52 protein-coding genes (1 of these 52 only partly in view) are annotated in these 56,909 nt (G+C 68.7%); 27 read left to right on the top strand and 25 right to left on the bottom strand.

Annotation, left to right across the window (positions count from 1 at the left end; all coding sequences use genetic code 11):
• The 3 genes in view from Q9G87_RS46055 to Q9G87_RS46045 are tightly spaced (at most 41 nt apart) and all read left to right on the top strand, a layout consistent with a single transcriptional unit that may run on beyond the window.
• A protein-coding gene (locus tag Q9G87_RS46055) for an ArsR/SmtB family transcription factor (RefSeq protein ID WP_138667472.1) crosses the window boundary here: on the top strand, positions 1-66 show its 3' end. The gene continues 312 nt to the left of window position 1, outside the view; only the last 66 of its 378 coding nucleotides appear in the window; its start codon lies off the left edge, out of view; its stop codon occupies positions 64-66.
• A complete protein-coding gene (locus Q9G87_RS46050; RefSeq protein ID WP_305922980.1) occupies positions 63-1,121 on the top strand; it encodes an ArsO family NAD(P)H-dependent flavin-containing monooxygenase in 1,059 nt (352 codons plus the stop codon). Before Q9G87_RS46055 ends, Q9G87_RS46050 begins: the two co-directional genes overlap by 4 nt.
• Positions 1,122-1,162: 41 nt before the next feature.
• Positions 1,163-1,345 carry a hypothetical protein gene (locus tag Q9G87_RS46045; RefSeq protein ID WP_305922979.1) on the top strand — a complete coding sequence of 61 codons (183 nt, stop codon included), beginning with the start codon at positions 1,163-1,165 and terminating at the stop codon, positions 1,343-1,345.
• Positions 1,346-1,432: 87 nt separating this feature from the next.
• Here Q9G87_RS46045 and Q9G87_RS46040 read toward each other — a convergent pair whose 3' ends face one another.
• The 4 genes from Q9G87_RS46040 to Q9G87_RS46025 all read right to left on the bottom strand — a co-directional run bounded on the left by Q9G87_RS46040 (position 1,433) and on the right by Q9G87_RS46025 (position 2,594).
• Complete coding sequence (locus Q9G87_RS46040; protein WP_305922978.1) at positions 1,433-1,888, bottom strand: DUF6463 family protein; 456 nt, start codon at positions 1,886-1,888, stop codon at positions 1,433-1,435.
• Positions 1,885-2,037 carry a DUF2867 domain-containing protein gene (locus Q9G87_RS46035; protein WP_305922977.1) on the bottom strand — a complete coding sequence of 51 codons (153 nt, stop codon included), beginning with the start codon at positions 2,035-2,037 and terminating at the stop codon, positions 1,885-1,887. The genes Q9G87_RS46040 and Q9G87_RS46035 overlap by 4 nt, the downstream gene beginning before the upstream one ends.
• Before the next feature lie 147 nt (positions 2,038-2,184).
• Positions 2,185-2,418 carry a hypothetical protein gene (locus tag Q9G87_RS46030; protein WP_305922976.1) on the bottom strand — a complete coding sequence of 78 codons (234 nt, stop codon included), beginning with the start codon at positions 2,416-2,418 and terminating at the stop codon, positions 2,185-2,187.
• Positions 2,394-2,594, bottom strand: a complete 201-nt coding sequence (locus tag Q9G87_RS46025; protein WP_305922975.1) for a hypothetical protein — start codon at positions 2,592-2,594, stop codon at positions 2,394-2,396. Before Q9G87_RS46025 ends, Q9G87_RS46030 begins: the two co-directional genes overlap by 25 nt.
• Positions 2,595-2,684: 90 nt before the next feature.
• Between Q9G87_RS46025 and Q9G87_RS46020 the strand changes: the two genes are divergently transcribed.
• The 4 genes from Q9G87_RS46020 (at position 2,685) to Q9G87_RS46005 (ending at position 7,814) form a co-directional block, all read left to right on the top strand.
• Positions 2,685-3,251, top strand: a complete 567-nt coding sequence (locus Q9G87_RS46020) for a TetR/AcrR family transcriptional regulator (RefSeq protein WP_305922974.1) — start codon at positions 2,685-2,687, stop codon at positions 3,249-3,251.
• Between the two features lie 155 nt (positions 3,252-3,406).
• Entirely contained in the window at positions 3,407-3,697 is a 291-nt protein-coding gene (locus Q9G87_RS46015; RefSeq protein WP_305922973.1) for a hypothetical protein, read from the top strand.
• A 398-nt stretch (positions 3,698-4,095) separates the two neighbouring features.
• Positions 4,096-6,111: a zinc ribbon domain-containing protein gene (locus tag Q9G87_RS46010; RefSeq protein ID WP_305922972.1), complete on the top strand. Its 2,016-nt coding sequence runs from the start codon at positions 4,096-4,098 to the stop codon at positions 6,109-6,111.
• A gap of 494 nt (positions 6,112-6,605) precedes the next feature.
• A complete protein-coding gene (locus Q9G87_RS46005; protein ID WP_305922971.1) occupies positions 6,606-7,814 on the top strand; it encodes a L,D-transpeptidase in 1,209 nt (402 codons plus the stop codon).
• A 198-nt stretch (positions 7,815-8,012) separates the two neighbouring features.
• On the opposite strand, the gene Q9G87_RS46000 is transcribed toward Q9G87_RS46005, so the two are convergent.
• Complete coding sequence (locus Q9G87_RS46000) at positions 8,013-9,488, bottom strand: SulP family inorganic anion transporter (protein ID WP_305922993.1); 1,476 nt, start codon at positions 9,486-9,488, stop codon at positions 8,013-8,015.
• Positions 9,489-9,846: 358 nt separating this feature from the next.
• Positions 9,847-10,236 carry a MerR family transcriptional regulator gene (locus tag Q9G87_RS45995; RefSeq protein ID WP_305922970.1) on the bottom strand — a complete coding sequence of 130 codons (390 nt, stop codon included), beginning with the start codon at positions 10,234-10,236 and terminating at the stop codon, positions 9,847-9,849.
• 331 nt (positions 10,237-10,567) lie between these two features.
• Here Q9G87_RS45995 and Q9G87_RS45990 point away from each other — a divergent pair, with 331 nt between their 5' ends.
• Complete coding sequence (locus tag Q9G87_RS45990) at positions 10,568-10,744, top strand: hypothetical protein (RefSeq protein ID WP_305922969.1); 177 nt, start codon at positions 10,568-10,570, stop codon at positions 10,742-10,744.
• Between the two features lie 7 nt (positions 10,745-10,751).
• On the top strand, positions 10,752-11,204 hold the full coding sequence (locus Q9G87_RS45985) for a TIGR03618 family F420-dependent PPOX class oxidoreductase (RefSeq protein ID WP_305922968.1): 453 nt from the start codon (positions 10,752-10,754) through the stop codon (positions 11,202-11,204).
• Positions 11,205-11,277: 73 nt separating this feature from the next.
• Here Q9G87_RS45985 and Q9G87_RS45980 read toward each other — a convergent pair whose 3' ends face one another.
• The 3 genes from Q9G87_RS45980 to Q9G87_RS60980 form a co-directional block, all read right to left on the bottom strand.
• Positions 11,278-12,012 (bottom strand): VOC family protein, encoded by a 735-nt coding sequence (locus tag Q9G87_RS45980; protein ID WP_305922967.1) that lies wholly within the window; start codon positions 12,010-12,012, stop codon positions 11,278-11,280.
• Positions 12,013-12,081: 69 nt separating this feature from the next.
• A complete protein-coding gene (locus tag Q9G87_RS45975; protein WP_305922966.1) occupies positions 12,082-12,669 on the bottom strand; it encodes a PadR family transcriptional regulator in 588 nt (195 codons plus the stop codon).
• Between the two features lie 85 nt (positions 12,670-12,754).
• Positions 12,755-13,036, bottom strand: coding sequence for a hypothetical protein (locus Q9G87_RS60980; RefSeq protein WP_371825929.1), 282 nt, complete (start codon positions 13,034-13,036; stop codon positions 12,755-12,757).
• On the opposite strand from Q9G87_RS60980, the gene Q9G87_RS45970 reads away from it, so the two are divergent.
• Positions 12,984-13,172, top strand: coding sequence for a hypothetical protein (locus Q9G87_RS45970; protein ID WP_305922965.1), 189 nt, complete (start codon positions 12,984-12,986; stop codon positions 13,170-13,172). The two genes, Q9G87_RS60980 and Q9G87_RS45970, sit on opposite strands and share 53 nt — an antisense overlap.
• A gap of 247 nt (positions 13,173-13,419) precedes the next feature.
• Here Q9G87_RS45970 and Q9G87_RS45965 read toward each other — a convergent pair whose 3' ends face one another.
• Positions 13,420-14,088 (bottom strand): Type 1 glutamine amidotransferase-like domain-containing protein, encoded by a 669-nt coding sequence (locus Q9G87_RS45965; RefSeq protein ID WP_305922964.1) that lies wholly within the window; start codon positions 14,086-14,088, stop codon positions 13,420-13,422.
• Between the two features lie 463 nt (positions 14,089-14,551).
• On the opposite strand from Q9G87_RS45965, the gene Q9G87_RS45960 reads away from it, so the two are divergent.
• Positions 14,552-15,220 (top strand): SRPBCC domain-containing protein, encoded by a 669-nt coding sequence (locus tag Q9G87_RS45960; protein ID WP_305922963.1) that lies wholly within the window; start codon positions 14,552-14,554, stop codon positions 15,218-15,220.
• A 550-nt stretch (positions 15,221-15,770) separates the two neighbouring features.
• Here Q9G87_RS45960 and Q9G87_RS45955 read toward each other — a convergent pair.
• The 5 genes from Q9G87_RS45955 to Q9G87_RS45935 form a co-directional block, all read right to left on the bottom strand.
• Positions 15,771-21,893: an RHS repeat-associated core domain-containing protein gene (locus tag Q9G87_RS45955; protein ID WP_305922962.1), complete on the bottom strand. Its 6,123-nt coding sequence runs from the start codon at positions 21,891-21,893 to the stop codon at positions 15,771-15,773.
• A gap of 9 nt (positions 21,894-21,902) precedes the next feature.
• On the bottom strand, positions 21,903-24,611 hold the full coding sequence (locus tag Q9G87_RS45950; RefSeq protein ID WP_305922961.1) for a LamG domain-containing protein: 2,709 nt from the start codon (positions 24,609-24,611) through the stop codon (positions 21,903-21,905).
• Between the two features lie 304 nt (positions 24,612-24,915).
• Positions 24,916-26,832 carry an AfsR/SARP family transcriptional regulator gene (locus Q9G87_RS45945; protein WP_305922960.1) on the bottom strand — a complete coding sequence of 639 codons (1,917 nt, stop codon included), beginning with the start codon at positions 26,830-26,832 and terminating at the stop codon, positions 24,916-24,918.
• A 99-nt stretch (positions 26,833-26,931) separates the two neighbouring features.
• Positions 26,932-30,627: an nSTAND1 domain-containing NTPase gene (locus Q9G87_RS45940; protein WP_305922959.1), complete on the bottom strand. Its 3,696-nt coding sequence runs from the start codon at positions 30,625-30,627 to the stop codon at positions 26,932-26,934.
• A gap of 359 nt (positions 30,628-30,986) precedes the next feature.
• Positions 30,987-32,036, bottom strand: a complete 1,050-nt coding sequence (locus tag Q9G87_RS45935) for an aldo/keto reductase (RefSeq protein ID WP_305922958.1) — start codon at positions 32,034-32,036, stop codon at positions 30,987-30,989.
• Positions 32,037-32,085: 49 nt separating this feature from the next.
• On the opposite strand from Q9G87_RS45935, the gene Q9G87_RS45930 reads away from it, so the two are divergent.
• The 4 genes from Q9G87_RS45930 to Q9G87_RS45915 all read left to right on the top strand — a co-directional run bounded on the left by Q9G87_RS45930 (position 32,086) and on the right by Q9G87_RS45915 (position 35,227).
• A complete protein-coding gene (locus tag Q9G87_RS45930; protein WP_305922957.1) occupies positions 32,086-32,481 on the top strand; it encodes a MerR family transcriptional regulator in 396 nt (131 codons plus the stop codon).
• A 254-nt stretch (positions 32,482-32,735) separates the two neighbouring features.
• Positions 32,736-33,137 (top strand): hypothetical protein, encoded by a 402-nt coding sequence (locus Q9G87_RS45925; protein WP_305922956.1) that lies wholly within the window; start codon positions 32,736-32,738, stop codon positions 33,135-33,137.
• 271 nt (positions 33,138-33,408) lie between these two features.
• The gene (locus Q9G87_RS45920; RefSeq protein ID WP_305922955.1) at positions 33,409-34,569 is read left to right on the top strand and encodes an RNA ligase RtcB family protein; all 1,161 of its coding nucleotides are present in this window, start codon (positions 33,409-33,411) and stop codon (positions 34,567-34,569) included.
• Positions 34,570-34,609: 40 nt separating this feature from the next.
• Positions 34,610-35,227 (top strand): peptide chain release factor-like protein, encoded by a 618-nt coding sequence (locus Q9G87_RS45915; RefSeq protein ID WP_305922954.1) that lies wholly within the window; start codon positions 34,610-34,612, stop codon positions 35,225-35,227.
• A 105-nt stretch (positions 35,228-35,332) separates the two neighbouring features.
• Here Q9G87_RS45915 and Q9G87_RS45910 read toward each other — a convergent pair whose 3' ends face one another.
• Together Q9G87_RS45910 and Q9G87_RS45905 are read right to left on the bottom strand one after the other, a co-directional pair.
• On the bottom strand, positions 35,333-35,782 hold the full coding sequence (locus tag Q9G87_RS45910) for a group II truncated hemoglobin (protein WP_305922953.1): 450 nt from the start codon (positions 35,780-35,782) through the stop codon (positions 35,333-35,335).
• 559 nt (positions 35,783-36,341) lie between these two features.
• The gene (locus Q9G87_RS45905; RefSeq protein WP_305922952.1) at positions 36,342-37,049 is read right to left on the bottom strand and encodes an SDR family oxidoreductase; all 708 of its coding nucleotides are present in this window, start codon (positions 37,047-37,049) and stop codon (positions 36,342-36,344) included.
• A 58-nt stretch (positions 37,050-37,107) separates the two neighbouring features.
• On the opposite strand from Q9G87_RS45905, the gene Q9G87_RS45900 reads away from it, so the two are divergent.
• Positions 37,108-37,527: a MerR family transcriptional regulator gene (locus Q9G87_RS45900; protein ID WP_305922951.1), complete on the top strand. Its 420-nt coding sequence runs from the start codon at positions 37,108-37,110 to the stop codon at positions 37,525-37,527.
• Between the two features lie 554 nt (positions 37,528-38,081).
• Here Q9G87_RS45900 and Q9G87_RS45895 read toward each other — a convergent pair.
• On the bottom strand, positions 38,082-38,315 hold the full coding sequence (locus Q9G87_RS45895; RefSeq protein WP_305922950.1) for a hypothetical protein: 234 nt from the start codon (positions 38,313-38,315) through the stop codon (positions 38,082-38,084).
• 506 nt (positions 38,316-38,821) lie between these two features.
• The gene (locus Q9G87_RS45890; RefSeq protein WP_305922949.1) at positions 38,822-39,889 is read right to left on the bottom strand and encodes a GlxA family transcriptional regulator; all 1,068 of its coding nucleotides are present in this window, start codon (positions 39,887-39,889) and stop codon (positions 38,822-38,824) included.
• A 687-nt stretch (positions 39,890-40,576) separates the two neighbouring features.
• Between Q9G87_RS45890 and Q9G87_RS45885 the strand changes: the two genes are divergently transcribed.
• The 5 genes from Q9G87_RS45885 (at position 40,577) to Q9G87_RS45865 (ending at position 44,055) form a co-directional block, all read left to right on the top strand.
• Positions 40,577-41,095, top strand: coding sequence for a DUF1097 domain-containing protein (locus Q9G87_RS45885; RefSeq protein ID WP_305922948.1), 519 nt, complete (start codon positions 40,577-40,579; stop codon positions 41,093-41,095).
• Positions 41,092-41,844: a nitrile hydratase subunit beta gene (gene nthB / locus Q9G87_RS45880; protein ID WP_305922947.1), complete on the top strand. Its 753-nt coding sequence runs from the start codon at positions 41,092-41,094 to the stop codon at positions 41,842-41,844. The genes Q9G87_RS45885 and nthB overlap by 4 nt, the downstream gene beginning before the upstream one ends.
• On the top strand, positions 41,841-42,464 hold the full coding sequence (gene nthA / locus Q9G87_RS45875) for a nitrile hydratase subunit alpha (RefSeq protein WP_305922946.1): 624 nt from the start codon (positions 41,841-41,843) through the stop codon (positions 42,462-42,464). Before nthB ends, nthA begins: the two co-directional genes overlap by 4 nt.
• A gap of 32 nt (positions 42,465-42,496) precedes the next feature.
• Entirely contained in the window at positions 42,497-42,805 is a 309-nt protein-coding gene (locus Q9G87_RS45870) for a nitrile hydratase accessory protein (protein WP_305922945.1), read from the top strand.
• Positions 42,806-42,957: 152 nt separating this feature from the next.
• Positions 42,958-44,055 carry a HoxN/HupN/NixA family nickel/cobalt transporter gene (locus Q9G87_RS45865; protein WP_305922944.1) on the top strand — a complete coding sequence of 366 codons (1,098 nt, stop codon included), beginning with the start codon at positions 42,958-42,960 and terminating at the stop codon, positions 44,053-44,055.
• A gap of 65 nt (positions 44,056-44,120) precedes the next feature.
• Here Q9G87_RS45865 and Q9G87_RS45860 read toward each other — a convergent pair whose 3' ends face one another.
• The 3 genes from Q9G87_RS45860 to Q9G87_RS45850 all read right to left on the bottom strand — a co-directional run bounded on the left by Q9G87_RS45860 (position 44,121) and on the right by Q9G87_RS45850 (position 46,541).
• On the bottom strand, positions 44,121-44,957 hold the full coding sequence (locus tag Q9G87_RS45860; protein WP_305922943.1) for a class I SAM-dependent methyltransferase: 837 nt from the start codon (positions 44,955-44,957) through the stop codon (positions 44,121-44,123).
• A gap of 281 nt (positions 44,958-45,238) precedes the next feature.
• Entirely contained in the window at positions 45,239-46,000 is a 762-nt protein-coding gene (locus tag Q9G87_RS45855; RefSeq protein WP_305922942.1) for a hypothetical protein, read from the bottom strand.
• Positions 46,001-46,004: 4 nt separating this feature from the next.
• On the bottom strand, positions 46,005-46,541 hold the full coding sequence (locus Q9G87_RS45850) for an RNA polymerase sigma factor (protein WP_305922941.1): 537 nt from the start codon (positions 46,539-46,541) through the stop codon (positions 46,005-46,007).
• Between the two features lie 768 nt (positions 46,542-47,309).
• On the opposite strand from Q9G87_RS45850, the gene Q9G87_RS45845 reads away from it, so the two are divergent.
• From Q9G87_RS45845 to Q9G87_RS45835, 3 genes are read left to right on the top strand one after another with little or no spacing between them, the layout of a single operon-like run.
• On the top strand, positions 47,310-47,678 hold the full coding sequence (locus tag Q9G87_RS45845) for a hypothetical protein (protein ID WP_305922940.1): 369 nt from the start codon (positions 47,310-47,312) through the stop codon (positions 47,676-47,678).
• A 7-nt stretch (positions 47,679-47,685) separates the two neighbouring features.
• Complete coding sequence (locus Q9G87_RS45840) at positions 47,686-48,111, top strand: rhodanese-like domain-containing protein (protein WP_305922939.1); 426 nt, start codon at positions 47,686-47,688, stop codon at positions 48,109-48,111.
• Entirely contained in the window at positions 48,108-49,289 is a 1,182-nt protein-coding gene (locus Q9G87_RS45835; RefSeq protein WP_305922938.1) for a cysteine desulfurase family protein, read from the top strand. The genes Q9G87_RS45840 and Q9G87_RS45835 overlap by 4 nt, the downstream gene beginning before the upstream one ends.
• Before the next feature lie 330 nt (positions 49,290-49,619).
• On the opposite strand, the gene Q9G87_RS45830 is transcribed toward Q9G87_RS45835, so the two are convergent.
• Positions 49,620-50,387: an SDR family NAD(P)-dependent oxidoreductase gene (locus Q9G87_RS45830; protein WP_305922937.1), complete on the bottom strand. Its 768-nt coding sequence runs from the start codon at positions 50,385-50,387 to the stop codon at positions 49,620-49,622.
• A 359-nt stretch (positions 50,388-50,746) separates the two neighbouring features.
• Positions 50,747-51,901, bottom strand: coding sequence for an alpha/beta hydrolase (locus Q9G87_RS45825; protein WP_305922936.1), 1,155 nt, complete (start codon positions 51,899-51,901; stop codon positions 50,747-50,749).
• A gap of 265 nt (positions 51,902-52,166) precedes the next feature.
• On the opposite strand from Q9G87_RS45825, the gene Q9G87_RS45820 reads away from it, so the two are divergent.
• The 3 genes from Q9G87_RS45820 to Q9G87_RS45810 all read left to right on the top strand — a co-directional run bounded on the left by Q9G87_RS45820 (position 52,167) and on the right by Q9G87_RS45810 (position 54,686).
• Positions 52,167-53,108 (top strand): helix-turn-helix transcriptional regulator, encoded by a 942-nt coding sequence (locus tag Q9G87_RS45820; RefSeq protein ID WP_305922935.1) that lies wholly within the window; start codon positions 52,167-52,169, stop codon positions 53,106-53,108.
• A gap of 135 nt (positions 53,109-53,243) precedes the next feature.
• Positions 53,244-53,801, top strand: coding sequence for a cyclophilin-like fold protein (locus Q9G87_RS45815; protein WP_305922934.1), 558 nt, complete (start codon positions 53,244-53,246; stop codon positions 53,799-53,801).
• Between the two features lie 171 nt (positions 53,802-53,972).
• Positions 53,973-54,686: an SDR family NAD(P)-dependent oxidoreductase gene (locus Q9G87_RS45810; RefSeq protein ID WP_305922933.1), complete on the top strand. Its 714-nt coding sequence runs from the start codon at positions 53,973-53,975 to the stop codon at positions 54,684-54,686.
• A gap of 185 nt (positions 54,687-54,871) precedes the next feature.
• Here Q9G87_RS45810 and Q9G87_RS45805 read toward each other — a convergent pair whose 3' ends face one another.
• The gene (locus Q9G87_RS45805; protein WP_305922932.1) at positions 54,872-56,908 is read right to left on the bottom strand and encodes a ligand-binding sensor domain-containing protein; all 2,037 of its coding nucleotides are present in this window, start codon (positions 56,906-56,908) and stop codon (positions 54,872-54,874) included.
• Position 56,909 lies beyond the last annotated feature (1 nt).

Genomic DNA, 56,909 nt, shown 5'->3' with positions numbered 1-56,909 from the left:
CTGTTCGCGCCGCTCACCGAGCCCGCGTCCAGCAGGCCCGGTGAGCTGGAGCTCACCCCTGCATGACCGATGCACCCCGCACGGTCGATGTCCTGGTCATCGGCGGCGGCCAGGCGGGCTTAGCCGCCGGCTACTACCTGCGCCGCGCCAAGGCCGACTTCGTCATTCTCGACGCCCAAGACCGACCGGGCGGAGCGTGGCGGCACACCTGGCCCTCGCTACGGCTGTTCTCGCCCGCCCAGTACAGCTCGCTGCCCGGCCGCATGATGCCCTCGCCTCCCGGCGGCGGCTGCCCGAGTGCCGAGGACACCGTCTCCTACCTGGCCGACTACGAGCAGCGCTACCAGCTCCCGATCATCCGGCCCACGACGGCGCGCGCCGTCCGGCGCGGCGACGGGCATCTCGTCGTGGAAACCGACAGGGACGTCTGGCAGGCCAAGATCGTCATCAGCGCGACGGGAACCTGGTGGCGCCCCTATATCCCGCACTATCCGGGCATCGGCGACTTCCGCGGCCAGCAGGTCCACACCGCCGGCTACCGAGGCCCGGAGACCTTCCATGGTCAGCGCGTGGTCGTGGTGGGCGGCGGCAACTCCGCCGCCCAGATCCTCGCGGATCTTTCCACCGTCGCGCACACCACCTGGACCACTCTGCGCCCGCCCCGCCTACTCCCTGACGAGGTAGACGGCCGCGCCTTGTTCGACCTTGCCACCCGCCACCACAGAGCAGCCCAGACCGGTGAAACCGCACCCGGCATCGGTGACCTGGGCGACATCGTCGCCGTCCCACCCGTCCGTGAGGCTCGCGACCGGGGAGCGCTCAAGGCCGAACCGATGTTCGCCCGCCTCACACCCTCAGGGATCGCCTGGAGCGACGGCACCACGCTGGATGCCGACGCCATCATCTGGTGCACCGGCTTTCGCCCTGCCCTGGGCCACCTGGCGCCGCTGCGACTGCGCGGCCCTGACGGGCTCATCCCGACCGAAGGCACCCAAGCCGTAAGCGAGCCACGTCTGCACCTGCTCGGCTACGGCGACTGGACCGGCCCCGCCTCGGCCACCCTCATCGGCGCCGGCCGCACCGCCCGGCAACTCGCCGCCAAGATCGCCGCCCAGCTGTAGCCGCCACGCGCCCGCTGAACCAGAGACGACGGGCCGGCGCCATGGCCTCCGACAACCGCCGCTACGCCGCCGCCGGACTGGCCGCGATCGGCATCGGCATGGGCATGCCCGGCTACCAGACCCCGGCCGAAACCCCCGATCGCGTCCAGCCGGACACCCTTGTGGCAGCGGCCCGTCTGCTGGTGGCTACCGTGTGGCTGCTGTCCGGCCGGTGCGCGGCCTGACCTGGACGCGCCCCCCGTCGGAGCTGGTGGCGATATGGCCAGGCATGGAGTACGCCCACTCTCAGCGGCCAGGTATCCCTGGTCGCCTCACGCCGGGTCCGGCTCTCGATCTCGGGCCGCTCCCGCCCCATCCTTCTTCCGCGCCGCCAGGATCATGAGCACCCCGGAGACGATCCCGGCGAAGAACGGGGACGGCACGAGAAGGACGCCACCTATCACACACCACGCCGCAAGGCCCCAGCCGACGCCGGCGGGCACGGTCACCTCGCGTCCAGCGAGGTGCCATGTCAGGCACCCCAGAAGGATCAGGGGCACGGCGAAGCTGCCCGGACCGGCCCAGAAGGTGAGCTTGTTCTGAAGGGACTCCAGCGTCTGAACGGTCCCTCCGTCGGTGAGTTCGAGCGGAACTGCTGCCCACATCCCTCGACCCACCCAGCCGGTGATGTCCTCCCAGGCGGCGAGCGCCAGCAACGATAGGTGCCCGATTCCCAGCACGAGCATGATCCCGCTCGCCCAGCGGAGCATCCGCTTCCTGGAGTTCATCGTGACGTTCCTTTCTTGTGGTCGCGGTCGAGCCAGGCTCGTTCCCATCGCCGGGTCAGAGAGGGGTAGACGATGAGGTACCGGAAAGGCGCGATGGCGGCCATGTAGAGCCGGCCGAACAGTCCGTTGGGCTTGACGAGGACGGCCATCCGCTGCTCGCATGGCGGCAAGCATCGCGGGGAAGTCGTCGGGACCGGCTCCGGGAGTGTGGAACGACCACACGTCCTCGACTGCGAAGTCCCTGGTGAGTGTGTGGATGCGCCACGGGAGGGACGTGTGCGCGGTCTTCTGCAGCCTCACGAGAGCCCCTTCTGCGCCATCATGGCCATCAGCCTCATCTGGTCCAGCTCGGGCGTGGCGGCGGGGTCGAGTTCGCGGTAGCGGCGGTGGAAGTTGACCACGATCCGCTCGGCGTCCAGCCAGGTGGCGTACTCACCGAGGTCCACCACCTCGATCGCCTCCTGGAAGGTCAGGCCGCGGGCGTGGGCGGCGTCGGCCTGCTCGATCACGTGGGTGAGGTAGCCGCGCACCGCGCGGATCCCGTCGGGGTCGGTGACCGGGCCGACTCCCCGGCGGCCCGCAGTTCCTCCCGGCCCCTGCCGATGAGCTCGATCAGGCTGACGCCAGGCGCGACGGGATGGATCCGGTCGTCACCGATCGCTCCGACGCGGTCTCCGGCGTCCGTCGCGTAGGTCACCCAACGCATGGCGAACTCCCTTCCTTCTATGTTGCTCAACATAGGCTATACCGCATGGCATTCGCTCTGTCGCGTGGCATACCTGATTAGATGGACCGCATGGCCACGCGACGTATCGAGAGGACTCAAGAGAGCCGCCGGCTGCTGGTGACGGCCGCCGCCGAGCTGTTCGCCGAGAAGGGATACCGGCAGACGAGCTTCATCGACATCGCCGACAAGGCCGGCATCAGCCGCGGCTCCATCCCCTGGCACTTCGGCAACAAGCGGGGCCTGCTGGAAGCGGTGGTCGACGACCAGCTCCAAGCCGTGCTGACCGCTTTCCCTCCGACCTCCGGGGACCGCCCCGGCGATCCGCTCGACCAGGTCACAGGCTTCATCCGCCTGCCTGTCACGCGCTTGTTCATCACGCTGCTCGCCGAGGCCGTGGAGGTCGACTCGCCGATCCGTGAGCACTACGCGCGGCTTCACGCGGCACTCCGGCAGGCGGTACAGGCCCGGGTACCGGCACAGGCGCTGCCTCCGGGAACGACCCCGGAGGCGTTCACGGTCTTGCTGGTGGGGGCCGTCATCGGCGTTCACGCCCAGTGGCGGGTCGCTCCCGAGGCGGTGGACCTGGAGGCCGTCCGCACCACAATCCGCGCCCTGCTACCGGTCAGCCTCGGATAGACCTCCGGACGCCGACCTTCCGTGCGGCGACGATCCCTGGGCTGATAGCGAATCCTTCGCTGATCGTCGACGTCCGATCAAGCGCAGTCAGCATAGACAGTTGGTTTTGGTGCCGCGCCGCCCGAAACCATCGGACCCACCGCTAACGTGTCCGCATGCCTGCACGGTCCAATGACCTCCAGGCAGTCGTCTACTTCATCAGGAAGAACCTTGCCGCTGACGCGACAGTCACCGAATCGGCGCAGTTGCGCGACCGCGTGACCGGCCGGCTGCGCGAAGTCGACGTACTGGTCGCAAGCCACATAGCCGGCCATCCGCTGCAGATCGGCATTGAGTGCCGTGGCCGCTCCAGAAAGGACGCCGTGTCCTGGGAGGAGGTTGCCGCAGGACGCCGGGCAACAGATGCAGGGTATGGACTGCTTGTCATATTCGCTATGAAAGCCTAAGCGTCTGCCGTGATCTCGTGGTGGCGCTCTTCGGTTTGGAGGCGACGGTCAGACCCGCGCGTGATCATCCAGCCCGGCCGGTAGGCGTTGGTGAGGTGCCCGCCGATCTGATCGTCTGGCGACGCCGCTGAGCTGAGCCCTTACGCCCGCGACGCGGCGGGCAGTGCCCGGTTCTGGCCAGTCAGGTGAGGGTGAGATGGGCATGAAGTCGTTCACTTGTTCTACCCGCCAGGGCTAAATGTTGGTAGTCTTACGGTCACTGACGGTGAAGGCCGGAGCGGGTTGGGGGTGCCGGGTATGCGGGCGTGCCGGTCGTCGAGCGGGGCCGTATGCCGGCCGATCCCGGTGCGACTCCTCAGCCTCAGCTTTGGCCTGAGCGAGGCGGGGCCGGTGGGTGTATGAGCAGGCTCACCGCGACGGCGACCTGCACCGCCCATCGCGCGATTGTGGAGCAGACCGGTCAGCTTGTCTCGCAGCCGCTGCTGGCCGAGCGGGTGGCCTGGCTGACCGGCCTGGCGCGGGAGCTGACCGCCGAGATCGTGGCCGGCCGGTGGAGTGCGGCGGATCTGGATGCCCTGGCCTCTGGGGTGGGGTTGGACGGGCGCGCGTTGCCGGCCAAGGGCTGGATGGCTGTGCGCAGGCTGGGCTGGGGCGTGAGTCCGGCTGCGGGCGTGCATGTGTGTGATCGGGTGCTGCGGTGTGCCCAGGAGCAGGCGGCCCGTCTGCTGCGGCTGGCGCTGCACCGCCGCGAGCTGGTGGCGGCGATCGTGGCGACCTGGCCGCGCGAGCCGAGCAAGCGCACCGACGCCGATTGGGCGGCGTTGCGGGCGGTGCTGCCGGATAGGGCAGGCGCGGCGGAGATCCGCAACCGCACCCGGCAGGTCCGCGCCTACCGCGACGCGCACGACGGTCAGCTGCCTGCGGACCTGACCGAGCTGGAGGGTCCTCCGGCGTGTGCGGCGCAGATTGTGCTGGCCGCGGCCGACCGGCAACTGGCCACCCTGGAACGCACCGGCGAGCGCAGCGCCCGGCTGCGGGTGAAGCTGCCCCTGACCGCGTCCCCGGCCTCAGCCAGAGATTGGGCCTGGCACCTGCTGCCCATCGCCCTGCCGCCGACCGTGCCCGCGGAGGCGAAACTGTGCGCCCCCACCCTGTGGGTGGCCAAGGGGCGGGTGCGGGTCGATCTGCCGTTCCAGACCTCGATCGGTTTTGCGCCGGCCACCGGTCATGTGATCGGGTGCGGCTTCGACTGGGGCCTGAATAGCCTGCTGACCGGCACCATCGGACATCTGACGGCCGGCGGCCGGGTGGTCACCGATGGGCGGCCGCTGGCCTACGACGCGAGCGGCGTGTCGGCCAAACTGCACCGGCTGCGGGCCGAGCGCGAGCACCTGGCCACCAAGCGCAAACACCAGGAGCGGCTGCTGGCCGGCATCACGCCCGCCGACCCCCGCTTCCCCGCGTTGGCCGCGGCTTATGAGGTCATCGTGCTGGAGCATGAGCGGGTGTGCGCGCGCATCCGGCACTTGAACAAGGCGCTGGCCTGGTCGGCGGCCCGCTGGGCAGTCGACCAGGCGCTCGCCGCCGGGGCGACGGTCATCTACCTGGAGGACCTGGCCACCCTGGAAGCACGCGGGCGGCGGGGACGCGCGAACGCGCGGCTGTCGGGACAGGTACGCGGACAGGTCGTGGAGGCGATCCGGCACCTGGCGGCCAAGAACGCGATCGCCGTGGTCACCGTCCCGGCGCGCGGCACCTCCAAGTACTGCCCCCGCTGCGGTGACGGCGCCTCGGTGCTGCAGCATTGCCCGGCCCCGGACCGGCTCGCCGAGCGGGGCTGGGCGTGGGCGCACTGTCCGGCTTGCGGGCTGTCGTGTGATCGGGACTGGGCGGCGGCCGAACGCATCCTCGCCCGTGGCCTGCTCGGCCAGCAGGCCACCCGCACCGACCGCACCACCGGCACCCGCACCATCCGGCAGGTGGTGGAGGGCAACGTGGCCCGCGCCCGCCGCCCTCGCAAGGCGACCCGGGCCGCCCGCCGCGCCCGCCGCACCCGAACCGACCTGCACCCCCGCCCAGCCGCCCGGGACCGAGCCAAGAACCGGCTCACCCCCAAACGCCCCACCCGCACCCCCAACCGCCACCCGGCCAACAATGTGACGACCTCCAGCCGTGTGCCCGACCGGCGCACGGTGCCCGCCCCACCCCCCAACATGGGTGGACAGCGTCCGGCGGGCCAAGCACCCCAGACGACCCGCCCACCCGCGGGACGCACAGGACTTGCACGCGATCCTCACCAGCGGACCGGCTTCCACCGCGTCGCGGCCACCCCCGTACTCCCCCTGGGACCGTACGCAGACAGCCCGCCACGGCCACGCCCACCCGATTTGCCGGAAATGCTCCGGCAAACATAGAGAATCGCAGACGCTCAGCACCATCTCCCCCATGGGGCCGGGACGGCTTCTCTCGGGGGGCATGTCATAGCGGCCCTGTGAGCTTGCCACAACTGACGTGGGGCCGGTCGTGACAGGTGATGCGCGTTACGGTCGGCCTTCCAGCGGGTCAGGGACCAGTCGGCTCTTACTGCAGCCTTCCGCTCGCTTGGCAGCTACCGGGTGGGGGATCGGCTCCTCGCGGCGGAAGCGCAGGCCGTGCTTGTAGTGCATGGCCTGTTTGGTCAGCCCGAGCCGGCGGGCGATGTCGTGCCAGGACCAGCCTTGGGCGCGGGTCCCTTGTTCGCAAGCGTGCCGAGCCCTCCAGGTCTCGCGTGTATGGCGCCACCTCTAAGCGGGCACCCCGCTTGGGACACCCACTTTTGATGGTCTTTACCAGCTCCCGGATGTGACCATTCACCACTAAGGGCAATAAAAGCGACAAAGCGGTCACCCTCGGACGAAGGGAGTCGCCCGTGGAGCGGATACCGTATGGATCGGCCGGCCTGCTGGCCTTGGCGCTGCTGACGGCATGCTCGGACGTCCCTGCCGGGAGCGGCCGGGATGGGGTCGCCATGGCCGGTGGAGGAGCCCGCGGGGCCTCCGTGTCGTTCTCGCCGCAGGACAAGACCTCCAATGTGCCCACCGACCAGCCCATGGTCGTGGCCGTCCACGGGGGCAAGCTCACGAGCGTACGGGTGGATGGCGGCAAGTCCGCCTCCCTCAAGGGCGTGCTGAGCGGTGACGGCACCCGCTGGCGCAGCATCGGCACCGCCCGCCCCGGCACCGCCTACACGGTCACCGCCGTCACCGAGGACGCCGCGGGCAAGCAGAGCACGAGCACCAGCACGTTCACCACGGTCAAGGGCAAAGAGACGTTCGACATCGAGACCATCACCCCGAACAAGGACGACACCGGGCTGACAGTGGGCGTCGGCATGCCCATCATGATCGCCTTCGACAAGCCGGTCACCGACCGGGTATCGGTCGAGCGCAACCTCACCGTCCGCAGCTCCAAGCCGGTGGAGGGCGCCTGGCACTGGTTCGACGACCAGCACGTCGACTTCCGGCCACAGAAGTACTGGCCCGCGCATACGAAGGTGCGGGTGGAGGCGCAGCTGGCGGGCGTCCGCGGCGGGCCCGGCATGTACGGCAAACGTGACGTCACGCTCAACTTCAAGATCGGCCGCTCGCAGATCACCAAGGGCAGCACCGACGAGCACGTGCTCATCGTGCGGCGGGACGGCAAGAAGGTCCGGACGATGCCGATGAGCGCCGGCCAGGGCGGGCAGTGGAAGTACTACACGACCTCGGGCATCCACCTGGCGATGTCGCGCGAGCCCGTCACCGTCATGACCTCCCCGGGCATCGGGCCCGGCCAGGCCGGCTACTACCAGCTGACGGTCTACAACACCGTGCGCATCTCCAACAGCGGCGAGTACGTCCACAGCGCGCCCTGGTCGGTCGGCTCGCAGGGCAACTCGAACGTCAGCCACGGATGCGTGAACATCAGCCCCGACAATGCCGCCTGGTTCATCAAGAACACGCTGATCGGCGACCCGATCATCATCACCGGGTCGCCGCGGAAGCTGGAGCCCACGAACGGGTGGGGGCACTGGCAGGAGAACTGGCGGCAATGGCTGAAGTGGAGCTCACTGAAGGCCGGCCCCACGATCAGCTTCTGATACCCGCACACCGCCGGTAGGTCTGGCAGACACTAGATCTACCGGCCCGGCCAGCCGGCACCCGTCCACTCCTCGCCGATGGCCTGGGCCGTCTCGCGTTGACGGCGGCGATCGCCCGCATATTAGGAGCATCGTGATATTGGGAGCATCGTGCGTGCTGCCCGTCTCCGCCCGCGAGCCGATTTCCCGGAGGACTTTCTAGTGGCTGCCGGTGAGCTGCCCGGCGAGGGTGTCGTGCAGACGGGCGCTGGGCTGGTTGAGGCCGACGATGGTGACCTTCTTGCCGCGGGCGGCGTACTTGGTCTCGACGGCGTCCAGCGCGGCCACCGACGAGGCGTCCCAGATGTGCGCATCGGTCAGGTCGATGACCACATCATCGGGGTCACCGGCATAGTCGAACTGGTAGACCAGGTCGTTGCTGGAGGCGAAGAACAGCTCGCCGGTGACGGCGTAGACGACCTGCTTGCCGTCCGGATCGAGGCAGGCGGTGACGTTGGCCAGGTGGGCGACGCGGCGGGCGAAGATGACCAGGCCGGTCAGTGAGCCGATGACGACGCCGATGGCCAGGTTGTGGGTGGCGACCACGACCGCGACGGTGACGACCATGACGGTGATCTCGCCGGCGGGCATGCGCTTGAGCGTGGCGGGGGCGATGGAGTGCCAGTCGAAGGTGGCGAACGACACCAGGATCATGACGGCCACCAGGGCGGCCATCGGGATCTGCGACACCCACGGGCCGAAGGCGATGCACAGGACCATGAGGAAGACGCCGGCGCAGAAGGTCGAGATGCGGGTGCGGGCGCCGTTCTTGACGTTGATCATGGTCTGGCCGATCATGGCGCAGCCGCCCATGCCGCCGAAGAAGCCGGTGACGATGTTGGCGACGCCCTGGCCGATGGACTCGCGGGTCTTGTTGGAGTGCGTGTCGGTGATGTCGTCGACGAGCTTGGCCGTCATCAGCGACTCCATCAGCCCGACCAAGGCGAGCGCGAGCGCGTACGGCGCGATGAGGGTCAGCGTGTCCAAGGTGAAGGGCACGTCGGGCAGGCCGGGAACGGGCAGCGAGGACGGCAGCACGCCCTTGTCGCCTACGGTCGGCACGGCCAGCCCGGCGCCGAGCGTTATGGCGGTCAGGATGGCGATGGACACCAGCGGAGCGGGCACTGCCTTGGTGATGCGCGGGAAGAACACCATGAGCGCCAGTCCACCGATCACCAGCGGGTAGACCACCCAGGGCACGTCGATCAGCTCGGGCACTTGGGCCATGAAGATCAGGATGGCGAGGGCGTTGACGAAGCCGACCATCACGCTGCGCGGCACGAACCGCATCAGCCGCGCCACGCCGAGCGCCCCCATAGCCATCTGGAACAGCCCGCCCAGAATGACCGCGGCGACCAGGTATCCGAGGCCGTGTTCGCGCGCCAGCGGCGCCACGACCAGGGCGATCGCCCCCGTGGCCGCGGAGATCATGGCTGATCGGCCGCCCACGATGGAGATGACCACGGCCATGGTGAACGAGGCGAACAACCCGATGCTGGGATCCACTCCGGCGATGATCGAGAACGAGATGGCCTCGGGGATCAGCGCCAGCGCGACCACCAGGCCGGACAGCACTTCGGTCCGCAGCACACGCGGGGTGAGGTGTCGCAGATCGGGCAACCGGAACCGGCGCATGGCCAGGGCAGAAGAAGTCAACACAACTCCAGGTCAAGGGTGTGTGCGCACCGCGAAGCGACCGCGCGAACGGCAAGCGAAAGGGGGCTACCGGTCAGCCTGTCGCGGGCGTGTGGCAGCGCTGTGACGCGGCGGTGACGCCGCCATGTCAGTCAAGAACGGGGTTACCGGATGCTGTCCAGCGGCGCGGATGAACGGCAGGCCGGACGAGCACGATGAAATCCCCCGAGTAGATCACTGTCGTCGCCCCCGGTCAGGCCGGAATCCAGGGACCGGGCTCACGCAGATGGGCGGGCCATCCCCTAAAGCTACCCTGACGTGAGAGATGGCCCTTCATCCGTAGGCGGTGAGAAAAATCTCATCGGGCCATGACAGCCTGCTGACGCTGACGGCGCAACTGCTCGGCGAACTCCCTGGCCATCGCCAGCTGCTCGCGCAGCTTCTCGGCCCGGTCGGCGACCGCTCGCTCGAACATCTGCAACCGGCTCACCAGGCTCGGATCGTCGTCCCCGGCGGCGAGACGGTCGGTGATCTCCAGCAGATCGCGCATCTCCTCCAAGCTGAACCCCAGCGGCTTCATCCGCTTGACCAGAGCCAGCCGGCCGATGTCGGTCTCGCTGTAGAGGCGGAAGCCGCCGGGCGTGCGCTCGGGCACCACCAGGCCGACCTCCTCGTAGTGCCGAATCGTCCGCAGGGACAGCCCGAGCCGCTCGGCCACCTCGCCGATCTGCACCAGACCCTCGGACATCCGTTCCTCCACCACTCGAACCCGGTTCTCGCCCGCCAGGAACGCGCCACTCTACCCTCACGTTAAGTTAACGTTAAGCGAGTACGGCGATAGACGCTGACAGCGTTCTGGTGACCATATCCGCTTTCAGCGCGATGCCAGGGAAGGGACCGATGGCTCATCGAGTTCCACCCCACGCCCTAACCCAGTACGCACGCGGCACACAGGTGCCCGTCGTCGGCTGGCGACACGGCCCGTTCTGCGTCAGCTGCGACGCCGAGGTGGTGCATCCGGCCTGCGACGGCAAGCCGATCCCCGCCGCACCCTCGTCGAGCGGACGACACGCTATGTCATGCTGGTCCACCTGCCGCACGACCACAGCGCGTCCTGCCAGGGCAGCGCCGTGCTCAGCAACGCGCTCGGACAACCTGAACTGATGGCCCGCCAGGCACGACGACTCAAACGATGGATCGACACGCTGGCAACATCAACAGACCCGACCGGAAGACACATTGGAGAGAAAGGCTGACCCCAGAGTGACCGATCTAGCCGCCTTCGCCGAACTGACACCTCTCGATCACGGCTTGTGCGTGCTCAACACGCTGCGCCGCGATGGCAGTGTCCAGTCCTCCGTGGTCAACGCCGGGGTGCTGGAACATCCACTCCGGGGAGGTCCGGTCGTCGGGCTCGTCGCCACCGGCGGCTCTCGTAAGCTGCACCATCTGCGTGCCGATCCCCGCGCCACGATCGTCGCCCGCGCCGGCTGGCGATGGGTAACCGTCGAGGGAGACGCCGAGATCATCGGCCCCGACGACCCGCACCCCGACGTCAACAGCGAAGCACTGCGGCTGTTGCTACGGGACATCTTCAAAGCCGCCGGTGGCACGCACGACGACTACGACACCTACGACCGAGTCATGGCCGAAGAGCGACGAGCCGCCGTCCTCATCGCTCCCCGCCGCGTTTACACCAATCCGCAGACCTCATGACGCGGCACAGATCACGATTGTGATCAGTGCGGGTCCGGCCTCATGCCCGTGGCGGTCCGGTGCCGGGTGTGGGTCAGGCCTGCTGTGCGGGCCGGAGAACGGCCTCCATGTCGTCGAGTGCGGCCAGGGTCTCGGCGAGCTTGTCGCGCTCGGCTTCGGAGAGGGTGAGTGCGCGGGCCCGGGCGAGGGCGTCGCCGGCGGCGACGGGGTCCTCGGCGCGGAGTGCGAGTTCGGCGCGGTACGCCAGCGCTTCGAGCAGTTCGGCCGCCGTCGCGGTGTCCTTGTCCCGCTCAAGGGCCGTGTCCAGGATCTGGGCCGCCCGTACGTGCTTGCCGTGGGAGTCGCCCATCACGACCGCCCTGTGCAAAGTCGTGGTGAGCTTGCCGGAGGCCGCCTCCTTCTCCTCGGGCACGGGTTTGGCGGCCATGATCCTGATCCAGTTCCCGCCGGGGTCGATGACGGTGAATCCGGAATGGTTCTCGGCGTTCTTGCGCTTGCGGGGCCGGGTCATCCGGGGGATCCCGGAGACCAGGAGTTTGCCGTGGGCCTGGCGCATGCCGGCGGCGAACGCCTCGAAGAGCTCCGCGGTGTCGGGCACGATGACCACACAGGTCCCGTAGGAGTCCTCGGGCTTGAAGTCCTCCGGCATGCCAAAGAAGTCGAGCTGGAGGTCTTCGCGTTTGAGCGACACGTACGGGTTCGGGCGGACCTGGTAGTAGGTCCGGGTGAAGCCCAGCATGGTGTAGAACTCGACGATCTCGTCGATGTCCCGGCACGGAAGCAGCGGTATGGCGATCTCGTTGGCCATGGGTGTCTCCGTTCCGATGAAGGGTACTGCTGCGGTCGGCGGGTCCCGGACGCGGTAGGGCGGGGACCGCTATTCGGCTTGCTGCGCGCCTGCGGGGGCCTCGCCGGCCATGGTGAACGCGCCCTCTTCCAGGCGGCGGATCAGCCGGTGGGTCCATTGGGCGCCGGTGTCGGCGGTGGTCAGCCACAGGGACAGGACCTCGCCTACCGGCCCCCAGGTGTCCAGATCGGTGTCCGCAGGCAGGTGCGAGGTGATGCTCGTACGCCACTCGTGCATCGCGCGGGCTCGCTCGCGCAACATCTGCAGGGCACGTTCCCGGGGAAGGTCCTCGATCAGGCCGACGGCGGCGCCCAGTACGTCCAGGCTCGGCTCGCGGTCGGCGAGGGCGCGGCTGAGGAGGGTGAAGTATTCCTGTTCGCCTTTGTCGGTCAGCTCGTACTCGATCCGCGGCGGGCCCCCGGCTTCGGAGGGGACGGTCTCGTGCGTCACCAGCAGGCCCTGGGCGGCCATGCTCTTGAGCGCGTGGTACACCGAGCCCGACGTGGCGGTGGACCACTCGTGCGCGCCCCACGACTCCAGATCGACGCGGACCTGGTAGCCGTGTGCGCGTCCGCGTCTGCGCAGCGCTCCCAGCACCAGCAGCCGTACCGACTTCATCGAGCTCCTCTCGACCTGAGCTAGCCAAATTTGTCTAGCTCCAGGCAAGAAGAGTACCTCCACCTCCCTCACTAGCCAAATTTAGCTAGGCAGGCCCCAAGGGGTCCTGCTCACCCTGCGGATGTTGTGACCGCGACTTCTCCGGCATGAGGGCGATACCTGCCGGCTCCGCCACCGCCACGTTGGCTCCGATGCTGGCGAGGCTACTGATGATCAGCAACCCCCAGGGCAGCGCACCCCCACGCGCCCCATGGCGGCTGGGCCCGCAACAGCGACATCGACGCCGCCACGATCGTGTGTCCACCGCCAGCGGGATGAGCGCAGCAGCCGGCTCATCCTCACCGTGCGCCAAGGCCACCTCGCGCATGTGCCGGAACGACACCACAGCCGCGATCGCCGCCATCGGTGCCCTACGCCTGACCGGTGCCGACAACGTCGCCCAAGCCATCCGCCACATCTCCCACGACGCCGCCCGTACTCTCAACATCCTCGACCTCGCGTGATTGATTACGCCCGCGAGAAGTAGCACCAGTTGTCGGTCAGTTCTGACGCCACTCAGGTGGCCCGAGACCATGATCAATATTCGTGAGAAGTGAACGAACTTGCCACCGCCTGGAGCTGGTGCAGTGCCCCTTGCAGCGTGGCCAGGCGCCGGGTCCTCGCTTGGAATGTGGCATGACCGGATGGCCGCAGCGCATGCAATCTGCGGCATGAGAGGGTGTCTCGCTCACTCGCGGCTGGCGTCGGCGGCTAGGAGGAAAAGGACCTCCAGTGCCCCTCGGAGACGACCTCGACGGTGCCGTCGGTCACCTTGATGGCCGTCTGGTCGTCGATGGCGTACGCCGGACCCGCGATGTCGGCGGCCCATTTCTCGGCCTCGGCCATGGCATTTCCCGGCATGAGCTCGTGTCCCAGGTGCGGGAAGATCGAGAAGTCGACGACACCTAGGGTGCGGTCGCTTCCGGTGGGCGGCGTCCATTCGACGAAGTAGTCACCGATCCGGGGGGTCATCACCATGCTTCCGGCGCTCACCCCCACCCAGACCGTCTCGGGCAGCGACGGCAGGAGATCCGCCAGCCCGGACTGCCGCATCCAGTGGCACAGGTACGTCGCATCGCCGCCGTCCACCAGCAGGACGTCAGCTTCCCGGACCCAGGGGACCCAGCGGTCCGTGCCGATGCTGGGCAGTGCGGTGAGCTCGAGGATGCCCACCGACTTCCAGCCCAGGTCGCACATGGGTCCCGGGGTCTGTCCCGCGATGAAGCGCCAGGCTGAGGCTGGCGTGCACATGGGGTGGCCATACTCCGCCGTAGGGATACAGAGGGCACTGGAGTCGGCGATCGGCTTGCCCAGCAGGTCGGCCAGCGCATCGCGGATGCTCGTGTTCGTGACACCCCCGGACGTGAGAAGAAGCCTCAAGATGCCTCCTGATTCGAGTGCGATGGAGCGGTGTGATGTGTAGACCTGGGACCACCGCGAGACTCATCGCTGCTGGGGGCAAACGACCATGACGTGGAAAGCAACAGGTCTGTAGCCGTCATGCTTGACGATCTTCCGGGGCAGAGCTGACGCTGCCTGAGCTACGGGTGCCGCCTGTCAGGCTCGTGGAGCACAATGTCTGCCAGACCGTGCGGAAACAGATGCTTGACACTCTCTGCATGGACCCCACCGTCGGCAGATTTCCTAACCTGATCTCCGTCCACTCGCACCGGCATGGAGATACCTCCCAAGGGAACGTCGGCCGTTGGCGTCATCTCGCAGGTCGCCCAGGCAAACGACGGAGAGTCCTCTTTGCCGAGTGGATTATGGAGGGAGCGGCATCGCGGATGTGATGTATCGGCCTTTTCGGCTCGGAAGGACTGCCTTGGGTGATGTCTTCGAGATGACCTTCGTACTCGACCTGCAGGTCGAGCAGGCGTGGCAGGTCTTCACGATGCCTGATTACCTGGAGGCTTGGCTCGGCACCATCGTGGAGTGCGACATCCGGCCCGGTGGCCGGATCAGGTTCACCATCCCTGGTCATGGCGAATTGATCTGGTCGATCGAGCAGGCGGAAGAGCACAAGAGGTTGGTGTGGTTGGAGCCGCCCGCGGCGGTCCCCAGCGAACGTCGAACGACGGTGACCTTCAAGGAGACCGCCAAAGGCACCCGGGTGCGCATCGAAGAGGCCGGATTCGGTGAGAGCGACGCCTGGCGGGGACATCTCGACGGCACCCGCCATGGTTGGACCCAGAACCTGGCAGGCCTGCATCTCTACCTGCGAACGGGCGTCAAGTTCGACCGTATGAACACCTTCAGGGCCGATCTTGGTGCGCACCTGGTCGACACACCGGCCGGGCCCGAGGTGGTGAGCGTGGCGCCCGGCGGGTTCGCCGACCAGGCCGTGCTGCGCTCGGGCGATATCGTGGTCCGGCTCGGCGCCGCGCCGGTCTTCGACATCGCCGACGTTTGGCTCTTCTGCCGGGAGCACACTGGTGGCACGGAGGTCAGCGTCAGCTTCGTTCGTGACGGAGCCCTCCTCACGGCCCAGGCGATCTTGGGGTATCCGTAGCCCGCCGCGGCGACACTGTGCTGCGCCTGCATTCTCCTTGAAGGACTCTGTCGAGTCTGTCTCGCCCGCGTACGTCCCACTCAGTGGTCCGTTCTCGATTCGCCGGCTCGGTGTGTGCCCGCCTCGCGCATCACCTCTACCAGGTTCGCGAAGTTGTCCCTGCCATGGCCCCCGCTTGAGCGTCTCGCTGACGGTACTGGGCGGCAACGCATTTTGGCCGTCCGCTTTCTGGTTCAGCGCGCGTAACGGCAACCGCGCCCAGGCTCGCAGCTCGGCCATCCGCTCCAGAAACTCTTCGGCCGTGCTCGCCATGGACGGATCCGGCGGATCTCCCGTGGGCGACTCGGTCGTGATTTCCCTGCCGAGAGAGCGCGCCGCCTGTAGCGAAACCGCCCAGCGAGAGCTGGGCGGTTTCACGTGAGCGGTGCGCCGCCAGGGACTCGACCGGACCCGTAGTCGAGCTGACCGGTCCGGAGGAGGGTCCGCTTGCCTCGGCACCGGTGCTCGGGGACGAGGCGCGGCTGCGGAAATCCGCGCTAGGCGAGCGGATCTACCACTGCGGGCCGCTGATCCTCGAGATGATGTCCCGATCGTCCCCCAGCGGTTGCTGGTTGGCCTGCACCGGGACGTAGCGGATGACGCTGACCTCCATCCGGAACGACGAATTCACGAACTCGCCGCGTTTGTAGTTTCCGTTGTTGGGGTCATAGGTGCGAGCGTAGTAGTCGGTCTGCACCCAGCGAACCGCGATCACCGGGGCCAGATAGGCGACCCTCGCGCCGGGGTCCACCTCTTCGGTCTGGATGGCCGCAACCCCTTCGGTTGTCGTCGTGTCCTCGCCCCACGTACGGACATACGCGATGTCCAACTTCTCGAGCTTGCCGCGAACCTCGATGGAGTTCCGCACCGACTTCGCGGTCGCCTCGCTGACATTCGTGTTTATCGCGATTGCGGTGGTGTTCTCCGTGATGGAGATCGGATTGATCGCGATGCCCTGGTCGACCCCGACTTCGCTCCATTGGCCCGTGTGCTCGACGCCCTCATAAGGCGGGTAGCAGCCAGTGACCAGCCCGGACGGTGAGCAGGCGTCGAAGTACCGGGTGTACTGCTGGTGCCGCTGGGCGTCCGCGGCCCGGGACGTCTCTATCCGCTTGCGTGCGCACGCGGAGTCGCACCAGTTCAGGCCCGCCTTGTCGGCGTACCGGTCCGCCGAACCCTGCGTGACCGGCACCGGGGCGGCGCCGCCGCCGCCGGACCCGCACACGTCGTCGGCGCACGCCCGCAGACCGGTCGGATCGGCCATGGTGACGGGGTTGTTGTTGCTGTACGCGAAGCCGTGCATCTGCTGGGGATCGTTGACGTCGATGATGGGATCGACGCTGATGAAGGCGCCGAGCGCGGGGTCGTATTCGCGCGCCCCGATGTGGGTGAGGCCGTTCGGGTCGTTCGTCCCGTCGACGAAGCCCTTGTCGCCGGCCCACCCGGCGGGAGCCGTACCGCGAACTCCGCCGAAGGGAAGGGTACGGCGGCGGGAAACGCTCAGGTCGGTGGCCTTGATGAGGGCCTCGGTAGTGTTGTGGTGGTCTTGGGCGGTCCATGACAGGGCGCTCGGGGTGCGGACCGCGATGGCCGTACCCAGATGGGAGTAGTGGCGGGTGCCGGTCACCGTGCTGCCGGTCCGGCGTAGTTCGAGACCGCCGGGCAGGTAGAGGGTGACGCCGCCGGAGTCGCGGCGCAGCATCCGAGTGCCGTCGACGTCGTAGAGGTTGGTGGTGGTCAGGCCGCCCTGGGTGGAGCTCGCGAGATGGCCTTCCTTGTCCCATGCCAGGGTGGTGGTGACGCCGCCGACCGTGCGACTGGTGGTGTTCCCGGCCGCGTCGTAGGCGAAGGTGTCCGAGCCGGTCGCCGCGCCGGACTTGTCGATACGGGTGACGGCGTGCGGTTTGCTGCCGGCGGCGCCGCCCTGGGGAGGCTGCGCGTAGTCCCGGACCGTGTTCGTCGCGGCGTGCCAGGTCTCGACGTCGCGCCCGCCGGTGAGGGTGTAGCTGTAGGAATGCCAGTAGCTCGCCGGGCCGCCCAGACCGGTCAGCGATCGCGCGGCGGCGCAGTCACCGGTGGACGGTGTCCAGGCTTCGACGAGGCGGCGGAGGTAGTCAGTGGTGTAGCACTGGTAGTCGGCGGGCTGGCCCCCGTTGGGGGTGTCCGCGATGCGGGTCACGTTGCCGGCGTCGTCGTGGGCGTAGCCGAAGTCGACGACTTCGCTCTTGAATTCTGGGACCACCGAGAAGTTCGTGGTGCGGCCGGTCGGCTCATCGATGGTGCTGGTCTGCCAGACGCGCTTGCCGTCCTGGCCGAGGATGCGCTGGATCGCCTGACCACGCTGATTGTAGATCACGTCGTTTACGTAGATTTGCGATCCGGCGCTCAGGTAGGTCGGCGCGCCGACGGCGTTGTAGCCGAAGGTGAGCGTCTCGGCGGGCAGGCCGCCGGTAGCGGGTGAGGTGGTGGAGTCGATCTGGCCGTCCTGGTTGTAGGTGGTGCTGAAGGCGTACGACCCGGCCAGCGCCCCCTCGGCCGCCGGGATTGTGATCTTCGTGTCGGTGGGGCGACCGCCCGGGTCGTAGGCGATGACCTCGGAGACATAGAGGTTGGCCCCGTCGTGGCGGATGGATTTGGCCGGTTTGCCCACGCCGTTGGCGGCGGTGTCGTAGATCCATTCCGCGAGTGGGTTGCCGGCCGCGTCACGCAGGGAGGTTTTGCGGCCCAGCGCGTCATAGGTGTACGCGAGGGTGATTTTCCTGGCGTCCGTGACGGTGACGAGCTGACCAGCGGCGTCGTAGGTGGACTCGGAGACGCCCTTGTCCGGGTCCGCGGTCTTGATCTTCCGGCCGCGCTGGTCGTAGGTGTAGCGCCAGACGTTGCCGGCGGCGTCGGTCACGGAGGCGAGGGCGCCGCCGTCGGTGTAGGTGTAGTCGGTGGCGTCGAAGGCCGTTCCCGTACGGTACTGCCGCAGTTGCGTTGTGCGCCCACGGGCGTCGAGGAGGCTTTCGGTCTTGGTGCCCCCGGCCGGGGGCAGCACGGTGGTGCGGTCGCCGCCGTGGGTGGTGACAGTTTTCCATCGGGGGACGCCGTTGGCCTTGAGCACGGTCTCCGTGATCCGCCCGGACCCGTCGTAATGGTTCTCGGTCACCGACGGGATCGCCGTCGTCGGAGTGACCAGCGTGGTGACCGGCGCGCTGCCGTCGTGGTAGTACGGAGCCGAGGTCCAGGCGACCAGGCCCCGGGAGTCGCGGACGGTGTCGGTGATCAGCCGCCCGCCGCCGACCGCCTGGGTCTGGCTCTGCCGCTCGCGGAGCAGGCCGTCGAAAAGGGTCACAGAGGTCAGGTACTTGTTGGTGCCGGTCGGCAGCAGCTTCCTGGAGGTGATCGCCGAAGGCGCGTTGGCGCGGATCAGGTAGGTGAAGGTCGTGTCGGCGCCCTGCGCACGATCCCGGCCGGGTAGCCAGACGGCTGTCAGCCGGCCGAGACCGTCGTAGACCAGGTCCGTTCTGGCGGCGTTGGGGGCTTCGACGAGCTTCGGCTGCTGCCAGGCGATCTCCATGGTGGTGGTGGTCGCGTGGCCGGCTGGGTCGGTGGTCGTGACGGCGGTCACTGGGCCCGCCTTGGCCGGGGTGTAGCCCGTCGTGGTCGTCCGGCCCAGCGCGTCGGCGCTGCTGGTCGTACGGCCGTTGGCGTCATAGCCGATGATCGCGGTCACCACCCACTGCGGCGTGCTCCCGGACCACGAGCCGACCTCCTCCGTCTTGACGACCAGGCCCCGGGTGGGCGCGGTGCCGAAAGGCTTGCTGGGGTCGTCGAAGTAGCTGCGGGTCATCGACAGGACGTCGCCGGGGACGGCGGGCGTGGCCGTACAGGCGACTCCGTAGGTGTTGACCTGGGAGACCCTGTTCCGCATCGTGTCGTTGATCAGATAGGTGGTCTTGATGCACCGGTCGTCCGAGGCCGTGCTCTCGTCGCCGAGATCGCTTACCTCGATCGGTAGGTTGTCCGCGTTGACCTTGGTGATGGTCTTGGTCCACCGGGTGGTGTCGTTCCAGGTGAGATGGGTACGGGCGGCCGTGGTCGCGTCGCTGACCAGGTACGACTTGAGCGGGCCGCCCTGCGTGTTGACGCCGGTCTGGGTGTGGGCGGGCTCGACGAGCGAGCCGGTCAGCCAGGTTCCGCCCAGCCCGTCGTAGGTGATCTGCTCGCGCAGCCTGCCCGCCAGGGCCTCGTGGTCCTCGATCGGTTTGGAGTGCGGGTCACCGGTGCCGTCGAGGGAGTCCCTGACCCAGACGTCGCGGGTTCCGGTCGGCTGTTTGTCGCCATCCATGCCGCGGAAGTAGCGGTATTCGGTGGCCGACTGAGTCTCCAGACCGGTGCGCACCCGCACCCGGCCGTAGCCCCGCCATTGGCCCCAGGTGCGCTTTTTCTCCTCGGTCAGTTCGGAGTCGTCGTAGTGCCAGGCGGGCGTGTCCAGGTAGTCGTAGTTGGTCTGCTCGTGGGAGAAGCCGCCGGTGTTGTCGTAGACGTCGACGCGGGCGACGACGTACTTGTGGAACCAGTCGAGCGTCGGCTCGGTCCCGTCGGGAGAGTAGTACTGCGGCATGCACCGCTTGGTGTTGCTGTGCTGGGTCGGCAGGCTTGACCGAGTGCAGTCGCCGGGGAGGTAGGTGACGCCGATCTGCGCCCCCGACTCGGTCGTGATCGACACGATCCGGAACCGGTTGAGCGCCGTGCGCCCGTCAGAAGGGCCGTCCACGCGGTTCGGGAAGGGGTCGGCGCCCGGCGAGAAGACGATCTCCGGGTGGGCTGTCGAGGCTCCGCCCGGCACCCCCGAGCCGGTACGGGTGATCCCGTCCAGCCACATCGGAACGCCCTCGGCCCGGCTGGATCCGGCGTTGAGGTAGGAGTGGCGCAAGGCCCAGGACTCGACCGTACGGTACTGCGCGGGGCTCAGGGACGCGTCCCACACCTGGGCCCTCACCTTGGCCAGCCGCTTCTGGGTCCAGTACGTCGGAGCGCCCTGCTCGGTGCACCGGGCGCCCGGCTGGCAGTACTGGTCCCACGGCGTGTCCGGCCAGGAGGCGGCGACCGGCTTTTGGGTCGAGTCGAAGCAGGTGGCGCCGGGCAGGCAGCGGTCGGCGACGTCGAAGACGACCTGCGCGGCGGGTTGCGCCTGGTCGGTGCGGGTACCGTACTGGATGCGGGACAGCCAGCCGCCGCGGTCGTAGAGGGTGCGCTTGCCGGGGTCGTTCTCCCGGCCGTAGGCGCCTTGCTCCCGATCGTAGAACAGGCTCATCGTGTTGCCGTGGGGGTCCCGTACGTGGTTGAGGTTCCACCGCCAGGCCTGGCTCCGGCGGGAACCCGCGAAGTCGCCCGCGGCATGGCCGGGCTCGCCCGGGTGGTTGCCGTAGACCTGGGTGGTCCAGGTGGATTTCGACGCGGCGTCGCCGCCGAAGAAGTACTGGGTGCCGTCGATCGTGGTGACCTTCCAGTACTCGCCGTCCTGGTCGCCGTTGCCGACGCCGGTGTCCTTGATCAGCTCGATTCTGGAGCCGTCGTCGGACACGCCCTTCCACCGGCCGCCGCCGACGTCGATCAGCTCGGTGGCCCGGCCGTTCAGCGACATCGTCGCGTTCGCCTTCCACCAGCACTGGTCACCGGTCTTGTCGCCCTTGTTGTTGGGATCGTTCCCGCCGGTCTGGTCGGTGTCGGAGGCGCACGATTTGTAGGTCCGCTCGATGAACCCCGGCCACAGGTCCCAGCCGTCGCCGATCCAGGAGCCCTGCGTGTTGGTCCCGCCAGTGCGGCCGTCCACCGTCTGCGAGGAGTAGCTCAGTGACAGCGAGGGCACCGGACCGCCCGCGCCGGGGGGCAACCGGAGCGGATACGACCAGGAGAAGCCGCCGCTCTGCTGGGACACCTGCCAGGTGGAGGACGGGGACAGCGAGGTCGCCCGGTAGTCGCCGTTGTCGCCGGACGCGCCCGCGGTCGCGGCCAGCACCATCGACGCGCCATCCGCGGGGAGCCGCACGTCCGCGGTGAGTTCACGGGTGGCGGTGTCGTTCCTGGAGCTCACCGGTGTGGCGGCGTCCAGGCCGCAGCCTTCGGTGCCGGGTGCGGTCAGCGCGCAGGGCGGCAGTTCGACCAGACGGAGCCGGGAGGCCCAGTCGCCGCCGTAGGCGGAGCCGAAACCCGAGTAGTCGACACCGACCGAGACGGGGCCGGCGGCTCCCTTCTCGGTCCGCGCCACGGTGAAGAGCAACCCGGTGACACCGGCCTTGCCCGTCGTCGCGCGGTCGTGCACCCGCAACCCAACCTTGCCCGTCGCGGCCCCGCTCGCCAGGGCGGCGTTCGGCCGCCCGACCCACACCGGCGTGCCCGGCGCCCGGTCGGGGAGCGCGAGGTCCGCCACGGTGGTGGCGGCCGGCGGCCAGGACACATGGGGGGCGCCGGCCCGGGGCGGCTGGACGACCTTCGGCGCGGTGCCGCCCTTCAGGTCCTTGACCGAGATGCTCGCCACGTCCTCGGGGACGGGCGGGCTCCACTGCGGCGCGGCCGCCAGCGTCTCACCGCCCATGAGCGGCATCGTGATCAGTAATGCGGTGGTTATCGTGAGAATTCGCTTCATTTCCGGCTCCTACGCCTGTGATCCGTCGAAGGAGATCTCGCCCTGGGTGAGAGCCCGCTGGTAGGCGGCCACGCGGTCGACCGCCCCCGGCCAGAACTGCGCCGGGACGCCCGACTGCTTCGCCCTGCCGACCGCCCAACCGTCGTTCGCCGACCAGCCGCCGGCAAACGACGCCACGTCGGTGCCGTCGAAGTTGTCGCCGTTCACGTAGAGGCGGATCCGGCCGCCCGCCTGGTCGTGGACCCCGGCCAGATGCACCCAGCCGGCGCCGACGGACTCGGTCGAGCAGGCCCTGCTCTCCGTGCCGCCGGCGGCCATCATCGTGAAGCACCAGGCGGGGTCGGGCGCCGCGTCACCGTCCTGGTCCAGGTCGGCGCGGTACTGCAGGAGGAACCCCGAGCCATCGGGGCCGTCGGCCGACACGGCGGTGACGGGGCCGGACACCACGGTGTCCATCAGCTTCACCCAGGCGGTCACGGTGAAGGAGTTTCTCGTGTCGAGCACCGGAGTGATCGTGGTCCACGCGGTGCTCCCGTTCAGCGCGACCGCGCTGGTGCCGGCGCGTCCCGCCGTACGGGCCGCCGTCCCGGCGACGGTGAGCGGGCGGTCGCCGGGAACCGAGGCCGCCGTGGTTCCGCCGCTCTCGTCGAAGCCCCACACCCAGGTCTTCGTGGTGGCCGGCCGGACCAGGAACTCGTAGGTGGCCGCGCTCGCGGCCGTGTTCCCCGCCGGATCGGCCGCCCGCACGCTCAGCACGTTGGGCCCCTCCCGGTCGGGCGTCAGGGAGCCGGTCCAGGTGCCGCCGGGCGCGTCGAACCAGCCCTTGTTCACGCCGTTGAGGGTGAGCTCGACCTTCGAGGCGCCGGCCGCGGCGGCGGTGAACGCCCCTGCCTGACCGACCCCGCCGCTCCACACGCCCGAAGATTTGGGCGGGTACGCGGTCGAGGACACCGTCAGGCCGGTCGGCGGGGACTTGTCCACCGTGAAGTCGAACCAGGCGGAGTAGGCGCCGCAGAGGTAGGCGTCGCAGCCGCGCACCCGCCATGAGTAGCCGCCCTCGGGAAGGTCCGCCGACACCTGCCAGGACGCTGCCTGGTCGACCGCCCTATTGCTCACCGCACCGCCCGACAACGCCTTCTGGACCGTACGGCCCGCCTGGTCGTACACCTCGAACTCGACCCTGCTGAGGGTGCCCCCGTTGGGGTCGTCGGGGATCGCCTGCAACGTCGGCTTCCCGGACCGGACCTGCGCACCGGATGTGGCGCAGGAGGAACCGCAGTCGCCAGTGATCTGCAGCGCGGTGGGCGCGGTCGGCGTGTGGTTGTAGGTCACGGCCAGCGCCACGCTGTTGGGGAGGAAGTACGACCAGCCGTAGTGGTCGGACTCGTTGCTCGATTTCAGGCCGAGCGTGACGGTGTCGGTGTTGGCGGTCGCCAGCGACTGGAGCTTGGCGTCCAGGACCGTGCCGGCCTCGTCGAAGATCTGCTGCTGGTCGGGATCGGGACAGCTGCTCTCGTTGGCCGCGAACTGCTTGGTGTCAATATGCGCGAGATAGTCGTCGGCGGCCGTGTTCCAGGTGTAGGAGGAGAAGTTGCCGATGTACCTGGTCTGCCACAGCTGCGTCTTGTAGCCGCCGCAGGCGGCCACGTGGTCGGCGGTCACCTTCAGGGACGCGCCGAGGATCTTCGCGCCGTTCAGTTGGCCGATGTCGAACTGCATGAATGTCCGCCAGATGCAGCTCTCGTTCCACTTGCGCCCGACGCGCATGCCCGACCGGTACTGGGTGTAGTACGACCCGCTCTTGTCGCAGCTCGTCACGTGCGTCCAGTTGGCCGGAGATGGCTTGCTGAAGGTGGGATCGATGTACAAAGGGAACTTCGTGTCCTCGCCCCGCAGCATGTCGGCCACCGGGGTGACCGTGAGCTCGGTCTCGGTTACCGTCGCCGCCATCTTCTCGACGCGGTGCCGTACGGCGTCCGCACCGGTCATCTCGCCGGTCGACGCCGAGCCGGAGTCCCACATCAGGGCGGAACCGGACTGGAACAGCGGCTTGCCCGCTGTGTCCACCACCTCCAGCACGCCGCCCCGCTTGCGGACCGCGCCTCCTTCCGCGTCGATCCCGAACCGGAGCCGGGTCAGCGCGGGATCCGCCGCCGCCCGGGCGTTCTTGACCACCAGCAGCTGCGAGAACCCGTCGGGCTCGGCGCGTACCTGGAGATCCACCCCCGGCAGCACCTCCGGGTAGGTGGCGGTGTCGCCGCTCAGGACCGGCGCGGGAAGTCGCCAGGGCGCTGCCAGGCGCACCCGGGTGCCCCGCTCGCCGAGCGTCACCAACGGCGCGGAACCTCCTCCGGAGAACCGCACGTCCGCGGTGGTCGCGCCCGGGACCACGCTTCCGTCGGCGTCGAAGTGGAGGGAGGTGTCGACCGCCCGCCATCCGCCGCCCGTCCTCACCCGTTGCGGTGTGATCGCCTGGACCGAGGTCAGCGTCCCGTCCGGATTGGCGAAGACCTGTCCCCGCTCCGTCCGCTGAGACAGGTCCTCGACCGTGGTACCGCACCGGGCCGCTTCCGCACCGGTCGCCACGACCGCGCACGGCGGTTCCTCCTGTGGTCCGGCGGCTTCACTGGCCGGCGGAGCCGCAGCCAATCCGGCGAGAAGCAACCCCAGCACTACGCCGACACGAGCCGGCAACCTCAACTGCAACAGATACGCCATCGGTGACTCCGTGTTCGAACGAACGGCGGCAGTAGCCGCACCGCGCAACTGTCACAAGAGGGGCGTTATATCTCCGCATATCCGTGGATGTCATGCCTGTACGACCGATATACGGCACTTGTACCTGACCGTCGAAACCTTGGTGGCGAACAGCGCGGCAGGCATGCCGTGATCTCGATCCACATCTGCGCCGGCGGCTGGAAGGTGTACGACACCGGGAACGGCGCTCTGGTCGGATCGGGCGTGGTGCCTCTGGGCAAGGTCGTCACGGCGACGATCCCTGGGCTCTACGGCCGGTCCTACCTCAAGATAAACGGGTGCCTCGGCCACACGGGAACGATCCGCAACTAGGCGTCCTTCGGTGCGGGAGAAGTGGCCCAGGACCACCCACTGGGGCCACTTCTTGATCACGTGCAAAGGCGGTACCGCCGTCCTGGGCCGCGTTGCCGTCGGCGACGGCGCGTTCGCGGGCGTACAGGCGGACGAGATCGTGAAACCGGTAGCGGGTGGTGCCCGTGTCGTCCTTGCCGGCGACTTCGAGAAGGTGGGCGTCGACCAGTTCCCGCAGCAGCGTGGTCGCGGACTCCGCGTCGATGCCCAGCAGCGCCGCGCCCAGGCCAGCCGGGAAGTCGGGCACCGCCAGCAGGCCGAGCCCGTGGAACAGCGCCGCCGCAGGGGCGGTCAGGGTGGCGTAGGTGACCGCGAAGCCGGTGCGCACCCGCACGTCGCCGTGGCTGAGCTCGTCCAGCCGACGGCCGTCCACGGCGAGCCGGTCCGCCAACTCCCGCGCGCTGAGGTGCACGTCGGCGGACAGCCGCGCCGCGGTGGTCCGCAGCGCCAGCGGAAGACCGCCGCACAGGGTGGCCAGCCGCTCCAGCGTCGGGGAATCGGCGTCCGGCCCGCTGTGCGCGGCCAGCAGGGCCAGCGAGTCGCGGGAGTTCAGACCGGTCAGCCGGACCAGGTGAGCGCCGTCGCCAGCGGCCAGCCCGTCGAGTCGGTTCCTGCCGGTCACGAGCACGACGCTGCCCGGCGATCCCGGCAGCAGCGGCCGGACCTGGGCGGCCTCGCGCGCGTTGTCCAGCACGATGAGCACGCGCCGCCCGGACAGGACGCTCCTGAGCAGGGCGGCCCGCTCATCGGGATCGTCGGGAACCCGGCGTACGCCCAGGGCGCGCAGGAAACGATCCAGAGCCTGTCCGGGCGAGAGCGGCCGCAGGTCCTCGCCGTACCCCCGCAGATCGACGAAGAGCTTCCCGTCGGGGAACCGGTGGCCGGCGGAATGGGCCCAGCGGAGCGCCAGCGCGGTCTTCCCGACACCGGCCAGACCGGTAAGCCCGACCAGCACCGGAACCCTCAGGTCCTGCGTCAGAAGATCCAGCTCGGCGAGTTCGTGCTGCCTGCCCACGAACACGGCGATGTCGGCCGGAAGCTGCGCCGGCAACGGGCGATCGGGCCGGCTCAACCGGACGGTGGCCGACTGCCGGCCCAGGGCGACGTCCTCACGGAGGATCGCCTCGTGCACTCTCCTGAGTTCGGGTCCCGGCTCCATACCCAGTTCACGTACCAGTATCTGACGCCCTTCCCGGTAGACCCTCAGGGCGTCGGCCCGGCGGCCGGACCGGTGGAGTGCGAGCATCAGGTGAGCGCGCAGCCGCTCTCGCAACGGATGGTCGACGACCAGAGCGGTGAGCTCGGCGATGAGGCCGGTGTGGCGGCCCAGGGCCAGGTCCGCGGTGATCCGCTGCTCGACCACCCGTAACCGGGCCTCAGTCAACCGCAGCACACTCCGCCGCACGAGCGGCAGATCCGCGAGATCGCCGAAGGCCGGGCCACGCCACAGCGCCAGCCCTTTCGCGTACGCCTCGCTCGCCCGCGCCGGCCGCCCGTCGGCCAGGGCGCGATCCCCCTCGCGGGCGAACTCCTCGAAGGTTTCCGCATCCACCTCGCCCGGCCGGACGACCAGCCGGAATCCCCCGGGGTCGCGGGCGATGCGATCGAGGTCGCCCAGCGCGCGGCGCAGATGGTAGAGGTACGTCCGCAGGTTCTCGGCCGCCGACGCTGGGGGCGACTCCCACAGCGACTCCATAAGGCGCTGGACGGACACGTTCCGTCCAGCGTGAGCGGCCAGGGTTGAGAGCAGTATGCGCTGTTTGGTCGAGCTGAGCTGAACCGGCTCCCCTTTGACGGTCAACGCCAGGGGACCGAGGATTCCCAACCGCATCCAATACCGCCCTTTCCCGATAAATCTCCCGATCGTGGGGATTCTCCGAGGTGAGCGAGTTGTTCGCTGGAGCTGGCGGGGTTAATCAATCAATTCCGGTCAACCGCAGATCGGCCGGTACGGCGTCACGGGCAGGTAGGCCGCCCACTCCGCCCGGCCGAGCCCGCGACCGACCTCGCGGCAGATCCGCGCCGCGGCCCGGTCCGGATTGAGTGTCCACCGGATGATCCGGTTGTCGTTCCCCCCGGAGAGGAGGTCTCCGTCGGCCGTGAACGCCAGGGCGTGCACCGGCGCCCTGTGCCCGCTGAGCACCGCCATGGGCACCCGGGAGGCCAGATCCCACACGATGACCGTGCGGTCGGACCCGGCCGAGGCCAACCACCGGCCGTCCCGGCTGAACGCGACCACCTCGACCGTCCCGGTGTGGCCGACCAGGCCGGCGATCTCCTCACCTGTCGCCGAATCCAGCAGTTTCACCGTATGGTCGGCGCCAGCGGTCGCGATGACCGTTCCCGACGGGCTGAAGGCGACGTCCAGTATCGCGCCCTGCCCGGTGCCCGTCCGGTAGCGTGGCACGTTCGCCCCCAGATCCCAGACGGTAAGCACGCCCGAGGCGCCGGTCGCGGCGAGCAGACGCCCGTCCGGCGCGTAGCTCACCCCGGTCGCGAAGACGGCGGGCGGCGGGAACGGGGCGGGGTCGAGACGGCCTTCGGAGCGGGCCGTCCACCGGAATAGTCCGAGCGCGGCGGCCACCAGCTCCGAGCCGCGCGGATGGTAGGCCAGGTCCGTGGAGGCCCCCAGCCCGTCATAACGGATTGTGTTGATCTTCTTGCCCCGGGCCGGATCCCAGAGGACCACCTGGTGGTCGCGGGTCACCACCGCCAGGCTCGTCCCGCCCGGGCTGAAGGCGACGGCCTCGGCGTGGTCGGTGAGACCGTCCAGCCGCCGGAGCGGGTTGCCCGCGCCGTCCCACAGCCGCACGGTGCCGTCGCTGCCGGCGGAGGCGATGACCGAGCCGTCCGGGCTGATCTCGACCGCGTTGACCGCCGCACTGTGCCCGCCGAACGGCGGCAGCACCGGCTCCCGCACCACGATCGTCCCGCCGAACCCGGACGAGACCAGGCGGCGGCCATCCGGGCTGAGTGCCACCGTCAGCGTCTCGGCCCTGGTCCGGTCCTGGTAGGTCTCGATCAGCTCATTCCGCCGGTAGTCCCAGATGGTGATCAAGCCGTTCTCGTCAGCCAGCGCGATCCGGTCCCCCACCGGCGCCGAGATGTCCCACGCGTACGGCGTCAGCTTCGGCAGTGCACTCACTTCGACCGGCCGCTCCCCATCGAGGTCCCAGAAGCGCACGCCCAGCCGTTCGGCGGCGGTGACAAGCAGACGTCCGGACCCGAAGGCCACCCGGTGGACGAAGGCTGCGGGGACGGCGGGGCGCCGCCGCCCGGTGGCTGTCTCCCAGACCATCGGCCCGTCCTGCCGTCCCGAGGTGGAGACCAGCAGTGCCCCGTCGTGGCTGAAGGTCAGGTCGATGACGACGGTTCGATGGCCGTGGAGCACCCGGTGGGTGCCGTCGCGCAGGTTCCACACCTCGATCCGGCCACGGCCGGTCCCGAACGCCAGCAGCGTCCCGTCCTGGCTGATCGCCATCGCGTCCGTGACCTCGTCGGCGGCCCGTCGGAAAACCTCCCGTCCGGTGTCCGGATCCCGCGCCACCACCAAGCCCACGCTCGGCGGTCGCCCCGGCCGCCGGCCCAGCGAGGCCAGCACCCGGCCGTCGCCGGTGTAGGCGACCCGGCGGACCAGCATGGGGTCGGCGGGGTCCACATGTTCGGTGAAGGTCCTGACCACCGCGCGTCCGGCCGGATCCCACACCTTGACCAGGCCGTCGGCACCGCCCGTGGCCAGTAGCCCGCCGCGCGGGTCCGGGGCCGTCTCGAAGATCGAGGCACCGCCGGTGTTCAGCTCGATCCGGCGGCGGGCGGCGGACGCGGCGCTGATCAGGCCGCCCGTGGTCTCGGCGTCCGGGGTCAGGCCGTACGCGACGATGGCCAGCAGTCCCGCCAGGTCGGGGTCGGTGCCCAGCAGTTCGCGGGCCTGCAACGACACTTGGTGCGAGACGGCCACGTTCCGCTGGCGCTCGGCCTCCCCGCCCTGCCGCAACGCCACGCCCCCTGCCGCCACGGCGGCCAGCAGCAGCACCGCCAGCACCGCTACCGCGCGGGCGAGCAGGCGCGTCCTGCGCCGTTCCAGACCACGGCTGGCCTGCAGGAAGGCCGACTCCAGCTGGTTCAGCTCGGCCGGGTGGTCGGCCGCCAAGGCCGCGGCCGCGGCCAGCTGCGCGCCCCGGTAGAGCGCGCCAGGGTCGCGGCGCAGGTCCTGCCAGCGGTACGCGGCGTCGGTGAGCCGCCGGTGGGTGAGCAGGTTGGCGCGGTCGTCGGTGAGCCAGCGGTGCAACCGGGGCCAGGCCCGGATCAGCGCCTCGTGGGCCACCTCCACCGACTCCTCGCCGAGCACAACCAGGCGGGCATCGGCCAGCCGGGCCAGCACGTCGGCGACGGCCTGGGGGTCGCCGATTCCGACCAGTTCGGCGCGGGCGATCGGGCGGCGAGTGTCCTCGGTGCCCTCGCCGAGGGCAGTGAGCCGGAGGAAGATCCGGCGGGCCGGCTGCCGATACGCGGCGTCGAACTCGCCGTACACGCGTTCCGCGCTCTGGGCGATGGCGCCCCTGACCCCTCCGGTCGCCTGGTAGGCGGCGAGCGTCAGCCGCTCGCTGGTCCGGTTCCGCCAGGTTTCCTGTAAAGCGTGGGAGAGCAGCGGCAGCGCGCCCGGCTCGGCTTCGGTGTCGGCCAGCACGGTGGCGAGCAGGTCCGGATCCACGGTGAGCCCGGCTCGGGCGGCGGGCAGCAGCACGATCTCCCGCATTTCGCCGGTGACGGGCGGCCCGACCACGAGCTGGGCGTCCGCCGTGAGGGCCACCAGGCGGGGATCCAGGTGGCCGATGAAGTCGGCCCGCACCCCGAGCACGACCCCGGTGCGCCGCTCGGGGCCGAGCGCGAGGTCGAGCAGGGCGGCCACGAAGGCGCGTCGTTCGCCGTCGTCGGCGCAGAGTGTGAACACCTCCTCGAACTGGTCCACAACCAGCAGCGCGCGGCTATCGTCCGGGAGCGCGCCTCGCACGGCGATGTCCAGGGTGGCGGGATCGTCGGCGAGTTCCTCGCGGAGCCGGTGCACGTCCAGGCCGGACATCTTCGCCACCTGGCCGGCCAGCGCGTCCAGGGGGTGCGCGGTGGGGGTGGTGAGCATGGTCCGCCAGCGGGGGTCCCCGCTCAGCGCGCCCATCAGCCCTGCCCGCAGCAGCGACGACTTGCCGCTCCCCGAGGCGCCGAAGACGGTGATCACTGGCTGTCGGTCGGCCAGCTCGCGGAGGCGTTCGAGCAGGCGGTCACGGCCGAAGAACCGGTCGCCATGCTCCGGCTGGAAGGTCATCAACCCCTGGTACGGGCAGGGCGGCTCCCGGTCCTGGTGGTCCGGCGTGTCGGCCGCCGCCCGCCAGCGCGCCCGCCACTCCTCCTCGTCTCCGCCGAGGGCGCGGACGTAGGCGAGGGTCACCTCCAGGGAGGGCAGCCGCTCGCCTTTGGCAGCGCTGGAGAGCGTGCTGGCGGAGTAGTGGGCCAGCCGTGCCAGCCGACGGTAGCTCATCCGGCCGGTCCGGTCGCGCAACAGCCGTAGGTGCCAGGCGAAGGCCTGGACCGGGCCGGCCGCTGGGTCGAGCGGGCGTTCGGGCCTCCCCATGACCCCTCCGCCGTCTGATTGATCCCTCTTCGTCATCGCATGACGCGCGAGATAACAAACCACACCTGGTGTCGTATCGTCCAGGGGTCATGTAAGGAATTCCAGGGCTTGATCTGCTTAAGGGTTCCAGGGTTGCTTGAGCATCCCGGCGAGTCTGGTGGGCGGCGATGAGATCGGGTCTGGAGAACGTGGCCCTCGACTTGTTCGACGCCGCCTCCGCCCCGGTGCTCGCAGCGACTGACACGCTCAGCGCAGGGCTGGACGGCCAGCAGCAGGCCCGCAGTGCCGAAGATCGTGATGTCCGACAAAGTCACCTGCCCGTTTGCAGATGGTCACCTCCGCCAATATTTCATTCTGGGTCAGCTCGCGGCGCGGTCGCCGAGCGGGCGGCGGCGCAATGCGGGGTCGGTCAGGGGTGCGGGGCTCCAGAGGCCGACAGGGTGGTAGACGTTGGTGCCGGGCGGCACGAGTTCGTCGATCCGGTCGAGCACGGTGTCGTCGAGCACCAGCGAGGCGCCCTTCAGCAAGCCATCCAGCTGCTCCATCGTGCGCGGGCCGAGGATGACCGAGGTGACCGCCGGATGTGACGCGACGAAGGCGATGGCCAGCGCCGGCAGGGTGCAGCCGAGCTCGTCCGCCAGTTTCACCAGTTCCTCGACGATCTCCAGCTTGGCTGCGTTGACCGGGATGGACGGGTCGAACCGTTCTGGCGCGCGCGCGGCGCGGCCCCGCGACATGTCGACCTGCTGCCCCTTGCGGTAACGGCCGGTCAGGAACCCCCAGCCCAGCGGGCTGTAGGTGAGCACGCCCATGCCGAGCCGCTGCGCCGTGGGAAGGACGTCGCCCTCGATGCCGCGGGCCAGGATGTTGTACGGCGGCTGCTCGGTGCGGAACCGGTACAAGCCTCGCTGCCGGGCCACGTGGTAGGCCTCGACCGTCTCGTGCGCCGGGAAGGCCGAGCTGCCGAAGGCCCGGATTTTGCCCTGCCGTACCAGATCGGTCAGTGCGGAGAGGGTCTCCTCGATGTCGGTCCGGTGGTCGGGGCGGTGGATCTGGTAGAGGTCGATCCAGTCGGTGCGCAGCCGCTTGAGACTCGCCTCGACCTCGCGCATGATCCAACGCCGCGAGTTGCCGCTGCGGTTGGGCCCCTCCCCCATCTGGAAGTGCACCTTCGTCGCCAGCACCACCTCGTCCCGCCGGCCCTGCAGCGCCTTGCCCACAATCTCCTCGGATTCGCCCGCCGAGTACATGTCGGCGGTGTCGACGAAGTTGATCCCGTGGTCGAGGGCGGTGTGGATGATGCGGATGCTGTCATCGTGGTCGGGGTTGCCGGCCGAGCCGAACATCATGGTGCCGAGGCAGTGGGTGCTGACCTCGATACCAGTGCCGCCGAGGATGCGATATCTCATACTTCGGAACCGTAGAATCTAGAGCCGACTCTAGGTCAAACTGGGCCACATGTTGGGTTTGAGCATCGGTCAGGTCGCCGAGCGCACCGGGCTCAGCGTGCACACACTCCGGTTCTACGAGCGGGAGGGGCTGCTGGCCCAGCCGGTACGGCGGGGAACCGCAGGGCACCGGGTCTACAGCGAGGGTGACGTCGACTGGCTGGGCGTGTGCATCCGGCTGCGGGCCTCCGGCATGCCCCTGACCGATATCCGGCGCTACACCGAGCTCGTCAGGGCGGGCCAAGGCAACGAGGTGGAACGGCTGGAGGTGTTGCGCGAACATCGCGAACGGGTGCTCGCCCAGATGCATGAACTCAACGAGTGCCTCAAGCTGATCACCCACAAGGTGGCCGTCTACGAGAGCCGTCTGGGTTTGCGGGACAACGTCCCAGATTGTGCGCCCTAAGCCTCTTCGGGGATTGCTTCGATGCTCACCGTTGGAGGGGCCGGCCGGGACGAGCCGGCCAGGTCTGACGTCAGCACGGCGGGTTCCAGCGCCAGGCCATGCGTGCCGTGTCAGCGGCCGCGTCAGCACGGCGACGGCCCGCTATCAGAGGGGTCGGCGATCGTAAAGGCCATGAACGGCGCGGCGGTCACGGCCACGAGGCCGGGGCCACCGGGCACCAGCAAGACCCCACCTCTCCCAAGGAGCACACCATCATGGCCATCACCCTCTCCGAGCAGGACCAGCACACCCTCCGCACCGCCGCCTGGGGCGCCGTCTCCCTGATCACCGCCGCCGGCGCCGCCGGCTCCCCGCACAAGGCCGCCACCCAGGCCTCCATCGCCCTGACCTCCGCCACCGGCGTCGTCGGGCACGTGCTCACCAAGGCGCCCAAGGGCCTGTACAGCAGCAAGACCACCGCCGCCCTCGCCGACCAGGTGCTGCCCGCCCTGACCGCATCCATGACCCTGCTCGAGCAGCTGGACGCCGCCGAGGCCGACAACTTCCGCCGCGCCGTTCTCGTCGCCATCGAGGCCGCCGGCCACGGCCAGAGCGAGCCCAGCCCCACCGTGGCCGAGATGGCCCGCAAGATCACCGCAGCCCTCGACGCCGCCTGATGGGATGTCAGCCTCGTGTCACAGGGGTCCGCTTCGAACCCCTGTGACACGACGGCGTGCGCACGATCCTGACGGGACGGCCCATTCACGCGGTCGAGGTTCGGCTCTGCGATCGGGGTCCGGCCGAAAATCGTTTGCCTCGCGTGGCGGGCTCGGGGAATGTGGTGTCCATGAGGCTCTGACGGACAGCACCGCTATTTCGAGATGCCACGGCGCTCACTCGCCGCCGTGATGCCGCATGCCCACACCCTGTTCAGCGAAGAGAGCGTCTTTGTCTCAGCAACACTCCCTGCCTCCGGCCGCTGCGGCCACGGTCACCGTGTTCGCCTCCCCCACGAGCTGGATCGAGTCCGATGCCGTCGCGCAGTGCCGTCAGGTGGCCGCCCTTGACGGCATGATGCACGTCGCCGCCATGCCGGACCTGCACCCCGGCAAGGGCGCCCCCATCGGCGCCGCCATGGCGTCGACCGTCCTCTACCCGTTCCTGGTGGGCTCCGACATCGGTTGCGGTATCGCCGTGTTCCCCATCAAACTCAAGCGCGCCATCCCCGAGAAGCTCGCCGCCCGGTTCCCCGACCTCGATCGCGCGCTCGACCCTGAGCAGGATGCCGACGATCCCGCCTGGACCGTGGTGAAAGGCGACATCCCCGCAAGTCACGTCGAAGGGCTCGGGACGGTCGGCCGGGGCAACCACTTCGTCGAGCTGGCGCGGATCGGGAGCGTCTTCGAGCCGGAGCACGCGAACCGGCTCGGACTCGCCACTGGCGACCTGGTGCTCATCGTCCACAGCGGTTCCCGAGGGCTGGGCGAGCGGATCCTGCGAGCCCACACCGAGGTCCACGGCGCGGCCCCCGCCCCTGATCCCGATGCCTACCTGGCGATGCATGACGACGCCGTACGTTGGGGGTCGCTCAACCGGCGGCTGCTGGCCGCCCGGGTCGCCCATGCCCTGGGGGCCGAGCCCACCGAGCCGATCGTCGACCAGTGCCACAACCTGGTCGAGGTCCGCGACGGCATCTACCTGCACCGCAAGGGGGCGGCGCCGGGTGACGGCCGTGACGTGCTCATCGCCGGTACGCGAGGCACCCCGTCCTATCTCGTGGCAGGCCACGCCGGGCCGGACGCCAACCATTCCGTGGCCCACGGTGCGGGCCGCAAGATGTCCCGTGCGGACGCGCTGCGCCGGGGGAAGGCCAAGCACACGGTTGAAGAGCTGCGCCGCACGCCCATGGGGTCACTGGTGGTGTGCGGCGACCGGCAGTTGCTGTTCGAGGAGGCGCCGTCGGCGTACAAGCGCATCGAGCAGGTGGTCGACGACCTCGTCCACCATGACCTGGCCACACCCGTGGCCACCACGATCCCGCTGGTCACGTACAAGACGGCTGATCAGAGAGACCACCGGGAGCATCGCCGTAAGCGGGGGCGGTCGTGAGCGTCCACCTGCTCCTGTCCGCCGGGCGCGGCCCGCAGGAGTGCGCCTGGGCCCTGGCCCGGCTGCTGCACCGCCTGGAAGCCGACGCCACCCAGCAGGACCTGGAGACCCACCGGGCCCACACTGTTCCGGTGACCGGCCCGGCACCTACCGATCGGTCCTTATCCGAATCGCAGGAGACGCCGCCGAGGCGTTCGCCGCCTCGTGGACCGGAACCCTGTGCTGGCAGGCCCCCAGCCCCTACCGGGCCGGCACCGGCCGAAAGAACTGGTACGTCATCGCCCAGCCGTGCCAGGTCGACATCCCGCGCACGACGTTCACGGAAGCGGACGTCGACATCGTCGGCTGCCGCACCGGCGGCCCCGGCGGTCAGCATCGCAACAAGGCCAGCACGGCGGTACGGGCGACCCATCGGCCCACCGGGATCGTCGTCGTGGTCGACACCGAGCGCCAGTTCAGCCTCAACCGCCGCATCGCCCTGCGGCTGCTGCGAGAGCGCATCGAGCACGGCGACGAGGTGGCGGAGCGCGCCGTCACCGCCGCTCGCCGGCGCATCCATGACGAGCTCGTACGCGGCAACCCCACCCGCGTCGAACACCCCGAGGCACCGGAACAGGACCAGACTCCACAGGTGCCGACGCGCCGGCGACGGCGGTGAGTCGCGGCCTTGCGTAAGTGCGGGCCCGTGAGGAAACGCCGCGACGGTCGGTCTCCCGGCCGAACCGGCGGATGTACCCCGATCCGGTGTGAGAAAGCAGGCGACTCAGCGTTGCAGGCCGTCCCATGACCACCGGGGGATGCTCAGGCCCTTCGGTACGTCGTCCGCGGACTCCGGATAGCGGGCCATGGCCGTGGCGGTGGCCCAGGCGAAGTAGTCGTGCAACACCTGCCGGAGCGGCTCCCGCGTGGTCAGCCCCACGTCCTCGAGAGCATGGTCGAAGCAGGCGATCGCGCGGCGATCCATCTCCTCGTGCGGGCCGTTGCCGCTGTGCATGCGCACGACGGACGTCTCGTCGCCGTACTCATCGGAGTAGAGGGTCGGTCCACCAAGTGCCTCGGCCCAGTACGCGGCCAGCCGCTCGGTGTGCTGAGGGTGGAAGCCCTGGCTGAAGGCATGACCGACCACCTCGTCCGCCATCACGCGAGCATGCCACGCTTCGGCAAGGCGGAGCAGGCCCTTGCTGCCGCCCACGGCCGTATACACGGTCTCCATGCACCGAGAATGCCAGGGCCGGCAGACAATCCACAGGCCCCGCCTTGGTCAGGAGCCGCTGGATGAGGAACATGTCGTCAGGAAAGGGGAGCAGGAGAATCCCGCGGCAGGGAGAACTCGTGCGCGGAAGATCGCGTCAAAGCGTGAATGAGTTCCACCGCCGAGATGAAGGACGGCAAGGTCACCGACTCCGTACGGCGCCTCTCCTGAGCGGCCCGTTGAACCGCCCGAACCGGTGCGGGAGGGAACGGTGGTCGCGGCGCGATCCCGGTGCGGGAATCTGTTAACTGCGGTGTCGCGCCGAGCTCACCGGTGAGGTCGCTGCTCCGCACCGGACGACCGGCTCGGAGCAGCGGCCCAGGGGGCGCGCGCTCGCGGAGCTCGTCAGGGCACACCTAGGCCTCCAACAAAGCCGGAGTGGTTCAGAGCAGCGTGTCGTTCAGAGCAGCGTGTCGTTCAGAGCAGCGTGTCAAGGCCCTGATCCATGGCGAGCTGCAACTGGCGAAACTGCGGCCTGAAGTCACGGCCGCGGGTGCCGTGACTTTTCAGGATCAGCAGGTCAGGCGGTGAGGGCGGCCGCCGCTTCCCGGTAGATGACGCTCGGGTCCTCCGCCAGCCATGCCTTCACCTGGCGGCTCCAAGCGTCGGCGAGCACTTCGGGCTGGTGCGCCTCGATGCCGTCCAGGGCCGCCGCGACGATCACCTCGGGGGCGGTCTTGTCGCCGTCGTACCAGGCCATCATGTCGGTGTCCGCAGCGCCCAGGTGCAGGCCCGTCACCAGAGTGCGCTGGTGGGCCAGCTCCAAGCGTACGTTGTTGGTGAGCGCCCACTCGGCGGCCTTGGCCGCGTGGTAGGCGCCGGCGCCGTCGTAGGCGAGCCACGAGATCGCCGACAGCACGTTGAGAATCGCGCCGTCGTCCAACTGGGGCGCAAAGGCGCGGATCACGTTGAGGGTGCCATAGAAGTGGGTGTCCATCTCGCGACGAATCGTGTCCAGGTCCCCGGTGACCAGGTTCGCCCCGGTCGAGATTCCCGCATTGTTGATCACAATCTTGACGTCGGGTGCCGCTGCCGCGGCGGCGGCGATCGATGCCGGATCGGTGATGTCGAGGCGCAGCGGGACGACCCCGGGCACGTCGATGAGGTCGGGGCGGCGGGCGGTGGCATACACCCTGCCGGCACCGCGATCGAGAAGGGAAAGGACAAACTGCCGGCCCAGGCCGCGATTGGCGCCGGTGACCAGCACGTGAGCTCCGTTGATCTGCATGCGGATAGGCTAAAACCTGACGTTGACGTCAGAGGCAAGTCTTGTGATGGAGGTCACGGTGCGTATCGGCGAATTGGCGGCGCGGTCGGGCGTCAGCGTGCGGGCCTTGCGCTACTACGAGGAGCAAGGACTGCTGGAGGCGAACCGGAGCGACTCCGGGCAGCGCCACTATCCCGAGTCGGCGGTCGACCGGGTTCAGCTGATCCAGATGCTTTACGCGGCCGGGCTGTCCAGCCGGACCATCGCCGAGCTGCTGCCCTGCGTCGAGGCCAAGGTCAGCACTCCGGAGTCGCGTGCCCGGCTGGCCGCCGAGCGCGATCGCATCGACACCCAGATTGCCGCGTTGACCCGTACGCGTGACCGCTTGGACGCGGTCATCGCCTTCTCCGGAAGCCCGGACAGCGGCTGCACGTGGATCGCGGACCCGCACGTCCCCGCGCAGGCGAGCCACTTCGCGAGCCGTGATCGCAACGGCTAGGTCAGGGCCGCTAGGGGGCTGGTCCGCGTGACGGTGCCGCGCTGCTGGGCAAGGATCCAGTGTGCTGGGGGTCGGTGGCGAAGAGTACGAGCAGCGGCAAATCGCGATGCGGCGCCTGGCCGCGCGAGCCGGGTTCCAAGGGGTCGTGGCCTGGTCGAGAGGCGGATCGGCGCAGGACCATTACGCCGACGTCTATTACCAAGAGCCGCAGAAAGCCATCGGCCTTCAGGCCGTGGATGAATGCGTCCCCGCCAGGGGATGGCCCGCCGAAGGCGGGGCAGACCGGAGCGCACAGCGCGGACCCCAGAACCTTGACGAAATCACTTGCAGTAGTGACGTGGCCGGGTCCATCATCGCTGATTATCGAACGAGTGAGCGATAATCAAGCCACACGGGAGATCGCTTTTATGGAACAAGGCGGCCGGGCTGGTCGTCTCAGGACGTGGAGACTTCGGGGTTGCCCGGTCTGTGAAGCGTCAAGCACCCCGTTCCATGACCCATGGCGTCCAAAGCCGCGGGTTGCCGCCGAAGGCGGTACGGGAATCCTCGTCCCTTCAGGGCGAGGTGCAGGTCAACTCACGGGCTTCTACCAGCACCAGCCGTTCGTCCCTGACGCCCCCGGGCGGTGGCGGGCGCAGGGGCACGCGGCCGTGGTGCTGCCCGTGGACGGCCTCGCGCTCTTGCTGTCCGATGTCCGGGCGGTCCAGGAGCCGCGCCCAGCCGCCCCGGTGCACACCGCCTTCTATGGTGTCGTGGTCAAGCGTGACCCTGATCAGCGCGACTCCCACGCTTGTAACGGATCTCCAGGTGGAAGACCCCAAAGAGCTTGCGTTGGAGATCTTCTGGCAGCTCAGCGATTCGCGTCTGCAACATGGGGATCTTGTGGAGCAGGTCGGTCTGGTGGTCTCGGGCGGGTGGGTGGCCCGGTCTCGGCTAGTTCCTGGACCATGGTGAGACGTTCCGCCTCCCACTCCGAGAACCGTGTACGCAGCCGGCGGGTGAACTCGTCGGCGGCGGGCTTCCCATTCCTCCTCCGCCTGCTTGTCACTCTGCGGCAGCTCGGTGGCCAGGAGCGCATGCCGGCTGGGCCGAAGATACGTCGCAGGGACAGATCATGGACCGCGTCCAGGAGGGTGTCCTCGCGGCCACGGACCACCGCCGGCTGCGCCCGCATGTGACTCGGTGCACAAAGTGGACAGATGTAGCTCCCGTTTCTCGGCCGAAGGGCTGGCCAGGATCTGCACGAGCACCAGCACCACCACCCCGAACCAGCTCTTGCACCGTGAGCGCCGGCTCAGTCATGCCGACTGGGCTCCGGGTCCCGGGGGTCGATGCCGGTGGTACGGAACCGGATGCGGTAGCTGCCCGGCGAGACTCCGAGGTTCCGGCGGAAGATCCGTCTCATCGTCTCCGGGGAGCCGAAGCCGGCACGCCGTGCGACGGACTCCTGGCTTTCGTCGCCGGTCACCAGGAGAAGCTTGGCCGCCTCCAGCCGGGTCTGCTCCACGTAGCGGGCCGGTGTCATGCCCACCTCGTCACGGAACATCCGCGCCAGGTGGCGCTCGCTCACCGCGGCGCGGGCGGCCATCGCGGCAGTCGAGTGGTCCGCGGCGGGTTCGAGGACCACAGCGTCCAGGACCTGGCGCAGGCCGCGCGTGGTGGGGACGCCCGCCTTGGACCAGACGCTGAACTGCGCCTGGCCGCCAGGACGTTGGAGGAAGACGACCATCCACCGGGCGACCCTGCGGGCGACGTCGGTGCCGTAATCGTCCTCGACGATGGCCAGGGCCAGGTCGGTGCCCGCGCTGATCCCGGCGCCGGTGACGAAGCGGCCGTCCTGGACGAAGAGGGCGTCCGGATCCACCATGACGCGGGGGTACTCCAGGGCGAGCCGCGCGCAGTGTGCCCAGTGGGTCGTCGCTCGGCGTCCGTCCAGCATCCCGAGGGCGGCCAGCACGAAGGCGCCCGTGCAGACGGAGGCGATCCGCGACGCCCGGGGCGCCAGTTCACGGACCGCCGCCAGCGCCTCGGGGACCGTATCCGGGGTCAGCTCCTCCGGTATGTCGTGCGTGCCCGGGGCGAAGGTGAAGTCGGCCGGCACACCTCCCGGCACCAGGAGGGTGTCGATGGAGTCGGGGGCGTCGGCCACTGGAATGTCCGCGCTCAGCCGGGTGAACGCAGTCGTCCCGACCGGCTGCCCCGTGGGCGAGACCAGCAGCACCCGGTAGCGGGCCCCGAAGTCGTTGGCCCGGGCGAAGATCTCCAGCGGCGCGGCCACGTCCTGCAGTGTCACCTTGTCGTACAGCACGAAGACCATCGTCCGTTCGGTGCCGCTGTCTGCGGCCTCGATGCTCCGGTTCATGGTTCCGGGCCTCCTCTCGGGGGAGAGCGGGGCTACCCCTCGTGTCCGAAATCGTGGCTCGTGTGTCGGTTGCAGCCCTTGGCTCCTGTCCTTCCAGGAGGGAACGTGGAAGCCGTAATCCGCCCGGGGAATCCGGGATCCGAGTTCCTGGAATAGATGGTACCGATCGCTTCGAGCTGTCAGTAAAAGCGCCGCACTTCCGGCGACCCTATGGGGAGAAATATTAACCGCATGAAGACCTGATCGGTCCAGTGCTCATATCGCAGCCGCCCATAGCCTCACCGGCAGGCTTGGGCGGCTTTTCCTGCCCTTATGTCACAAGACAACGGAGGTCAATGCCGGAAATCGCTTGTTCAATCATCTTTAACTCGCATGAAACAATGTAGCTGGAACCTATTGGTGTCTTACCACTTCAGGGCCGACATGATCGGCGCCGAAGGCATCTGCCGTCGAGGTTTCCTACCGGGACTCACACGGCGATAGGAGCCGAAGAAGCGCGAAAATCCGCGTCCGGATCGAAGTGTTCGGACTACCGGATTCGAAACCGCCGATCAGGCCTTTAGCGAGCCTTTCTCGTCAGCACACCCAATTCTCTTCCGCACCCCAGCGGGCCAATTGTTGCCTGCCCGTGTTCGGGCACGAATTCCGCCGAGCCGTCAGAACTCGGCGTCAGAGGAGTGTTTGATCATGCGCCAGCTAGATGCTTTGTCGATCAGCATCGGCGTACTCGGAGGAGTCGCCACGCTGATGACCGCAACCGTCCTGACCGTTCCGGTCTGGGTCATCTTCATCGCCTGGGCCTCCTTCTTCATCCTCGGAGCCGGCACCGGCGGCATGGTGAGGTCGATCGCCTCGAACCTGACCGGCATCGTCATCGCCTCGCTGACACTGCTGGTCATTCACGCGCTGGGCGGCGGCACCGCCATCGCCGTCGTCGCCGTGGGTGTCGGCAGCGCCGCCATGGTGCAGGCGTCGAAGCTCCCCCTGCTCTCGAAGATTCCGGCCATCGTGTGGGGCTTCGCCTCCACGGTGGGCACGGTGGCCGCCACCGGCCACGGCATCACCACCGCATCCATCAGCAACCCGGCGCTCGTCGCGGCGTTGTCCATGGTCCTCGGCGCGGTGTTCGGCATCGCCTCGGAGTGGTGGGGAGCCGCGATGACCGCACGCCCGGCCGCCGAGCCGACCCCGGAAGGACAGTCATGAAACTACAGCACCACCTGGGAGGCCTGGAAAACCTCGGCCCCGTCGACTACGAACCCCGTGTCTTCGTCGAGGACTGGGAGCAGCGCATCTTCGGCATCCACGTCGCGATGATGGGCCTGAGCGCCCACCTCTGCGACGCCGTGCCCCAGTACCCGATCGAGGACGTGCCCACTGCCTTCTCCTCCGTCTGGACCTGGGCGGACCTGCGCAAGGGCGCCGAGGCGATGCACCCCTTCGCCTACTTCCAGTACCGCTACTACGAGAAGTGGCTCGGCGGCATCAGCGGGTTCTTCGTCTCCCAGGGCTACATCACCGCGGAGGAGCTGGAGGCGAAGGCCGCGGAGTACCTCCAGGATCTGGGACTCGCACTGCCCGAGGGCGGAGACGAACGCATCGACGACCAGGTCATCCGCTACCTGCGCGAGGGCGACTCCCCCCGCCAGGGTCCGGCTGGGTCCCCGGCCTTCACCGTCGGCGACCGGGTGACCGTCAAGGACGTGCCGCCCACCGAACACACCCGGCTGCCGGGCAATCTGCGCGGCCGTACCGGCACCGTGGAGCGCGTCTTCGAGGGCAACTACGGCTACTTCTGCTCCACCGGCCCCGATGGCATCGGAGAGCCCATGCCGGTCTACGCCGTCCGCTTCGAACCCACCGACATCTGGGGAGAGCTCGCCGAACCCGGCGCCGTGCTCTACGGCGAGCTCTACCAGGCCTACCTCACCCCCGCCACGGAGGAACAGCAGTGACCGTACAGTTCGGTTACCCCGAAGACCGCGAAGCCCGCAGCGCCGCCCGCGTCCGGGCGCTGGAGGCCCTGCTCATCGAGAAGGGCGTGATCACCGGCGCGACCGTCGACAAGGTGCTCGGCTACTTCGAGACCGACATGACGCCGCTCAACGGAGCCAAGATCGTCGCCCGTGCCTGGACCGACCCGGAGTTCGCCGAACGGCTCGTCAAGGACACGCCGGCCGCCGTCGCGGAGCTCGACCTGCCCGTCGGCATGGACGGCGCCGAAGGCGAGCACCTGCAGGCCGTGGCCAACACCTCCGGCGTGCACAACCTGGTCATCTGCACCCTGTGCTCCTGCTTCCCCTGGCCCGTGCTCGGTCTTCCGCCGTACTGGTACAAGGACCCGACCTTCCGCGCCCGCGCGGCCCGGGAGCCTCGTGTGGTGCTCAAGGAGATCGGCCTGGACCTCGACCCGTCCGTCGAACTGCGGGTGTGGGACAGCAGCGGTCATTCTCGCTGGTTCGTCGTTCCGCAGCGGCCCGCCGGAACCGACGGCATGACCGAGGAGGAACTCTCCGCCCTGGTCACCACCGAATCGATGATCGGCATCGCCGAGGTTCCTTCACCCGCCGCCTGAGCCGCTCCCGGACACCAGAGAAAGGGAATCCCATGGAGGCCACCGCCACCACCGCACCCCTGCACGAAACCTGCGTCACCGACATGAACGCGCCCACCTTCGACGCCGACTGGCAGCGCCGGGCGTTCGGCGTCGCCGTCGCCCTGTCGGAGTTCGGCCACTACCCCTGGGACGCATTCCAGCAGCGGCTCATCGCCGCCATCGGCGCATGGGAGTCCGCCCCCACGGCCGAGCAGGGCAGCTGGCAGTACTACGAGCACTGGCTCGCGGCGCTCGAACACGTACTGGTCGATCACGGTCTGGTTGGAGAGAACGAGATGGGTGCCCTGCCCGGGGCGTAACCCGTTCCAAGACCCGGATCACCAGGACGTCCGCTCCGGCCCGTCCGCCAGGGCCGCCGCACCCGCGAGTGGCTCCCCCACCAGCGGGTGCGGCCCGCCCCCTCTCGATGCTGACGACGGCACCGCGCGGTGCCCCTGCCAAGGATGTATGCGTGACCACAACGACCATCACCCCCGGCCGATGGACCCGCGCCGAACGGCTGCGCATTACGGGCATCGTCGGCGTCATCGCCGCCCTGCACGTCATCGGATGGAGCCTGTACCTCTTCTACGCCAGCGGCCCGGCCGGCGCCGGGGCCTTCGCCGGAGCCGGAACCCTTGCCTACACACTCGGGATGCGGCACGCCTTCGACGCCGACCACATCGCCGCCATCGACGACACCACCAGGCTGATGATGCAACGCGGACGCAGACCCGTCGGCGTGGGCTTCTTCTTCGCCATGGGCCACTCCACCGTGGTCCTCGCCCTCGCCTTCGTCGTCGCGCTCGCCGCGGGCCACGCAGGCTCGGGCATCGGCTCCTTCCGCCATGTCGGCGGCCTGGTCTCGCAGATCGTGGCCGTACTGTTCCTGCTGCTCGTCGCCGTGCTCAACCTCATGGTGCTGACCGGCATTGTCGGCCTGTGGCGGCGTATGGCGCAGGGCCGGCTGCACCAGGAGGAGCTCGAGCGGCACCTGCTCAACCGGGGCCTCATGAACCGCCTCCTCGGCCGCCGCGCCCGCGCGCTGATCCGTTCCTCATGGCACATGTACCCGGTTGGCATCCTCTTCGGCCTCGGTCTGGAGACCGCCAGTGAGATCACCCTGCTCACCCTGTCCGCCAGCGCCGCCGTCCACGGGTCCGGCCTGCCCACCCTCGCTGTCCTCTCCCTCCCGCTGCTCTTCGCCGCGGGAATGAGTGCCTTCGACACCGCCGATAGCATGCTGATGACACGCCTGTACTCGTGGGCGTACCGCAGCCCCGCCCGCAGGCTCTACTACAACATCGCCATGACCGGCATGACCGTGGCCGTCGCCGCGTTCATCGCCAGTGTCTACGTCGCGGGGCTCGTCGCCGACGCCACCGGAGCCGGGGGACTCCTCACCGCCTACGCCTCCCTGGCCGACCAATTCGAACTGCTCGGCTACGTCGTCGTCGCCGTCTTCGCGGCCTCCTGGCTCTCCGCCGCCGCCATCTGGCGCTACCGCGGACTCGCCGAGAAGTACGGCGACCGGCAAGGTGCCGCCGACGAAGTAACCCAGCGATCCTGAGTTTTGGCGCGAATCCTGACTCAGGACACTAGTTAGGCGATCCCGTACCTGTGCGGATACGCAGTTCAGACATGAGGCAACATCGCGCGCAGCGAGTACAGGATGGGCAGGTGGGAGTCCCCGAAGCGCAGCCGATACAGGTTGTCCTCATCCGGATGCAGGAGGTTGCGGGGATCGATGTCTGTCGCGACGTGCTCGCCCAGGTGCGTCACGACAAGCCCAGCCTGCGCGGCGGCGGTCACGATCTCGCCCAGCGAGTACGGGTACTGGACCGTCTGCTGAACCGGCAGGCGCAACCCGGCATCGGCGTACGTGCCAGTGACCGTCTCCACCTGGGGTTCGCCGCCGCCGTACGGCCAGTCGGCGACTAGTGGATCGATCGTGGCCAGGATCTGGTACGCCGGATGCATGTCCACCAGGATCAGGCTCCCGCCGGGCCGCAGCGCCATGGACGCCCCACGCATCCAGGCATCGAGCTCGGCGATCCAGCACAGCACCCCATAGGTGGCCACCACCACCTCGAACCTGCCGGCCAAGGTAGCGGGCAACCGCTGGGTGTCGGCCTCGACGAAGGTGGCCGTGAGACCAGCGCGCTCGGCCAGCTCTCGTGCCCGGGCGATCGCTACCGGGGAGAAGTCCACGCCGGTGACGCGGGCGCCCAGCCGTGCCCAGCTGAGAGTGTCCAGGCCGAAGTGGCACTGTAGGTGCAGGAGGTCCTTCCCTACCACTTCGCCGGCCAGCTCCCGTTCCAGTGCACACAGTGTCTGCCGCCCGGCCAGGAAGGTTTCGACATCATAGAACCGGTCAGCAGCGGTCGAACCATGCACGTGGGCTCGCACATCCCACAACGCGCGGTTCAGGGCGAGTCCGTCCCGGCTCGGAGTCGTCTCAAACTCGGTCATGTCGCGAGAATGGCACACATCAACCTGCGGCTTCATACCGACTCGTGGTTGATCGCGCCGACGACGCCGCGGAGGGAGGGTCCATGTACCAACGAGGTCGGCTGTACCTCAGAACGAGCTGCACCCAACAGCGCTTGGAGTCGAGCGCCTCGCTGGCGGCCTACCTTGGGGACGACGTCGAGGAGCTGAGGTGCCCGTTGACACGCTCTGCTCCTGCGGGATCGGGAAGCCGTGGCGCGGGCGAACTCCTGGCCGGACGGACTGGCGGCAATTCCCGTGAGCTAGCTCCGGAGCGGGGTCGGAGTGTGTGCAGGATAGTCGACCCATGCGCAGGGTTGGGCAGAGCCGTCGATGAGGTAGTTGCTCATGGATACGCTTTGCGCGCGCCTCCAGCCCTGCTGCTGCCGCTGTTGTTCGTGTACTTTCGCGTACTCTTCCTCGCTTAACAGTGAGTTCTCGTCGAAGACTATGTTCCAGATCAGCGTCTGACCTGGCTGTATCCGGTCCGGATGAAGGATGAAGACCCATTCGCCGAATCTCGTGGTCGGATTCGGGTCATGTGCCCAGGGGTGTTCGATGACTTCTGGCTGCTGCTCGGCCATCCTCCCGCGAGGCTCGTTTGTGCAGCGGCCGGGATGCGACGCGTAGGTGATGGACGCGTTCACGCCGAGCGTCAGCAACTTGTCCTCAAGGCCCTGGGGTTCGGTGGGTTCTCGGATGTGAATGGCAAGGGTGCCATCCGGCCTGCGCTCCACGGCGTAGGCGGTACGAGCTTGAAGAACGTCAAGGGCGGCGAAGGCGACGATCACCAGGATTGCGGTGGCAGCGACACCGCCGGTGACCATGAATTTCGCCGACCAGAGCCGGTGCGGTCTCCCGTCGGGGAATTGCCGCCCAAGACGCGGGCGCTGGTGACGATTCGCACTGAGAGTGGCCGCCGCTTCCATTTCAGCGGTGAGTCGTCGCTGTGCCTGTGCCATGACGAGGTCTGACGGCGGAGGCAGCGAGTCACGGTAGTCTTTGAGTAACCTCAGCTCATCCATGGCTTCACCTCTTGGCCGGTTCGGAATGTTGCAGTGCTTGACGAAGGCGCCGTCGTGCGCGATTCAGTCGAGAACCCACAGTGCCGGCCGGAATGCGCAGGGCCAGCGCGATCTCCTGGTAGCTCAGCTGCTCGTAGGCCACCAGCAGCAGCACATCGCGATCCGCCTGTGACAGCTGTGCCAGTCCCGCGCTGAGGCTGGGGAGCATACGCTGCGCGGATAAGCGTTCTGTAGCCTGTTCGACCCATTCGTCGAAGTCGTCACCCGGGCTCGCCCGCGCCAAGGCTCGATATCTGCGGATTTCACTTCTCCGGTGCTGCCGAATGAGGTTGGTCGCAATGCCGTACAACCATGGACGCGCAGACGGCCAGCTTAAATCGTAGCGATGGCGACCCGTGAAACCGATAAGGAATGCTTCGGCCGCGATGTCGTCGGCGTTCGCCGACCCCAGCCGCGACGCGACATAGCCATGAATCTGGGAGAAGTAGCGGTTGAAGATCTGGGAGAAGTGCTCGGGGTCATGTCGAGACTTCTCGATCACAACGGCATCTGACGGCTCTAGATCGGACTCCATACCTCTTCCCGGCTGGCGCTCGGCAGGTGAGTTTCTCGACCGTCACAACGGTCTACCATCTATTGGCCGCAGCCTCCGTCCTTCTTCACCAAAGGCCTGACCTGCCCCGGGGCCCACCCGCGTCGCGTGGGTCGGGCACCGTGTCCAGACGGCGCCCACTGCCCTTCCTGCCCGGATTGGCGGCGAGCAACTGCCAGGCCGTTCCCTCCTACCCCTGCACTGTGGTCAACCTGGTGGCGCTGGGCACGGGCTGACGCTGCTGCACGGCGGTGATCCGCCGCGCCTCAGATGCTCGGGCAACAGCCCGCCGGGGCGGTGGTCCGTCCCAACGCACACCTACGGTTCAGCGCCGGTGGCGGGAGGGGCCGGCGGTGCGAGGCGTCCTTGAAGCCGACGCCGAAGGCGGTGTCCGTGACGGTGCGGGCTGCGTGGCGCGGGTCGGCGAGGAGCCGGGCGGCCTTGTCGAGCCGCTGCTCCTGGATCCACCGGGACGGCGAGCTGTCCCCTCCGCATCGCTAAGCACCTGGTGGCCGATGTCTGTGACGCTGGAGCTCGTCAGACAGCCGTTCCGGGATGCGCGCGTGTCGCTCGCGCACAAATGACGTAGGCCCGGTGCGCTCGGTTCGCCGAATGGCCACGGCTGGACAAGCCCGCACCGGCAATGAACGATACGTCCAGCACGTCTCGCGTTCACGAATGCACCAACCTCATCGTGTCCCGTGAAGGAGTACGAGCATGCTTGGAACGCCGAACCGCCGCCGCATCCGGGGCGCCGCCAAGAAGGTCGTTCCCGTCCTGGTCGCCGCCATGACGGTGTGCGCACCGGTCCTGGTGGCCGCCGGACCCGCGGCCGCAGAACCGAACCCCTGTCTGGGACGCGGCGATGGCGGCACCGGAGGGACGATCCGGAAGAGCAGCGCCTCCTCCACCATCTACGGCACCTGGTACAACTGCTCTGGCGGCACCGGACTCGACTACGTCAAAATCATCGTCTCCGGCGCCTCGGACGGCCCCTGCATCTGGGTTCCGTACGGCACGACCGGCTCCTCGACGTTCGACCGCATCGGCCTGCGCCCGACCTACGACGGCTGGCGGCGCTGCTGACCCCACCGTGCGCCGCGGCGATGTCCTCCCATCTGATGGGGGGACCCGCAGCTCCCGACCCACCACGATCGCCGGACCGCCCGGCACGGAACCCACCAGGTCATCGCTGGTCCCACGGCCGGACGACGGCGGGACGATCGATACGAAGCAATCGCGAAACCGGCAGGCGCTCGGACGTTCCCGCGGCGAACTGACCACCAAACTCCACCTGCTCGTCAAGGCCGCGGGCCCGGTCACCGAGCTGGCCGACCGGATCAACGAGCTGCTCGAGAACAGCGAGATCGTCGTATACTGTCGCGGCGAATACTGCGTGCTCGCCTACGATGCGGTGCGCTTGCTGACCGACCGCGGACGGCGCGCGATCCGCCTCAGCGGCGGCATGCTGGAATGGCGGCTGTCCGAGCTGCCCATCGAGGCAGGAGCGCCGGCATGACCAACCGCCCGGCCCTGCAGGCGCCCCTTCACCCCGGGCTGGCCGGCGGGCCGGTCTACCTGGACTACAACGCCACCACTCCCGTCGACCCGCGGGTGGCCGAGGCGATGGCAGCGCACCTGACGGACCTGTTCGGCAACCCTTCCAGCAACCATCCCTACGGCGAGCAACCGCGCGCGGCACTCGAGCACGCCCGAGGCCAGGTCGCCGCGCTGATCGGCGCGCACCCGCGCGAGGTCGTGTTCACCGCCTCCGGTTCGGAGGCCGACCTGCTCGCCCTGCGCGGCGCCGTCATCGCGTCCGGCCGCCCGCGCCCGCACGTGGTCACCCAGGCCACCGAGCACCCGGCCGTGCTGCAGACCTGCCGCGCGCTGGAACGCCTGCACGGCGCTCGGGTGACGGTGCTGCCGGTCGACGGCGACGGGCTGGTGGGCCCGGCCGCGCTGGCCGCCGCCTTGGACGAGGACACGGTGTTGGTGTCGGTGATGGCCGCCAACAACGAGACCGGCGCCCTGCAACCGATCCACGACCTCGCCGCCCTCGCCCACCAGCATGGCGCGCTGCTGCACTGCGACGCCGCCCAGGCCGTCGGGAAGATCGCCCTCGATGTCGAGGCGCTGGGCGTGGACCTGCTCACCATGGCCGGGCACAAGATGTACGCGCCCAAGGGCGCCGCCGCCCTGTACGTACGCGACGGCGTGACCCTGGAGCCGGTCGTCTACGGCGGCGGCCAGGAACGCGGCCTGCGCGCCGGCACCGAGAACGTCGCCCTGGCCGTGGCCCTCGGCACTGCCGCCGACCTCGCCGCCCGCGACCTCGCCGACGGCGGGCCCGCCCGCCTGGCCGCCCTGCGCGACGACCTCCACCAGAGGCTGGCCGACGGTCTACCCGGCCGGGTGCACCTCAACGGTCCCGTCGAGTGCCGGCTGCCGAACACCCTGAACGTCGGCATCGACGGCGTCCTCGGGCACGAACTACTCGCGGCGGCGCCGGAGATCGCGGCCTCCACCGGGTCGGCCTGCCACAGCGGCACCCACACCCCCTCCCCGGTCCTGACCGCCATGGGGCTGGACACCGCCCGCGCCCTCGCGACAGTGCGGCTGTCACTGGGCCGCTGGAGCACGCCTGCGGACATCGAGACGGCGGCGACCGCGCTGATCAAGGCGGCCGCCGCGTGACAGCGCCTACCGGTCCACTGTGAAACCGGCGCCTGCCTGGCTTACTGAACGTCAGCATCTCCGGCCGTGCGCTGCCGGCCGCTCACCATCGAGGCCGTCATCGCCTGGTTGGACGCCAGCCGGCCCGATCCCGACCAGGCCGCCGACCGCTTCTCTCAAGCCGTGCGCGGTGTCATGGCCGCCGCCCAGCGCGCCCAGGCCAGCGCCGCGCACGCGAAGAACAACGCGATCAGCAGTTCGGGCGGGTTGGGCAGTACGAAAATGTCGGCCACCTGCTCGGAGAGGATAACCAGCAGCCTGCGCCGAGTCCCTTCCTCAGCGTTGAGGAATTCATCGGGCGACGTAGCCGCCATCGACGGGAAGGGCGACGCCGATGACGAAGCCGGCTCCGGGGCTGCACAGCCACAGGACGGCTTGGGCGATCTCCTCGGCGGTCCCGAGCCGGTTGATGGGCTGGTTGGCTTCGGCCTCGGCGCGGTCGAGCTCGCCCTTGGCGATCATGTCGCTGACCATGGGGGTGTCGATGGGGCCAGGGCAGACGGCGTTGATGCGGATGCCGCGTGGGGCGTATTCGAGGGCGGCGCTGGTGGTCAGGCCGATGACTCCGTGTTTGGAAGCGTGGTAGGAGGCACGGCCGGGGAGGCCGACAAGGCCGCCGAGGGAGGAGCAGTTGACGATGGCGCCGCTGCCTTGTGCGCGCATGTGCCGCAGTTCGTGCTTCATGCACGCCCAGACGCCGCGCAGGTTGATGGCGTTGACGCGGTCGAACCTTTCGGCGGGTTCGTCGGCGGCGTCGCTCGGCGGGATCTGGATGCCCGCGTTGTTGTAAGCCATGTCGAGGCGGCCGAAGGTCTCGACGGTGCGGTCGACGGCGGCGGCGACCTGGTCCTCGTCGCTGACGTCGCATGTGAGGGCGAGGACGCGGTGGCCTGCCTCGGTGAGGTCCTTGGCAGCTGTGTTCAGGGCCTCTGCGTTGATGTCGGTGAGGGCGACGGCGGCCCCGGACTCAGCGAAGGCGCTGGCGGTGGCCAGCCCCATCCCGGAGCCGGCTCCGGTGACGAGGGCGACCTGGCCGGTGAAGTCGTAGGTGGGGTTCATATCGTGTTCTCTCCTGGCGGGTGTGGCTTTCGTTCGGATGCTGGTCACCCCGTCGTAGCGGCCGTATCGGCCCCGTAGCGGTCGGAGCCTGCTGCTACTCGGCCACCTCCACGGTGACCTGGCCTCGTTCGAGATGGTTGAGCGGTTCCATGCCCGACTCGCCTCCGCCGTTCACCGGACGAGGGAACGCGGGCGTCCGCTTTCGTGAGCGCCGGAGGGCGGGCACCGCCGTGTGCGAATGCCGGGGTCGATCCCGCGGTTGCGGATCAGGTCGATCAGCTTCGGCAGGTCCTGGCGCACCGGCGAGGGACCGCCGTGACCGCTGTTGCTGCGCGTTCTCCCCCTCGGCCACGCTTGGGTCACTTCAGATTGTTCCGGAAGAACGTGGTCAACTTGCCGAAGGGGATGAGGTTGACGCGATCGTAGAGATCCACGTGACCGGCGCCGGGAACAACCACCAGTTCCTTGGCTTCACCGGCAAGCCGGTAGGCCTCTTCGCTGAATTCCCTGGAATGAGCCTTCTCTCCCGTGATGAAGAGCATCGGGCGGGGAGAGATCGTCTCGATGTCGGCGAACGGGTAGAAATTCACGAACTTGACGTTGCTGGTGAGCGTGGGATGCGTCGTGGTGTTCGGGCTGTATCCCCTGGCGGTGCGGTAGAAGTCATAGAATTCGCGCTCGACCGGAGTCGAGTTGTCATTCAGCTGTTCAGGCGTTCCGCTGGTGTATTCGGTTTGACCACCCGCGAACTCCACATCGCGCTGTTGCGCTGCCTGCTTGAGGATGTCCTTTCGCTGCTCGAGGGTGACGGACTTCCTGAGCCCGTTGCGGTTGGCGGCGCCCATGTCGTACATGCTGACTGTCGCGACGGCCTTGATACGCGGATCGATCTTGGCTGCACTGATGACGAAGCTCCCGCTGCCGCAAATCCCGATCGCACCGATCCGCTCCTTGTCGACGAAGGTCTGGGTGCGCAGGAAATCCACCGCGGCACTGAAGTCCTCGGCATAGATGTCCGGCGAGACAGCGTTGCGAGGCCGGCCGTCACTCTTGCCCCAGAACGACAGGTCAAGGGACATGGTGACGAATCCCCGCTCTGCCATCTTCGTGGCATACAGGTTTGCGCTCTGCTCCTTGACCGCACCCATGGGATGTCCGACCACCATCGCCGGATTCTTCGCCCGGCGATTCAGGTTCTTGGGGACGAACAGGTTCCCCGCGACGTTCATCCGGTACTGGTTCTTAAAGGAAACCTTCTGGACCGTTACGCTGTCGCTGGTGTAGAAGTTGTCCGCACCGTTGGATGTGTCCCCAGGTGGCAGGTTCGGCGTTGAAGGGGCCACCGACGCCGAGGGCGTGGCGGCCTGAGCGGTCGAAGTGAAACCTGTTGCGAAAAGTACACCGAGTACGGCGGCGCCGGCGCCGACCCGTTTGATCAGGCCACGGCGTGTGCGGTTCCGCCCTGCGGATGCCGTTTTCATCGTCTGTCCGGCGGTATCAGACTTCGTGTTCATCGTTGATGCTCCTTGCGGTCCGCGCCGAAAACTTCGGCGGCACGGGAATGCAGCAGTTCCCTGATCGGAAGCGATTGGCCCTCAGAGGTGAGGGTGAGTAGCTTCTTGATCGAGCGGCACTGGTGACAGCTTTCGTTGACGACAGGCCATCACGCCGTATGACAACACCTAGAAAACCGGCTCCATCGCGCGGGCGGGAGGTCGCGTTTATCGGGGGGACAACCTCCACCCCCATACCGCCCCGGCCGCTTCATACAGTGAAGATGTGCGCGACAACCGAGACGAGATCCGCGACTTCCTCGCCAGCCGGCGTGCCAGGATCACCCCGCAGCAGGCCGGGCTGGCCCCCGGCGGGCGCCGCCGGGTGCCCGGCCTGCGCCGCGAGGAGGTCGCCGTGCTGGCCGGTGTGAGCACCGAGTGGTACACCCGTCTCGAAAAGGGCCACATCAGCGGTGTCTCCGAGGATGTCCTGAACGCCGTCGCCCGAGCCCTCCAGCTCGATGACGCCGAACGCGCTCACCTGTTCGACCTGGCCCGCGCCGCAGGCCCCGGCCCCCGCACCCGCCGTTCCGCTCACAAGGTCCGTCCCGGGCTGCAGCGGATGCTGGACGCCATGACCGACGCCCCGGCCATCATCCGCAACGGTCGCATGGACATCCTGGCCTCCAACCGCCTCGGCCGCGCCATGTACTGGCCGGTCTTCCAACACTCCGCCTCCGGCCGGAGCCCACACCCGCGCACCAAACCAAGCCAGCCGGCCAACATCGCACGCTTCCAGTTCCTCGACCCGGCCGGACCCGACTTCTACCCCGACTGGGACACCGCAGCCGACGTCACCGTCGCCCTCCTGCGTACCGAAGCCGGCCGCGACCCCTACAACAACGACCTCACCCACCTGATCGGCGAGCTGTCCACCCGCAGTGCCGACTTCCGCACCCGCTGGGCCGAGCACAACGTCCGCCTCCACCACACCGGCACCAAGACCTTCCACCACCCCGCCATCGGCGACCTCACCCTCGACTACGAGTCCATGGATCTGCACGCCGACCCCGGCCTGAACCTGACCGTTTACACCGCCGCTCCCGACACGCCCTCCCACGACGCCCTGCGCCTGCTCGCAAGCTGGGCCGCCACCCTCGACGCCACGCCCTGCCTCACGCAGGAGGATCAACGCCACGACCATGTGCAGGAGGAACGGCCTCGTTGACCGCAAGAATCGCGTCGTCCAGCCGCAGGCCGGACAGCCCCGCAAGGAGGGGCGTAGTCACGCAGCTGAGGGAACGCTGGTCACCGGGGTCGCGGACCCGATCGCGTATATCGACAACACCTCAAGGACATGCTCGTGCAACGGAACGCCTTGCTCATCGGTCCACTCGCCGCGCTTCTTGCCCTCACAGGCTGCGCCACGACGGCCGCGAGCCCGGCCGCGTCCGAGCCGGACACCTCGGCTCCCTCAGCATCCACGCCGCCGGTACCCACCTCGGCGAGCACCCCGAACACCATGCCGACACAGGTCCCCTCCACAGCGCGTCAGGTCGAAGGCAGCATCGTGCGCTTCACTGCCGGCGATACCTCTGTCGACGTCGTCATCGGCGCTGACAACGCCACGGCTCGGGACTTTCTCGCGATGCTCCCGCTCACCCTTTCCTTCGAGGAGTTCAACGGCCGCGAGAAGATCGCCGACCTCCCCCGGAAGCTGAACACCACCGGCTCACCGGGTTCAGACCCTGAAGACGGCGACCTCATCTACTTCGTCCCCTGGGGCAACCTCGGCTTCTATTACAACACCGCTGGCATCGGCTACTCAGACCAGGTGATCCATATCGGCACCTACAACGCTACTGCCGAACAACTGCAGCAGCTCGAGAAAGGCGACGTCACCGTCACACTGGCCAGATGAAGCGCGGGGTGACCCCCTCAGTCGTGGGCAGACAAAGCTGCGGTAGAACACACATCGACCACGACGGATCCCCGGCGACCAAGGGCAGGTCTGGCGAGGGGGGCGTGGTTCAGTGAGGCCAACTCCCGACCAGTTCGCCGCACCCATCACACACAGACGGGAAGGACTGAGATGGCACTGATTCTGGTGACCGGGGCATCCAGCGGGCTCGGGCACAACACGGCGAACGCGTTGGCCGACGACGGGCACGACGTGGTCATCCACGTCCGCAACCAGGCCCGTCTCACCGACGCGGACGACGCCTCCCGGTGGAAGGGCGTCGTCATCGGGGATCTCGCCGAGCTGGACGAGATCCGCGGTGTTGCTCGGCAAGCCTCCAGGTTCGGCCGCTTCGACGCCGTCATCCACAACGCCGGCGTCCTGCACTCTCCCGACGTGATCAACGTCAACATCGTCGCACCGTACGTGCTGACGGCCCTGATGGACAAGCCGGCCAGGCTCGTCTATCTCAGCAGTTCTATGCACCGATCCGGCTCCACCGGCCTGCGGCGGCTGACCGCCGGCACCGCCTCCTACAGCGACAGCAAACTGTGGGTCACCGCCCTCGCGCTTGCCGTCGCGTCCCGGTGGGAAGGAACCTCCAGCCATGCGGTCGACCCCGGGTGGGTCCCCACACGGATGGGTGGTCCTGGCGCACCGGACGACCTGACCGCCGGGCACCAGACACAAGTGTGGCTCGCCACCCACCATGACGTGACCCCAAGCACCGGCGGCTACTGGTACCACCAGCAGGTGCAGACACCGCACCCCGCATCGCGAGACGAAGATTTCCAGGCCCGCCTCATTCACGTCTTGGAGAGCCACACAGGCGTCCCACTCGACTGACCGCGACCCCGCTGCACTCAGATCAAAGCGGGTCACCTCCCTTGAGGGCATTTCCCCAGGTCACTGGTACGTTCATGGACCGCTCTTGCGTGACTCCCCACGCCGGGAAACGACCTCAACGGTCACTCCCAATACTGCGGCGACGAGATACGGCCAGGTGAGCGGCCACGTTTCTCATGAGGCGGTCAGTACCAGCGGGACCGGTACAGGCGCTGCCCGCTGATCCAGTATTTGTCGCCGTCGGGGTGCGAGACGAGCTGCGCGCCCGCGGTACCCGGCGGGGCGGTGTCCGTGAAGGCCTGGGGGTCGAGTCGGTGGAAGCGGCCTCGCGCCGTCACGTACAACTGCCCGTCGCTCGCGTCGAAGCGGACCTTCGCCGCCAGCGGGTTCCATTCGCTGACGCTCGACCAGTCGAACGGGGCGACTTCGTGCGTTCGCACCGCTTCCCGCGTCGCCGGGTCGAGTTCGAAGAGCTTGCCGGCGGTGATGCCCCACAGATGCCCCTCGGCGTCCACGGTGAGCCCGCTGATGGCCCGCTCGCCGGGAAGCGGCTCCGCCTCCCACAGCTTGGTGCCGGAGGCGACGTCGAAGGCGAAGACCTTGGCCGTGGTCTGGGTGGGAGTCGAGCCGTTGCCGCCGTAGACCATGGTGCCCCCGTACAGGACACCGCCGGCGTACGTGAGCGCGGTGATGCTCTGATCGGTCACCAGGCCGGGGTAGCGGCGGAGGCTGTCGTCGGCGGGATCGTACAGCGCGAGGTCGCCGCCGAGCTTGCCGTAGTCGGGCTGCGTGCCCACCGCAAGGTAGCGGCCGGCGGACTCCATCGCCCACGGCCGGCTCTGCGCGTGGTCGCGCAGAGAGAACACCGGACGCGGATTCGACGCGCCCCACGGCGCCGCCGGGTCGTAGGCGAAGATCTCCGCGCCCGTGTAGGTGCCGAGGTAGAGCTTGCCGGCGTGGGTGACCATGCCCTCGGCCTGCTTCGGGAATCCGCGGAACCACCAGGCGCCGGTCGCCGGGTCGTACGAGGAGAGCCCGCCGGAGAAGTATCCGCCCTGGTAGACCTTGCCGTCCGGCCCAACGGCCATCGCACGGGGCGTCACGGGAGTCCCCACGAGGCCTTCGACATAGTCCAGGGAGCCCGTGTCGGTGGCGGGGTCGTACTGCCACATCCGCCCGTCGCTGAGCGCCCCGACCACCAGAGTACGGCCGGAGCCTGGATCGACGACCCGTTCCACACCACGGCTGCCACCGGTCGCGAAGCCGGTTGGCGTGAGTGTGTCCTTGCCGACGTCGTAGCGCGACAGCCGATCGCCGCTGACCAGGTAGACCTCGCCCTTGGCGTCCCGGCGGGAGACCGACTGGCCGCTGAAGGCACCGAGCGACCCGGTCCAGCGGCTGTGCAGCGTGTCGTAGACGTAGCCGCCACCGGGCGACCACCTGACGTAGACGTAGCGGTGGTCGGCGTCCATCTCGTAGGTGAAGCCCGTACCGTCGGGCACCTCGTCGGGGACGGCGATCTGCCGTGTCTTCCCGGTCGCGAGATTGACCGCCCACATCTCCTTCTTGACCGACCCGGTACCGATGTATGCCGTGTTCCCGACGACGGCGGTGGACCGCACGTAGGTGTTGTGGTCGCCGAAGGTCCCGTAGTCACGCCACTGCCTGGTCTGCGGGCTCCAGCAGGCCAGGTGGGCCGGCGGGAGCACGCCCGGGCGGGCACCCTCGAACGTGCCGGTGCAGGCGACGCCATCCGGCGTGGTGTCGACCTGCCACAGGAAGCTGGTGTCGGGTGTAGGCGCTCCGAGGTTCTCGGCCTTGCCCGCGCCCCACGCCAGGCGGTAGAGCTCTCCGGCTCCGTACGTGGCCGCGTAGACCGTACCGTCACGCGCGACGTCGACGCCCCAGCCGCCTTGCGCCCGAGCCCCGAGCGGGTGCGCCTTGACCAGACGGCGCTGGACGGGGTCGATCTCGGCCAGGTAAGCCGGTCTGCCGCTGACGACCAGCCACATCCGCGTCGAGCCGTCCGGCATCCGAGCGGTGGCGCCGCCGGCCGTCGTGGTGGCGGTCAGCGGGATGACTCCGGCGTCCCTGATCCAGGGCACGGGCTCGTCCGCCGCGACCGCCGGCTGCGGGTGGAGCGACCCGCTCGCCAGAAGGCCGCCCACGCTGACGGCCAGCACGCGCCGCAGGCGTAACCAATGTCTCGATGCGTTCGTCAAC

The organism is Nonomuraea turcica (assembly GCF_030718205.1).
GTDB lineage: Bacteria > Actinomycetota > Actinomycetes > Streptosporangiales > Streptosporangiaceae > Nonomuraea.
Note: the sequence above shows the minus strand (reverse complement) of the source record. Positions and strands in the feature narration are given on the sequence as shown.

Coding starts and splice junctions, on each gene's coding strand:
- Q9G87_RS46050 (WP_305922980.1), top strand. CDS start 63: ATGACCGATGCACCCCGCACGGTCGATGTCCTGGTCATCGGCGGCGGC.
- Q9G87_RS46045 (WP_305922979.1), top strand. CDS start 1,163: ATGGCCTCCGACAACCGCCGCTACGCCGCCGCCGGACTGGCCGCGATC.
- Q9G87_RS46040 (WP_305922978.1), bottom strand. CDS start 1,888: ATGAACTCCAGGAAGCGGATGCTCCGCTGGGCGAGCGGGATCATGCTC.
- Q9G87_RS46035 (WP_305922977.1), bottom strand. CDS start 2,037: ATGGCCGTCCTCGTCAAGCCCAACGGACTGTTCGGCCGGCTCTACATG.
- Q9G87_RS46025 (WP_305922975.1), bottom strand. CDS start 2,594: ATGCGTTGGGTGACCTACGCGACGGACGCCGGAGACCGCGTCGGAGCG.
- Q9G87_RS46020 (WP_305922974.1), top strand. CDS start 2,685: ATGGCCACGCGACGTATCGAGAGGACTCAAGAGAGCCGCCGGCTGCTG.
- Q9G87_RS46015 (WP_305922973.1), top strand. CDS start 3,407: ATGCCTGCACGGTCCAATGACCTCCAGGCAGTCGTCTACTTCATCAGG.
- Q9G87_RS46010 (WP_305922972.1), top strand. CDS start 4,096: ATGAGCAGGCTCACCGCGACGGCGACCTGCACCGCCCATCGCGCGATT.
- Q9G87_RS46000 (WP_305922993.1), bottom strand. CDS start 9,488: ATGCGCCGGTTCCGGTTGCCCGATCTGCGACACCTCACCCCGCGTGTG.
- Q9G87_RS45995 (WP_305922970.1), bottom strand. CDS start 10,236: ATGTCCGAGGGTCTGGTGCAGATCGGCGAGGTGGCCGAGCGGCTCGGG.
- Q9G87_RS45990 (WP_305922969.1), top strand. CDS start 10,568: ATGCTGGTCCACCTGCCGCACGACCACAGCGCGTCCTGCCAGGGCAGC.
- Q9G87_RS45980 (WP_305922967.1), bottom strand. CDS start 12,012: ATGGCCAACGAGATCGCCATACCGCTGCTTCCGTGCCGGGACATCGAC.
- Q9G87_RS45975 (WP_305922966.1), bottom strand. CDS start 12,669: ATGAAGTCGGTACGGCTGCTGGTGCTGGGAGCGCTGCGCAGACGCGGA.
- Q9G87_RS45970 (WP_305922965.1), top strand. CDS start 12,984: ATGAGCGCAGCAGCCGGCTCATCCTCACCGTGCGCCAAGGCCACCTCG.
- Q9G87_RS60980 (WP_371825929.1), bottom strand. CDS start 13,036: ATGCGCGAGGTGGCCTTGGCGCACGGTGAGGATGAGCCGGCTGCTGCG.
- Q9G87_RS45960 (WP_305922963.1), top strand. CDS start 14,552: ATGACCTTCGTACTCGACCTGCAGGTCGAGCAGGCGTGGCAGGTCTTC.
- Q9G87_RS45955 (WP_305922962.1), bottom strand. CDS start 21,893: ATGAAGCGAATTCTCACGATAACCACCGCATTACTGATCACGATGCCG.
- Q9G87_RS45950 (WP_305922961.1), bottom strand. CDS start 24,611: ATGGCGTATCTGTTGCAGTTGAGGTTGCCGGCTCGTGTCGGCGTAGTG.
- Q9G87_RS45945 (WP_305922960.1), bottom strand. CDS start 26,832: ATGCGGTTGGGAATCCTCGGTCCCCTGGCGTTGACCGTCAAAGGGGAG.
- Q9G87_RS45940 (WP_305922959.1), bottom strand. CDS start 30,627: ATGGGGAGGCCCGAACGCCCGCTCGACCCAGCGGCCGGCCCGGTCCAG.
- Q9G87_RS45935 (WP_305922958.1), bottom strand. CDS start 32,036: ATGAGATATCGCATCCTCGGCGGCACTGGTATCGAGGTCAGCACCCAC.
- Q9G87_RS45930 (WP_305922957.1), top strand. CDS start 32,086: ATGTTGGGTTTGAGCATCGGTCAGGTCGCCGAGCGCACCGGGCTCAGC.
- Q9G87_RS45925 (WP_305922956.1), top strand. CDS start 32,736: ATGGCCATCACCCTCTCCGAGCAGGACCAGCACACCCTCCGCACCGCC.
- Q9G87_RS45910 (WP_305922953.1), bottom strand. CDS start 35,782: ATGGAGACCGTGTATACGGCCGTGGGCGGCAGCAAGGGCCTGCTCCGC.
- Q9G87_RS45905 (WP_305922952.1), bottom strand. CDS start 37,049: ATGCAGATCAACGGAGCTCACGTGCTGGTCACCGGCGCCAATCGCGGC.
- Q9G87_RS45890 (WP_305922949.1), bottom strand. CDS start 39,889: ATGAACCGGAGCATCGAGGCCGCAGACAGCGGCACCGAACGGACGATG.
- Q9G87_RS45885 (WP_305922948.1), top strand. CDS start 40,577: ATGCGCCAGCTAGATGCTTTGTCGATCAGCATCGGCGTACTCGGAGGA.
- nthB (WP_305922947.1), top strand. CDS start 41,092: ATGAAACTACAGCACCACCTGGGAGGCCTGGAAAACCTCGGCCCCGTC.
- Q9G87_RS45870 (WP_305922945.1), top strand. CDS start 42,497: ATGGAGGCCACCGCCACCACCGCACCCCTGCACGAAACCTGCGTCACC.
- Q9G87_RS45860 (WP_305922943.1), bottom strand. CDS start 44,957: ATGACCGAGTTTGAGACGACTCCGAGCCGGGACGGACTCGCCCTGAAC.
- Q9G87_RS45855 (WP_305922942.1), bottom strand. CDS start 46,000: ATGGATGAGCTGAGGTTACTCAAAGACTACCGTGACTCGCTGCCTCCG.
- Q9G87_RS45845 (WP_305922940.1), top strand. CDS start 47,310: ATGCTTGGAACGCCGAACCGCCGCCGCATCCGGGGCGCCGCCAAGAAG.
- Q9G87_RS45835 (WP_305922938.1), top strand. CDS start 48,108: ATGACCAACCGCCCGGCCCTGCAGGCGCCCCTTCACCCCGGGCTGGCC.
- Q9G87_RS45830 (WP_305922937.1), bottom strand. CDS start 50,387: ATGAACCCCACCTACGACTTCACCGGCCAGGTCGCCCTCGTCACCGGA.
- Q9G87_RS45825 (WP_305922936.1), bottom strand. CDS start 51,901: ATGAACACGAAGTCTGATACCGCCGGACAGACGATGAAAACGGCATCC.
- Q9G87_RS45810 (WP_305922933.1), top strand. CDS start 53,973: ATGGCACTGATTCTGGTGACCGGGGCATCCAGCGGGCTCGGGCACAAC.